Raw genomic sequence first — 57,671 nt, 5'->3', positions numbered from 1 at the left:
AAACAATTCCAGGGCCATTTTCTTGGGAATCCCGCACTGGTGAAGTCTAAGCTCAGATCCTACCGTAATAACGGTACGTCCGGAATAATCAACCCGTTTACCCAAAAGGTTCTGACGGAATCGGCCTTGTTTTCCCTTCAAGGTATCGCTCAAGGATTTGAGCGGCCGTTTATTGGTCCCGGTGACCACCCGTCCATGCCGGCCATTGTCGAACAACACATCAACAGATTCCTGGAGCATGCGTTTTTCGTTGCGGACAATAATATCAGGCGCATTCAGGTCTACCAGGCGTTTAAGCCGGTTATTCCGGTTCAACACCCTGCGATAAAGGTCATTCAAATCAGAGGTGGCAAACCGCCCCCCCTCCAATGGCACAAGGGGTCTTAAATCGGGTGGCAAAATCGGGCAGGCCGTCAGAATCATCCGGGTGGGTTCTATGCCGGAATTTAAAAAGGCGTCCACCACCTTCATCCGTTTGGACATCTTCTGCTGCTTAGCAACAGATTTTGTCAAACTGATTTCCTCTTTGAGCATATCATGGGTGGCCTGAAGATCAATCTCCCCCAGCAGCTTGAGGATGGCTTCAGCGCCTATTCCGGCCTCAAACTCCTCACCAAAGGCTTCAAGGGCCTCATAATACTGATCATCGGAAAGAAGCTGCATTTTTTTAAGACCCGTATCCTTGGGATCCAGAACCAGATAGGAATCAAAATACAACACTTTTTCAAGATTCTTCAGGGTCAAATCCAGCACATTGCCAATCTTGCTGGGCAGGCTTTTCAGGAACCAGATATGGGAGACAGGAGAGGCAAGTTCAATATGGGCCATCCGCTCTCTTCTGACCTTGGATTGAATTACTTCAACCCCGCATTTTTCACAGACAACACCCCTGTGCTTCATGCGTTTGTATTTACCACAATTACATTCGTAGTCTTTTGTAGGACCAAAAACCTTCGCACAGAACAAACCATCCCGTTCCGGTTTAAAAGTCCTGTAGTTTATTGTTTCAGGCTTTTTAATTTCCCCATGGGACCACTCTCTTATCTGGTCCGATGATGCAAGACTGATCTGTACGCCTTTATAAACCTTGGGATCTTTCGGTTTTGCGAAGAAATCATATATATTATCCAAATGTACTCTCCTTATTTGGTACCTTCTATAAGATTCATGTCCAAACCCAGACTATTGAGTTCTTTTGTCAGAACCCTGAAAGATTCAGGCATCCCAGGTTCAAGAACATTCTGGCCTTTGACTATTTTTTCGTACATACGTGTTCTTCCGGTCATATCATCTGATTTTACAGTTAGAAATTCCTGGAGTGCATGGGCGGCACCATAGGCTTCCATTGCCCAAACCTCCATCTCCCCGAGTCGCTGCCCGCCGAACTGAGCTTTACCGCCCAGGGGCTGCTGGGTAACAAGAGAATAAGGGCCAATGGAACGGGCATGAAGTTTGTCATCAACCAAATGATGAAGTTTGAGCATATACATGGTCCCCACGGTTACCGCATGGTCAAAAGGTTCCCCGGTTCTGCCGTCGTGCAATGTCACCTGGCCGGAGGTTTCAAAGCCAGCCATTTCAAGCATTTCTTTGATTTCTTCCTCTGTGGCACCGTCAAAAACTGGGGTTGCCGTATGGACTCCCCTTCGATACATCTTACCAAATTTAATCAGCTCATCATCGGACATGGCATCGATTTTATTGGCCAGAACATCCTCAATGGAATCCGCCTTCTGGGTTTTGGTCAAGGTGAAAATAGCCCTCAATTTTTCCCTTAATTGTTTGAGCTTCTCCTCTTCAATAAGCTCATTTATCTGCTGGCCCAATCCAAAGGCCGCATGGCCCAGATGAATTTCAAGGATCTGCCCAACGTTCATACGGGAAGGAACGCCCAAGGGGTTGAGCACCATATCAACCGGCCGACCATCTGCAAAATAGGGCAGATCTTCCTGGCGTAAAATTCTGGAAACAACCCCCTTATTTCCATGACGGCCTGCCATCTTATCTCCAACCGAAAGAACTCTGAGCAGGGCCACGGATATTTTGATCAACTTGAGCACACCAGGGGGAAGGTCATCCCCTTTTTCGAATCTGGATACCTGTCGATTAAATTGTTCTCTGGCTTTTTTGATCTGGTTCTGGGCATGTTCTAGAATAATCTGGACTCGTTCAGTCAGCAGGGGATCACTTACCGCCACGTTCACCAACACAGAGACAGGAACCTCTGCAAAGGAACCCGGCGCGGCAATCATGCCTGCTTTGACAATGGTTTTCCCATTTTTTTCTAAATTTGAAAGAATTTTCTGGCCGCCAAGGATATTTTCCACCTTTTCCCTGGCAACCTCAGAAATGATTTTAATCTCATCATCTCTGTCCTTTTCAATCCGTTCTATCTCTTCGTCTTCAATAAGCCGGGTTCTGTCATCCTTGGAAAGTCCCCTTCTTGAAAAGACCTTGGCATCAATAACTTTTCCTTTTACACCAGGGGGAACACAAAGGGAGGTATCTTTTACATCCCCCGCCTTTTCCCCAAAAATAGCCCGGAGCAGTTTTTCTTCGGGAGAAAGCTGGGTTTCTCCTTTAGGTGTGATCTTACCCACAAGGATATCACCAGATTGAACCTCGGCTCCCAGGCGAATAATACCACTCTCATCCAAATTTTTAAGCGCCTCTTCACCCACGTTCGGAATATCCCGGGTAATTTCTTCCTTGCCCAGTTTGGTGTCCCTTGCAAGAACTTCATATTCCTCGACATGGACAGAGGTGTATACCCCATCCTTGACAAGCCGCTCACTGACCAGGATGGAATCCTCATAGTTGTATCCGTCCCAGGGCATAAAGGCCACTGTGACATTCTTCCCGAGAGCTAGTTCTCCCATTTCAGTCGAGGGTCCGTCGGCAATGACCTGGCCCTTTTTAACGGTTTCCCCTTTTTCAACAATGGGTCTGTGGTTGAAACAGGTATTCTGGTTAGACCGGACAAATTTTGTACAATTATAAATAGAGACCGCTTTTTCAAAATGGCTGTCTTCTTTGTCATCATTTTTAACAACAATGCGTTTGGAATCCACTTCCACGACAACGCCATCAAATTCTGAAACGATTGTAACCCCGGAATCCCTTGCAACGACACTTTCCATGCCGGTTCCCACCAAAGGTGCTTCACTCTGGATCAGCGGCACTGCCTGACGCTGCATGTTGGACCCCATCAGGGCCCTGTTGGCATCATCATTTTCAAGAAAAGGAATCAAGGACGCAGAAACAGACACCAGCTGATTGGGGGATACATCCATGAATTTGACATCTTTGTTGTCAATCCACTCAAATTCACCGCCCACCCGGGCAGAAACAGTAGGATTGAGAAAATTTCCGTCAACGTCCAGAGGGGCATTGGCCTGGCCTATGGGCAATTCTTTTTCTTCAAATGCGCTTAAATGTCGAATATTTTTTGAAACATTCCCATCCTCAGCAATCCGGAAAGGAGTTTCAATGAAGCCAAAATCATTCACCCTGGCATAGGTACACAAGGAAACAATCAAACCAATATTGGGTCCTTCAGGGGTCTCAATGGGACAAATTCTTCCGTAATGGGAAGGATGAACATCCCTGACTTCAAACCCGGCTCGCTCCCGGGTAAGGCCCCCTGGTCCAAGGGCAGAAAGTCTTCGTTTATGGGTTGTCTCGGACAAAGGGTTTGTCTGATCCATAAACTGGGACAACTGGGAAGTTCCGAAAAATTCTCTGACCACGGCAGAAACCGGCTTTGGATTAATGAGGTCATGGGGCATCATGGCATCGACTTCCTGCATGCTCATTTTTTCCTTGATAGCCCTTTCCATGCGAACCAATCCAATCCGATAATGATTTTCAAGCAGCTCTCCAACAGCCCTGACCCTACGGTTACCAAGGTGATCGATATCATCCACCTGGCCCTGGGTATCTTTAAGCTCAATAAGGGTTGCGGCGGTTAAAAGAACGTCTTCTCTTCTCAAGGTCTTCACATCAATTTTTGTGTCCACCCCAAGCCTGTGGTTCATCTTAAGCCGGCCGACCTTGGAAAGGTCATAGTATGTCTGGCGAAAAAAGAGATGATCGATAAAATCCTGGGCAACTTCTATTGTGGCTGGGTTCCCGGGTCGCAGGCGCCGATAAATATCCATGAGCGCCTCTTCCTTGGATTCGGTTTTATCTGTCACCAAAGTTTTACGCATGGAGTCTGAACTTCTGGCCTCCAAAAAGAGGATGTGGAAATCATCCATTTCATACTCATCCATAATCTCGAAGGTGTCTTCGGCGATCAAATCACCGGCCTTAAAAATAATTTCATTGGTCTTGGGATCAACAAAACTACTGGCAAACCCCTTGTCAATGAGTTCTTCATTGGAAATCGGAATAAACTCAAGCCCCTCATCACTGAGCTGCTTGATGGCACGTTTTGTAAAAATCCGACCGGTCTTGATGACAATATCTCCGGTTTCCGGGGATTTAATATCAAAACTGGCCCGCTGCCGGACAAGATTATCCGGAACAAATTCTTTAAAAAAAGAGCCATTCTTCTTAATGATTCTCTCTTTTTTATAAAAGAAATCCAAGATATCATCACTGGTATACCCAAAAGATTTAAATAGAATGGAAACCGGAAATTTTCTTCTACGGTCGATGCGGATGTTGACAATATCCTTGGCATCTATTTCCAAATCAATCCAGGAGCCGCGCACAGGGATAACCCTTGCGTTATAGATAATCTTACCACTTGAATAATTTTTACCCTTGTCATGGTCGAAAAACACGCCGGATGATCGATGAAGCTGACTTACCACCGCTCTTTCCGTCCCATTAATAATAAAGGTACCCCGGGGGGTCATCAGCGGAATGGTTCCAAAATAAATTTCTTGCTCTTTGATATCTCTAATGGCCGAGACATCCGTTTCTTTATCCCGATCATAAACAACCAGCCGAACCCGGATATTAACCGGGATGTCGTAGGTCATCCCCCGACTAATACATTCTTTCATGGAATGTTTTGATTCACCAAAGGAATAAGAAACATATTCCAATGATGAGGTATCGGTAAAATCCTTAATCGGAAATACCGATTTAAATACAGAATGGAGTCCTTTTTCCTCCCTGTCTTGGGGAAGGGTGTCTCTTTGAAGGAAACTCTCAAAAGAATTGCGCTGCATTCCGATTAAATCAGGAATATCAATTATCTTTCTCTTACTGCCAAACTCTTTTCTATTACGCTTATTCGTCAAAAGACTTCCGGTCATGATATCTCCCAGTGTGAGTTTTTCCAACCGTAAAAGCGGAGACATGGCAATATTGCCCTGCCCCCGCATATAGTTAATACACGTTGTCTATCGTGTAAATCAGCTATGCAAAACTATTTTACAGAAACCTGTGCACCAGCACCCTCGAGTTGCTCTTTAACCTTTTGAGCTTCCTCTTTGGTAACACCTTCTTTAACAGCTTTGGGGGCTTCTTCAACCAATGCCTTGGCTTCTTTGAGGCCCAGCCCCGTAAGGGCTCTTACTTCTTTAATGACATTAATTTTCTTGTCACCAATGGTTTCAAGAATAACATCAAATTCAGTTTGCTCCTCAGCAACAGCAGCATCTCCAGCAGGCATCGCACCTGCAAATGCAACAGGAGCAGCAGCGCTCACGCCAAATTTTTCTTCAAGTTCTTTCACGAGCTCTGAAAGGTCAAGTACGCTCATGTTTGCTATAAATTCAATAACATCATCTTTAGTGATATCCGCCATTTTTTTTCTCCTAAATTGACACTTTCTAAAATGTAATTTTTATATTTTTAAAATATTTTAATTTAGCTATTTTGATTAAGCTGCTTCTTTTTGATCTTTAATTGCAGAAAGAACGTTAACAAAAGCCCTGGGAACGCCTGAAATAACAGTAACAAATGAGGTCGGAACTGCATTAAGTGTACAAACCAGTTTCGTGAGAAGCTCTTGTTTGGACGGCATTTTAGCCAGCTGGGCAATCTCTTCTACAGAGATAAGCTTACCTGCAAACGTACCGGCTTTAATCTCCAGCTTCTCATTGTCTTTTGCAAAATCAACAAGAATCTTTGCAGGCGCAACGGGATCATCAGCAGAAATAACGATTGCATTGGGACCTTTATAAAGGTCTTGCATGAGAGCAGAATCAGACCCTTTTGCAGCCCTTGTCAAAAGCGTGTTCTTAACAACTTCGATCTGAACGCCCGCATCTCTCAGCTTTGCGCGAAGCTCTGTCATCTTTAATACATCAAGACCTTTATAGTCAAAAAGTATTGTGATTTCAGCGCCAGCTAACTGAGCGGACAGCCGTTCAACGATTTCTTTTTTTTCAGAAATATTTAGCAATTTACATACACCTCCTTCCATTAATTAATTTTTACGAAGGTGCCAACTAAACCAAAACAAAATTTAATTTTTCTATCTCGGCAGGCCGGCAAATCCGATTATGCATCATATTGACACACCTACTGTCTAGGACAGGTAACAAAATACTCGCTCAATAATAGCCTTTAATTTAAAAAGACTGTTTTTTATCAACGATTATTCTATAACAACATTACTTTAACAACGAGGGATCTACTTTTATTCCGGGACCCATTGTTGATGAAATCGTTATCGTTTTAATATATGCGCCCTTACTGGAAGCAGGCCTCAGAGAAAGAACCTTATCGAGAAAGGCCATCACATTTTCAGTAAGTTTTTCAGCGCCAAAGGAAATCTTTCCCACGGGAGCATGAATAATACCAGCTTTTTCAACCCGGAATTCAATTTTCCCTGCTTTAAGTTCTTCAATGGCTTTTCCAAGCTCAAAGGTAACTGTTCCGGTCTTGGCATTTGGCATCAACCCTCGGGGTCCAAGGACCCGACCCAGCTTACCGACAGCGCCCATCATATCAGGCGTGGCAATGGCCTTATCAAACCCGAACCAACCATCTTTTATCTTGGCCAGAACCTCGTCGGTGGCTATGAAATCAGCGCCAGCATCAAGAGCTTCTTTTTCCTTCTCTCCCTTGGCAAACACAAGTACCTTTACGTCTTTACCAAGTCCATTGGGTAGCACGACAGTCCCACGAACCATCTGATCGGCATGCCGCGGATCAACGCCCAATCTCACGGCCACATCAACGGTTTCATCAAATTTGACATAACTTGAAGATACAGCGATTTCCAAGGCGTCCAGTGGACCGTACTGGATAGTTCTATCGACTTTTTTTTGTGCTTCTATCTGTTTTTTACTCCGCTTTGGCATTTTTCATCACTCTTTATACTTAAAGTTAAACTACTTCTATCCCCATACTTCTTGCAGTGCCGGCGATAATCTTCACAGCGGCATCTATATCTGAGGCGTTTAAATCTTCTTTTTTTAATTCTGCTATTCCAACCAGCTGATCATGGGTAACCTTTCCAACCTTGTTTCGATTGGGTTCGGCAGATCCCTTTTTCAATTTCGCTGCAGCCAGCAACAATCTTGATGCCGGAGGTGTTTTTGTTATAAAGCTGAATGATCTATCCTGATAAACGGTTATGACAACTGGAATGATAGACCCTGCGTCATTGGCTGTTTTTGCATTAAAAGCTTTGCAAAAATCCATGATATTTACTCCATGCTGACCAAGAGCTGGGCCAATGGGTGGAGATGGATTGGCTTTTCCTGCTTCAACCTGAAGCTTTATTTGTGTCATTACTTTTTTTGCCATTTTAAATACTCCTGAAACTTAACGCTTAAATAAAATAAAAATAGGGAAAACCAATCAAACCTTGGAAACCTGTATAAAATTTAACTCAACAGGGGTTGCCCTTCCAAAAATACTTACCAGCACCCTTACTTTTTCCTTGTCCGGGGATACATCTTCAACCGTACCATTAAAATTTGCAAATGGGCCATCAACCACTCTGATTTCATCACCCGGCTCAAAAAAGTATTTTGGCTGGGGTTTGTCCTTGCCCTGCTGCATTTTGTCAATAATACTCTGTGCTTCTCGTTCTGTAATGGGAGCCGGCTTGTTTTTCCCTCCCAGAAACCCGGTTACTTTCTGAGTGGAACTAACGATATGCCATGTCTCGTTATCAAGGTGCATTCGCACCAATATATACCCTGGATAAAATTTGCGGGATGACTCTCTTCTTTTCCCATCCACCAACTCAACCACATTCTCGGTTGGAATCAGAATATCCCCGAATTTCTCAGGATGCTTGGAAGCATCAATTTTTTCTTCCAAAGCTACTTTTACTTTTTGTTCATGACCAGAGTACACATGAACAACGTACCATTTTAGAGACATGCTATTTCCCTTAATCTATGTAAGGACAACCTGAACAAGCTTGGAAAGACCATAGTCGAAAAGCCCAAGGAAAGCTGCCACGACAAAAACAAAAATAATCACCACGACGGTTGTTCCCGTTGTTTGCTTGCGCGTAGGCCAAGTCACCTTTTTCAACTCAACCTTGACTTCCCTGAAAAAATCAATTGAGCGTTGGAAAAAATTAGGCTCACCCACTTTCCCCTCAACAATTAATTTCTCTTGCTTCTGCAACCCCTTAGATGCGGCTGGCTTGGACCCAGAAAGTTTGGTGCCTACATCCGTTATTTCTTCCGAATCGACGTCCTTTTTTTTCTTTTCACCAAAAGGCTTTTTTTTCTGTATCCGTGACATAAAACTCCTGGATCTGCCTTTGAAGCTGCCAATCAGCAGAATCAAAAATTTATAAAATTTGGCAGGTCAGGAGGGAGTCGAACCCACAACCGCCGGATTTGGAGTCCGGAGCTCTGCCAATTGGAGCTACTGACCTGCAAACTTAAATTATTTTATCTTAGTCTCTTTATGCACCACATGTTTATTACAAAACTTGCAGTACTTTTTAAGCTCGATTTTGTCTGGAGTTGACCGCTTGTTCTTTGTAGTTGTATAATTGCGCCTCTTGCAGTCTGTACATGCAAGAGCAATAAGTACTCTATCCACTGTTAAACCCCTTGGTATTTATTCAACAATTTAACCGATAACACCGGCACTGACCCGGCCACCTTACCTAATTGCAAAACGAACTTCTTTTTCTGTTGCAATGGGCGTTATCAGCTCAATATTGATAGTTGCATTATCGCAGGGCATGATCATTTTCATGCCCTCATCAAGCGTCACAAAGCCTGTAAAATTCAGTTAGCATATCACATTGGTTCAAAAGAAACAATTACCTTTGGAACCCCAACATACCGGGGCTAGAAAAATATGCATTCTTGTAGTGAACACGGAACCACCATCTGCACTAACAGCGAGAACAGCCCCGCTCATTTGGGCTGCACTCGTAATCATATTAAATTTTTCTTTAGCCATTTTCCAAAATTCCCTTTGTCGCTCTGTGGAGCCCATGACCAGAGTCGAACTGGTGAACCTCTTCCTTACCAAGGAAGCGCTCTACCAACTGAGCTACATGGGCGTATTCAAACAAAACATTAAGCTTAAAAGAGAACTTGGGCATGGAGCGGGAGACGAGATTCGAACTCGCGACATTCAGCTTGGAAGGCTGAAGCTCTACCAACTGAGCTACTCCCGCATAAATCATATAGTCAACAAACCAAAATCGACTATGTAGTAACGATCCACCCTACTCAAGATCTCCTACACAATACTTTTGGTGGTGGGGGGAGGATTTGAACCTCCGAAGGCTGAGCCGTCAGATTTACAGTCTGATCCCTTTGACCACTCGGGAACCCCACCAAAGCATTTCCATTTCTGGAGCCGATACCCCGAATCGAACGGAGGACATTCTCATTACAAGTGAGATGCTCTACCAACTGAGCTATATCGGCTTATCTTAAAATTTGTGACAACTTCGTCACATCAAAAAGACCGGCAGAATATATCAGAGCATTTCAAGTTTATCAACCGCAACTTAAGACCGCCTCATCCGATTCAAACCGATTAAGACCGATAGATGCCATAAAACCTTTGATTTGCCCCTATATCCTCTGTTCTTTTCAAATCATTTGCCAAACCCAATGACTTTCTCCCAAAAGGTTCGCTTAAAATTGAGTCTCAAGAACAATTTATCTAATATAAATGAAAAACCTTTCCAATTCAAGCTTTTCTTAAATTAGCCAAAAAAACCTTTCCAAAATCCATTAACCTTTCCAAAAACACCCGGGCTCTATTGACAAGGCCACTCGAATCTATTAATTAAAGCCCAATATATTGAAACAATACCTCTGATCATAGGAGAAAAATGACATTTAAAAGATTGGCTGTTTTTACATTTATCCTTTTTTTATCGACAAGTTGCCAGCAAGCCAACCTAAATTCTGCAAAGCCCCTTCAGTCTGATACCAAAATTGCAGACACTGGGTCCCTATACCAGGGGGCAGTAATTATGGAGGCCGTTGAGGAAACGGAAAATTCTGTTATTGATCCGAAAACAGATCCAACCGATAAATCTTTACCTTGTAAAGACAAAGAAGAACCCAAAGAAATAGGTCAGGACAACATTGACCAAGCCTTGGAGCTGTGTAATTATGCCCAAAAAATGTGGGAAGAAGGCAACCTTGATGAGGCACTCAACAACCTTGATTCTGCATACTCTCTGATCCTTGGAATAGACCCCAATGCCGCCCATGAGCTGAGCCAGCAAAAAGAAGATGTCCGGTATCTGATCTCTAAACGTATTCTTGAAATTTATGCCTCCCGCCAGATCGTTGTAACAGGACAACATAATGAAATCCCCATAACCATGAATGCCTATGTCAAGGCCGAGATAGAAAGATTTACCGGTCCGGAAAGAAGGTTTTTCATCCAATCCATGGAAAGGGCAGCCCGGTATAGACCCTATATTGTTGAAGAATTAAAAAAAGCCGGCCTGCCTGAAGAACTTTCCTGGCTCCCCTTGGTCGAAAGCGGTTTTAAATTGCGGGCACTCTCCTCTGCCAGAGCTCTGGGAATATGGCAATTCATCCCCTCCACCGGCCATAAATTCGGCCTTAACAGGAATCATTACATTGACGAACGCATGGATCCAGAAAAATCAACCCTTGCCGCCATTGCTTATTTAAATGAACTTCATGCTCTTTTTGGGGACTGGACAACGGCACTGGCTTCCTACAATTGTGGAGAATATAGGGTCCTTCGAACCATTCGCCGTCAAAAGATCAACTATCTGGACAATTTTTGGGATCTACACCAGAATCTTCCCCGTGAAACCTCCCGGTATGTTCCCAGATTCCTGGCAACCCTTCATATTGTAAATAATCTCGAAAAATACAATATGGAAATCAAAAATCCACAGCTCCCTCTGGAATATGAAACTTTTGCTGTAAAAAAACAAATCCGGTTAAAGGATATTGCCACGGCAATTGATATTAATCCCCAATTGCTTGCCAAGCTAAACCCGGAACTACGATATAAACTGCTCCCGCCTGAAACATATCAACTAAAAATTCCTCGGGAAAAAGCATCTATTTTTCTTGGCAAACTGGACAACATCAAAGCCACATACTCCCCTCCGCCAATGTATGTCTACCATCGGGTCAGGAAAGGGGAGACCTTGTCGGGCATTTCCAGACGCTACAAAACTTCGGTTCAGACCATTTCCCGTGCAAATAACATTTCCAGAGCCCATAGAATCTATGCCGGAAAAGTATTAAAAATCCCCAGTCGACAATATCAAAATAATCCGGTTGTTGCCAAAACAAGGAACATCAAGGGAACCAGCCAAGATAAACCAACCCGCTACAAAGTCAACCGCGGCGACAATTTATGGATCATTGCCAAACGGTTTTCCACAACCACCAAACAGATTATGGCAGTTAACAAATTGCCCAATACCAATCTGCACATAGGACAGACCTTATATATACCCTCCAATGATCTTGTATCAAAAAAAGGTTCCAGCACCTACAAGGTCCAATCAGGAGACAGCCCTTTTTTAATTGCCAAACGACATAATATGAATTTAAATCGATTTCTGGCCTTGAATCGTCTCGATAAAAGAAGTAAGATCTTTCCCGGACAAAAACTTAAAATCGAATAAAATATGCCCCCGTAGCTCAGTGGATAGAGCATTGGATTCCTAATCCATGTGCGCAAGTTCGATTCTTGCCGGGGGCACCACAAGCAAAAAAAAAACATGCCGCATAAAATAATCAAACCGGAATTACTCGCACCGGCCGGAAATTTTGAAAAACTTGAAATTGCCATCCACTACGGTGCAGATGCAATTTATCTTGCTGGAAAAGATTTCAGCCTTAGAAACTTTTCTGGAAATTTCACGGACCCGGAGTTGATGCAAGCAGTTCGCACTGCCCATGATGCCAATGTAAAAATCTACCTGGCCTGTAATATTTATTCAAGAAACCACGAACAATCACACATCAGAACATTTCTGGAAAAAATCGGGCAAATCCAGCCCGATGCCATCATTATATCAGATCCCGGAATTATCATGCTGGCCCAGGAGATCATTCCCAACATTGATATTCATTTGAGCACCCAGGCCAATACAACCAATTTTAATACCGCTCGCTTCTGGCAAAAACTCGGGGTTAAGCGAGTGAACCTGGCCAGGGAGTTATCCTTGGATGAAATTGCCGAAATAGCTCAGAATGCCCAGAATGCCCAGAATGCCCAGAATGCCCAGATAGAAACTGAGACCTTTATCCATGGCGCCATGTGTATCTCATATTCCGGCAGGTGCCTGCTCAGCAATGTGTTAAGCAATAGAGACAGCAACAGAGGTCTTTGCAGCCATCCTTGCCGATGGAAATATGCAGTGGTTGAAGAATTACGGCCCAATGAATTCCATCCATTGATGGAAGATTCCAGGGGGTCCTACATTTTTAACTCCAAAGACCTGTGCATGATTGACCATATTCCCGCTTTAATCAATGCTCAGATTTCCTCATTGAAAATAGAAGGCAGAATGAAAGGTATCAACTACCTAGCATCGGTGGTAAAAACCTATCGGAATGCCATTGACACCTATATGGCAAATCCAAAAGGCTATAAGGTCAAAGAAGAGTGGCGAAGAGAACTTTTCCAGGTGTATCACAGGGCCTATTCCACTGGATTTTATTTTGGCAATTCAGAAGAACAATCCCCCAATTATGAAAACATCCACCAGGGGAAAATCCATAGTTTTATCGGCAAAGTTCTGGCATGTATGGAGGGGAACTGTTTTCTGGTTGAAATTCGAAATAAAATCAATAAAAATGACCGGATCGAAATTCTCACCCCGAAAGAACCGGCCATGGAATCCGACATATTGAAATTATCCGATCCGAATCAGAATCCCATTGAAAATGCCCAGCCAAACACCCGGGCAATTATGGAGTTTGCACATCCTTGCCAGCCCAATGATATCATTCGGAAAATATAAATACGCCCGCCTATTCATAATTTGACTTTCTATTCGATTATCTGTAAATTAAGTAGCAATCAAAAAATTTTACGATTTCGAGAATAAACCTTTCGGGAGATGAAATATGTTCGAAGACGACGAAACCCTGCAAATGTATATTGAAGAATCATTGGATCATCTTGGCGATATCGAAAGTGATCTTTTAACCATTGAAGAAGCCGGAGCAAACATAGATCTGGACCTGGTGAACAATGTCTTCCGGGCAGCCCATTCTATCAAAGGCGGAGCGGGGTTTATGGGACTGACGACCATAAAAGACCTTTCCCATCACCTTGAAAATGTACTGGGTCTGATCCGAACCAACGAGCTCATACCCGACTCAACCAGAATCTCTGTTCTTCTAAAGGGCTTTGATAAACTTGAAACCTTGTTGAAAAACATTGAAACCAGTAATGATGTGGATGTGTCCGATCATATCGCAGCCCTGGAAAACATAACAAAGTCATCCCTGCCGGAAGCGCAGCAGGACATGGTTTCTGAAATAGTTGATATTGTCCTCGAAGACGGCAGGATTTTTCAACAGGTTTCCCTTTATGAAATTGAAAAATACAAGGCTGAAGGAAAAAATCTTTTTCTGGTTGAGTATGATCTGATCAATGATATTCAGCGCAAAGGGAAAAACCCCATTGACGTGCTGAACACTCTCCAAAAAACCGGAACCATTGTGGACTCCCGGATTGACTTTGACTCCGTGGGCACACTTGACAACACAACCGTTCCAAGCAGGATTCCGTTTCAGGTTCTTTTTGCCTCCATCATCGAGTATGATATGGCCGAGACGCTTTTTGATATCAACAAACGATATATCCATGCCATCACAGATCCAATGATTGTTTCAACCGCTGCTATTGAATCAGTCCCCCAGTCAATGACCGTAGCAGACAAAGCAGAACCGGAAGTTATCCTACCAAAGGAAACAACAAACACTCCCCAAGCGGCTCTCAGATCCCCAGCACAAAAGATAGCCGTCGCCAAGGCAGTTGCCCCGGTGATTGTCGCCAAAGAAGCAGGAAAAGCTGCTGAAGTCGCTACAAAAACCCAGACATCGTTACGGGTCAATGTGGGACTCCTTGATACCCTCATGAATCTTGCCGGAGAACTGGTTTTAAGCAGGAACCAATTGCTCCAGGGAATCAGTTCTTCCAATGTAAAAGCAACTGAAGTGTCTGGTCAGAGAATAGATATGATCACCTCTGAACTTCAGGAAGCCATCATGAAGACGAGAATGCAGCCCATCGCCAATATTCTGAACAAATTCACGCGAGTGGTAAGGGATCTTTCCCAACAGCTGGGCAAAACCATTGAACTTGAAATCGAAGGCAAGGATGTTGAACTTGACAAAACCATTCTCGAATCCATCAATGACCCCCTAACCCACTTGGTTCGAAACTCAGTTGACCATGGGATCGAAACCCCCATGGAAAGAGAACAGATGGGCAAGGAACCCACCGGTACAATTGTTTTAAAGGCCTTCCACGAGGCCGGTCAGGTGAATCTTGTCATTTCAGATGACGGGAAAGGATTATACCCGGAAAAAATTGCAGCGTCAGCTATTGACAAGGGTCTTGTAACCGAACAGCAGGTGGCTGACATGTCAGAAAAAAACAAGATGGAATTAATTTTTCTGCCAGGTTTTTCAACAGCCGAGGAAGTGACGGATGTGTCCGGCAGAGGGGTTGGCATGGATGTGGTGATTACCAATATCGAAACCCTTGGGGGTATAATAGAACTGGATTCCACCCCGGGACAGGGAACCACCATTCAAATTAAACTCCCCTTGACCCTGGCCATTATCCCAAGCCAGATCACCTCGGTGGGCAATGAACGTTATGCCCTGCCCCAGGTAAACCTGAATGAATTGCTAAGAATCCCGGCAGCCCAGGTGAAAGAAAAAATCGAAACCGTCGGTGATGCCGCAGTTGTTCGCTTAAGGGGAGAATTGCTTCCTTTATTGGATCTGTCGGAAATGTTGGGTATTAAAAAAATATATACCGACCCCAAAGGGGAAAAAGCGCATCCTGACAGGAGAGAACACACAGCAGATAGGCGTTCCAAACACCATTTAACCACAGAAGACGCCCTATCTGACGCACCAGCGCCAGCCCCCCCTGTTGAAAGAGAAAAAAAAGACAGACGTTACCATGCCGCCAGCGCCATTAACATTGCAGTTGTTTCAGCCGGTGCCTTCAAGTACGGCTTGATTGTAGATCAATTGCATGATTCTGAAGAGATTGTTGTCAAGCCTGTGGGGCGCCACCTGAAAAAATGTGCCGCCTATGCTGGCGCCACCATTATGGGGGATGGTAAGGTTGCCCTGATCCTTGACATTTCAAATCTTGCCCAGATGGCAGACCTTTCTACCGTATTTGATGCCGGACAAGTTGCCAAGGCAGCGGAAGCGGCCGCAGCCGCGGCAGCTGCAAAGGACAATGTGGCCCTGCTGACCTTTAAAAACGGTGAACGAGAACATTTTGCAGCTCCCCTTAGTCTTGTTGAGCGGATAGAAAGGATACAGACCTCTGCCATTGAACAGATTGGTAACAAAAAAGTGGTTCAATACAGAGGCGGAGCACTGCCCCTTTACGAACTATCCCAGGTGGCTGATTTCAATCCCTTGCCTGAAAAAGAACAGCAGGAAGTAATTGTCTTTAAAATAAAAAACAGAGAACTTGGTCTCATGGTAACCCCACCCATAGATGCCATGGAACTCTCCCTGGATATCGATCCAACGACCTTGAAGCAGCCAGCCATCAGCGGGTCCATGATCATCAATGAACATACCACCCTTTTGGTGGATATTTTTGAGATGGTCAAAAAATTAAACCCGGATTGGTTTGTCCAGGAAGCAAGTGCTGCCGCAGAAATGGCCCAGGACGGAGAAAAAATAATTCTTTTTGCTGAGGATTCTGCTTTTTTCAGGAATCAGGTCAAAGGATTCCTAGAAGAAGACGGATTCAAGGTCATTGAAGCGGAAGACGGGCTGATTGCCTGGGAACTTCTAAAGGAACGGGTTGATGAAATTGACCTGGTTGTTACGGATCTTGAAATGCCGAACATGGATGGCTTCGAATTCACCAAACGAATTAAAGAGAATCCCCAATACTCTCACCTGAAGGTTATTGCATTAACATCCCTGGCAAGTGAAGCACATGTTGAAAAGGGTAAAATTGTGGGGATTGATGATTATCAAATCAAGCTGGACAGGGAAAAATTGATGAAAACGGTTCGGAAACACCTGAATCTATCCTAATTGCTTTTTGTCACCCTAAGGAGAAACAAATGACAGAAATGAATACAGACAGTACTTCTAAAGATATTGAATTTGCCACCTTCTATGTTGGCGGCGCACTCTGCGGCATCGATATACTGAACATACAAGAGATAAACAAAAACTTTGAAATCACCAAGGTACCCCAGGCATCGGATTATGTGGAAGGGATTTTAAACCTGAGGGGAAGAATCGTTACCATTATTGATCTGGGAAAAAAACTAGGCCTTGAACCGGTTAACAAAGACAAGGACAACCGGAATATCATTGTAAATTCCGATGATGAGCACATAGGGCTGTTGGTGAACTCAATCAGCGACGTGGTGCTGGCACAAAAAAAAGATATTGAACCGGCACCTTCAAATATAGGCGGTGCAAAGGGAAAATTCTTCCAGGGTGTTTTAAAGACAGAAACCCAGCTAATTGGAATTTTGGACATTGATGAGGTTCTTAAAGATTGATGGAAATGTTAAAGGTTCTGGTGGTCGATGACACCATTGTTTACAGAAAAATTGTGGGAGATGTTTTAAAGGCAATTCCCGGGGTGGAAATGGTGGGAACAGCCAATAATGGAAAAATCGCCCTGTCCAAAATCAACACCTTAAAACCCGATTTAATTACCCTTGATATTGAAATGCCGGAAATGAGCGGGATTGAGGTGCTCCAGGAACTTCAGCAGCACCCCTCTCCTCCCAAGGTCATCATGCTGTCCACCCTGACCCGGGAAGGCAGTGAAATGACGATCAAGGCGTTGGAACTGGGGGCTTTTGATTTTATCCCCAAACCCGATGCCGGCACAATGGCCGACAATCTGCTCAAGGTAAAACAAACACTCGAACCCATTGTCAGCGCATTGAAACGCCAACGATCAAACCGCCTCAACCTTCGCCATAGAATTTCTTCCATAAAACGGGCTGAACCAAGACAACCGCCACTGCCTGACACCACAATTCAACGTCCACGGAAAACAAAATCCGAGATTGTCGGCATTGGCATCTCCACCGGCGGACCCAATGCCCTGACACGAATGATTCCCATGCTGCCCGGCGATTTTAAAGCCCCCATCCTCATTGTTCAGCATATGCCGCCCATGTTCACGGCCTCCCTGGCCAACAGCCTGAACAACAAGAGCCAACTCACAGTCAAGGAAGCCGAAGACGGGGATCTCATTGTTCCCGGCCGGGTTTTGATTGCACCGGGTGGACGACAAATGAAAATTGTGGCCGGCCAGGACGGTATTTCCAGGAAAATAAAGATAACGGACGATCCTCCGGAGAATAGCTGCAGACCCTCGGTGGACTACCTGTTCCGATCAATTGCCCAGCACTATGTGGGACGGGCAACAGGTGTCATTATGACCGGAATGGGATCTGATGGTTCAAAGGGACTTGCCCAGATGAAAAAGAATGGCAACTATATTATTGCCCAGGATGAAGCGAGCTGTACGGTTTTTGGCATGCCAAAAGCGCCCATTGAATCGGGTATTGTCGATGTGATCGCTCCTTTGGATAAAATAGCGAACGAAATTCTCAAAACAATTATTTCCTAACCCGTAATCTCTATTGGTATCACCCCAAATTTATGACTAAAATTAAAGTAACACCCAACGAGTTTAAAGATTTTTCTAAATATATCCTGGATATATCGGGGATTGCTCTTGATGTGGGCAAGGAATATTTGCTGGAAACCCGTTTGGGACCCATACTCACCCGCCTGGGATGTGGTTCCTATGTGGAGCTACTGAGAAAGGCCAAATCTGATTTTAAAAAAACACTGGAAAATGAAATCATAGATGCGATTTCCACCAATGAAACCTATTTTTTCAGGGACAAATCTCCGTTTCAATTATTGCAGCATAAAATCTTTCCGGATCTCATTGACAAGAGATCCTCAAAAAATACTGGCTTAAAACCGACCCTTCGGCTGTGGAGCGCTGCCAACTCAACCGGCCAGGAAATATACTCCATTGCCATGACCCTCCTTGAAATGGGGATCACGTCTAAAAATTATAATATAAAACTCTATGGGACGGATATATCCGATGCGGCCATTGCCCAGGCAAGTTATGGACTTTATAACAAATTCGAGGTGGCCAGGGGGCTTGACCCGGGCCGTCTGAGCAAATATTTCGATCCACATGAAGACCGATATAAAATCAAGGATGAACTCCGGGCCATGGTCCAGTTTAAAAAAATGAATCTCATGAAACCCTTTATGGGCATGGGAAAGTTTGATATCATTTTGTGCAGAAATGTGATGATCTATTTTACCACCCAAGATCGAAGAAAGATTTATCAAAGTATTTCTTCTGTCCTGGAACCGGATGGGTACCTTCTCATCGGTTCCACAGAATCCCTTGTAAACGACACAGACCTCTATGCATCCAATAAATATCTCAATTCGATTTTTTACCAGTTTAAACCATAACACCAGTTTAAACCATAACACCAGTTTAAACCACAACAAAGGGCTTGCCTATGAGTTCCACCGACCCTGAAAATTTTGTCGAAAATTTTATTGCCGAACTGGTTTTTTGTCTCCACCAGGAAGATATTGTTAAAGCCAAAGCACTGCTTCAGTTTGCCGCTGATTCCAGCATCAGCGCAGATGTTCAGAAAAAAGCCATGACGGAACTGGCCAAGGGATCCCAACGGGTTGTACTCCCCCTTCTTGAATACCTGACCAAAATTGATATTTCCGATCCAAAAATCCAGGAAGCCCTGTACGAGCTTATTCTTGACAAGGCATACGGAAATACAGACCTGGTCATTGCCTATATTACCAAGAACGAAAAAAAGGCCAGGCTCCTGTTTTTAAAAGCCGCAGGAGAGCTCTCGTTGATGGAGACAGCCCCCGTATTAAAACAGATTGTCTCCACGGACAAGGACCCCCAAATCCTTGGGGCTGCCATCCAGTCCCTTGGTGCCCTCAGGTTGCAATCGTCACTTGATACCTTTGGGTGCATGGCAGTTCACCCTGACCGCGAGGTCAAACGCTCAGCCATTTTTGCCATATCGGAAACCGGCAGCCAGGAGGCGGTTGATCTGATCATGGGTTTTTTAGGTGAGGATGAGCAAACCAATAAACTGGCAGTGGAAGCCCTCGCTGAAATGCAGGATCTTTATGCCCTTGAACAGCTTACCTCTCTCCTAAGTTCCCCCATCACCATTGTCCGGGATACTGCCATAGATCAATTATTGAAACTGGGCACCAAAGCCACTCCCATTCTTACCCGGGCATTTAAAAATGCCCAGGCAGATTATCTGGTTCACCTGATTACCACCCTGGGTTACATTGGGGATACCGCTGCCATTATTCCCATATTGGATATTATCAATACCCAGCCCAAGGATGCCAATATCCGCCAGGCCGCCTATGAAGCCATGGAAAGGATCCCCTCCCCTAGAACCGCCATGTGCCTGGCCCAGGGGTTACAGGATCCGGTAGAGGCGGTTCGAATGTCTGCGGCCAGAGCCATCGATAAAAACCTGTCCAAACCCTTGGTTGCAGGACTTAAAAATATCGTCCGATCCGGATCTTTGGATGCCCTAAACGCTGTTTCAGCCCTCATCGACGCCGATGCAGAAAATATATTTAATTTCCTTGTGGAAGAAGAGGATTTCCTAAGCCTCGCCCAACAGCACATCACCCAATGCGCAGATCCTATTACCCGAAAAAACTTTTTAAAAAAAATGACAAGTCTAGGACAAAAAGAGATTGTCGAAAAGATTGAGTCAAAAGCCACCCAACCCTCTTCCACAGACACAGCCAAAATAATTGTGGTAGATGATTCAAAGATGATGCTCAAACTCTACCAGAACAAACTAACTGCCCTGGGATTTACCCCCCAAATCTTTGATCTACCTGAAGACGCCATCCCCCAAATTCTTGCCACCCAGCCGGATCTGGTCATCACAGACCTGAACATGCCCAACATAAGCGGCCTGGAACTTACCCGGGAAATTAGAAAAAAGTTTACCCGCCAGCAGGTGCCGGTTCTCATGATCACAACCCAGAGCGATTTTGTAGAAGAAGAGAACGGTGACGTGCGGGTGGATGAAACCCTTTTGACAAAATCCGGTATCAATCTCATCCTTCATAAACCATTTACAGATGATGATTTCAAACAAGCGATCACCCAATTTCTGGTCTCCTAATGCCTTCTCCCATAAAACGGACCTTTCTCTTTATTTCCTTTATCGGCATTCTTACAGGACTTTTAACGGGGTCCTTCCTGGGGCTTGTATATGATCTGCCTGAAATAAACCATTTAAAGCTGTTCAAGCCTTCTTCGGTCACAACCGTCTTTTCATCGGACAATCAGATAATTACCCGGTTCTATCTTGAAAAACGGTTTCCCGTATCCATTGACAAAATTCCAAAATCCCTAATTGATGCCCTGATTACCACGGAAGACAGAAGTTTTTTTGATCACTCGGGCGTTAATCTCAAGGCAGTTTTACGGGCGATTGTGCAGGACATCAAGGTGGGCAGTTTCAAACAAGGGGCCAGCACCCTGACCCAGCAGCTGGCAAAAACATTATTTTTATCCCCGGAAAAATCAATTATCCGAAAAATCCGGGAAGCCATACTGGCGGTCCAGATCGAACGACGCTACACCAAAAATGAAATTCTTGAGCTTTATTTAAATCTTGTCTACCTGGGTAGCGGGGCCTATGGGGTTGAAGCTGCCGCTAAAACCTATTTTGACAGGTCGGTAACGGATTTAACACTTGGACAAGCAGCGCTTCTTGCCGGGCTACCAAAAGCCCCCAGTGTCTATTCTCCCCTTAACAATCCCCTTCTTGCAAAAAAAAGGCGCGCCATTATTTTAAAACAAATGCGCCTGGCCAACATCATTTCCCTTCAGGCCCAAACCCTTGCAAACCAAGAACCTGTTTCCATCAAACCCAGAACAACAACCCAATCTTCTGCCCCTTTTTTTGTGGCATTCCTGAAAAATAATTTAAAATTGCATCCAGGCCTGACCTCGGGGTTTTCAAATGGATTAAATATTTATACCACCCTGGATTTAAAATTCCAAACCATTGCCCAGACCTGTGTCAACAACCAGATAGAACGCCTTAAACGAAGAATGAAAAAAAATGGGGTAAAAAACCCTATTCCTGAAGCGGCTTTGGTTGCCATCGATATTCGAACAGGGGGTATACTCAGCATGGTGGGGGGGACCGACTTTAACAAGAACCAATTTAACAGGGCAGTTCAAGCCAGACGACAGCCCGGTTCCGCCTTTAAGCCCTTTGTCTATGCCACGGCTCTGGGGAAGGGATATTCCCAAGCCCAAACCCTTTTGGATGCCCCCCTACGCTACGCCCAGGAACAAGGCAAGACCTGGGAGGTAAAAAATTTTTCACGCAATTATAGTGGAGAGATGACACTTCGAAAAGCCCTGGCCCTGTCCAAAAATACGCCCGTGGTAAGGCTGCTTGAGCAAATCGGGCCCAAAGCGGTCATTGACTTTGCACAAAAGGCAGGGATCAGCTCCCCGTTGCACCCCTATTTATCCCTTGCATTGGGAACCGCTGAGGTTTCCCTGCTCGAGCTGACATCTGCCTATGTCCCCTTTGCCAACAAGGGTATCCAGGTGACGCCTTCTTCCATTGTCCGCATCACGGATGCGGATGGGGGTATCGTTTTTCAAAATTCAATCAACCGCCAATCCATCATGTCCCGGCAGGATGCTGCCATAATGGTGGATATGCTCAAGGCGGTTATCCTTGAAGGAACCGGAAAACGCGCAGGTCACATAAAAAAAGATATTGCCGGTAAAACAGGAACCACTGACCATTACAAAGACGCTTATTTCATCGGGATAAGCCCACAGATTGCCCTGGGGGTTTGGGTGGGAAACGATGACGCAACCACCCTGGGGCGCTATGAAACCGGTGCAAGGGCCGCTTTGCCCATCTGGAGTGCTTATATGGAAGCATTCCTTAAAGACAAACCGGTTCAATATTTTGATATACCAGATGGGACCAAAATGATATATATCCATCCTGGTACGGGTAAAATCCTCTCCCAGAGCGATTCTATGGCAGTACGCGCATTGATTAAAACAAAGGAAAAACCATGATAAGAAAAGCAATATTAAGCGACGTAAATGATATCCATGCCCTGTTACAACTATATCATAAACAAGGAAAACTGCTGGCCAGGCCCTTGAGCAAATTATATGATCATTTAAGGGATTTTTGGGTATTTGAAGATGATACAAAAAAGACCTGCCCATCAAGGTCTGGTCCGACTGCATCGGATGCGTCAGTTTTCCCAATTGTGATGAAATCGCAATGCTCAAAAAATTATAGTTAAACGCGGTATGCAAGCCGAACTGCCGCTTGGCTTAATTTTTTCGGGTTGTTTTTTCAATAGGGTATGTTATCTTGACTGCGCAAAACAGAACGGCGATAATATGGATAAAGAAAAGGTCAACGGTTGAATATAAAAACAATTTTCACACGGATTATAGCGTTTTTAACGCCTAATTTTCAAAGCGTTCTTTGGGTGATGGTGTTTCTGGCAGGAATTGCCCCGGCACTACCTGCGTCAGCCCAGGATTTCGATTTCGGTACTGCCTGGCAGCAGGCGCGCCAGAAAAGCCATGTTTTAAAAGCGGAACAGGCCAATATGGATCATGCTGCCTACCAGCAAAGCGCAGCCCGGGATCTGTATCTGCCCCAGGTAACTCTTTTAGGCGGTTATCTCCGCCTTGACGAGGATATCACCCTGGGTCCGGATGACCTATTTGACAGCATGCCGGCAGGAGACATGGCCGGGTCTGTTTTTTACAGCTTGCTGGAAAACTATGGCTTATCAAGAAGCCAGGCATCTGCCGGCCTCACCTCAACCATCAGTGACAGGAATATCAGCAGCAGTTCGGTAAACCTTCTATGGCCCCTGTATACGGGCGGCCGGATAGATGCTGCCCAGGAAATAGCCAAAGCCTCGGTTGACCAAGCGCAACAGCAGCGTGAATTAAAGGTTGATAGTCAGTTTGAGACCCTTTGCCAGCGATATTTTGGTGCCGTTCTGACCGGCCAGGTTCTTGCCGCCCGCCTTGAAGTGGAAAAAAGCCTGAAACTTCATTTTGACCATGCCTGCCTGTTGGTGGAAAACGGTCAAATTGCCGAGGTTGAAAGACTTCAGGCCGAGGCCTCCCATGACAAGGCAAGGGTGGACAGGCAAAAGGCAGCCAGTGATCTGGGCATTACCCAGGCCGCTTTGACCCGGTTTCTCCAGGAAGAAACGACGGCCCGGCCCACCACAGGACTCTTTGTTAATCGCAAGCTTCCGTTGCTTGAAATATTTACCCAAAAAACCCTTAACGGATATGCCGGACTTGCTATTTTAGATGCAAAACAAGAAATGGCCGCAGGACTGGTTAAAATAGAACAAGGCAAATATTATCCAGAGGTTGCCCTGATCGGAAATTACAACCTCTATGAAGAGGATTCCCTTGCCTCAGATCTGATGCCGGATTGGTTTGTCGGCATCTCTGTCAGTCTTCCCTTGATAGATCGTTCCAGCCGCAGCAATAAAGTCAAGGCAGCCAAAAGCCAGATTACACGAGTTGCGGCCCTGCGATCCCAGGCCCGGCAGGATCTTTCCCTTGTTGTGGAAAAGACCTATCGCCTCATTGAACAGGCCATTGCCGAGTATGATGGTCTGGCCTCGAGTCAACGACTGGCTGAAAAGACAGTTGAACTGCGGGAAAAGGCCTTTGTCCAGGGACTTTCCACCTCCCTTGATGTGGTGGATGCAAGACTCTATGTTGCCGGCGTTAAAATTCAGCGAGCCCATGCCGCCTACACCTATGTCATGGAACTTGCAAAACTATTGGCCATCAGCGGCCAAATCAACGAATTTTCGCAATATTATGAAACCTGCACAATAAAGGATTAACCCATGCGATTGATAAAAATATCAGCCCTGGTCCTGTTTGGAGCGGCGGCGGTGGGCTGGCTCGGTTACAGCTTTTGGCTGGCATACCAGCCCCTACCGATTATGATCCAGGGACAGATAGAGGCCCAGCAATACACTATTTCCTCCAAGGTACCCGGCAGAATAGATAAAATCATGGTAAAAAAAGGAGACTTGGTAAAGGCAGGACAACTCATCTTTACCCTGTATAGTCCGGAAATAGAAGCCAAACTGATCCAGGCCCGGGCCTCCCAAGATGCTGCAGATGCCCTGTCAGACCAGGCCCAGAAGGGGGCAAGATCCCAGGAAATAACCGCTGCCCGGGACAGGTGGCAGCAGGCAAAAGCCGCTGCCGATCTCCTGGAAAAGACCTTTCAGCGGATTGAAAATCTGTATCACAGCGGCGTGATGCCTGAACAAAAAAGAGATGAGGTCTATACCCAGATGCAGGCGGCCCGCTTCAGTGAAAACGGGGCATTACAGCTCTATCACATGGCACGGGAAGGGGCCAGGGAAGAGACCAAACGGGCGGCAGCAGGCAAGGCCAAAATGGCCGCAGGGGCCGTGGCCGAAATTGAGGCCTATGCGGCCGACACCCGTATTCATGCCTGGCATGGCGGTGAAGTTTCCCAGATTCTGATGCAGAGCGGTGAACTATCCCCCCAGGGCTTTCCCATCGTAAGTATTCTTGATATGAACGATTGCTGGGCTGTTTTTCATATCAGAGAGGATATGCTCAGCCAATACACCAAGGGAAGTCAAATCATGGTCCAGATTCCGGCCTTGGGAGAAAAAAAATACCCTTTCATAATTAACTATGTTGCGGTTATGGGTGATTTTGCCACCTGGCGCGCCACCAATACCCAACGAGGTTTTGACATGCGGACCTTTGAGATTGAAGCCCGCCCCCTCACCCCCATTAACGGCCTACGGGTTGGCATGGGTGTGCTGCTGGCGCAATAATGAACCAAAAATGACGGATAAAAAATGACAAAGACAAGGAGAGCGTCAGAATGGCGCCTGCTGGCCGAAGATCCCTGGCTCCTATCCTTGGTCACCTGGCTGCCGCCCCTATTGTTCGTTATGATCTATGCCATTTTTTCCCAGGGAATGGCCCGAGAGTTACCCGTTGGGGTGGTGGATTTAGATCAGAGCAAATTATCCCGCACCCTGATTCGCTGCTATGATGCCAGTCCCACCATTACAGTGGCAAGAAACTATCCTTCTGCTCTAGCAGGAGCAAAGGCCATGCGCGGAGGGGATATCTACGGTCTTGTGATCATCTCCGCCGATACACAAAAAAATGCAGCCCTTGGCATCCCGACAGCGGTTGAAGCCTTTTTCAACAGTCAGTTTCTTCTTATGGGCAAGCAGGTCAAATCTGCCATCACCCAGGCACACGCAACAGCTCTGGCCCAAATAGATACCCTGAAACACTTAAGTTCACATGCCCCTGTCATGGGTCAGGCCCTGTCAGATGCTGTTCCTGTCAATATCCAGGCAACACCTCTTTTTAACAGCAACAGTAATTATGCACAGTTTCTTGTTTCTGCCATTATCCCGGCCCTGTGGCAAATATTTATTGTGGTAACAACGGTTTTGTCAATGGCAGCGGAATTGCACCGAGACAACGGGTTGGCTGGCTGGCTCAAAGACCGTCCTGTCCGTGCGCTCCTTGAAAAACTGGCACCCTATAGCCTGCTGTTCTGGCTCCATGGAATCGTCTTTTTGCTGACAATGTTTGTTGTCCTTGGCTGGCCCATGCACGGCCATCTTGGTTTTTTGATTTTCTGCCAGCTAATTACCGTCCTTGCCTGCCAGTGCTCAGGCGCCCTCATTTTTTTTCTTTTCCGGGATGCTGCCCGTGGGCTCGGCATAGCTGCGGCCTATTGCGCACCCGGACTTGCCTTTATGGGGGTCACCTTTCCTGCAACCGACATGACATTCTTGGCAAGGGTCTGGCGCAGCATTCTACCGGTCAGTCACTATATTGATATCCAGGTCGCCCAGGTAAATTATGGCGCGACAGCAATGCTTTCCCTGCCGCAATTGGGGGACCTTGCCCTCTTTATCCTTCCCGGTCTGGCTGCCGGTATCCTGGCTGTGTGGATATCTTACCCCCCTTTTCAGGTCAAGGAAACCTTGTGAGTTTCTTTCAACTTTTCAAAAAGGAATTGGGCGGGATCTGCACCAATTCCACTCTCCTTTTGACCGTATTTGGCGGGGTGTTCTTTTATAGTTTTCTCTATCCATTGCCCTATGTTTCCCAGGTCCCCAGGGAACAGCAGGTGGTGGTAGTCAACCTTGATAACAGCCAGCTTTCCCGACATCTTGTGCGCATGGTGGATGCAACGCCCCAGGTTAAGATCCAAATGGAGGCCGCATCTCTTGCCCAGGCCAAAGAACTGATAATTGCACATAAACTGGCCGGCATCCTGGTGGTGCCGGAAAATTTTTATCGGGATCTGCTCCTGGGCTCAAGACCCACCCTGGCCTTTGCCGGAGATGCCAGTTATTTTCTGGTATTTGGTACGGTGCTCGAAGGCATGAGTATGGCAGGGATGACCCTGTCTGCCGAAATAAAAGTCACACAATTGCTGATATCAGGCCAGCCCATGGAATTGGCACAGGACCAATATAGTGCTGTAACCCTTGGCCTCCATGCCCTGTTCAACGAGACCGAAGGCTATATCAATTATGTAATTCCGGCTGTCTTTGTCCTGATCCTCCACCAGACCCTGATCATGGGAGCAGGAATTTTGGGTGCCAGTGAAAATGAACAATTTCGGGAAGGGAAAATACCCCATTGGCAGAGAGCTTCCGCCTCGGCCCTGCTGCTGGTCAGAACCATGATTTTTGTTATTATCTATACCCTGCTTTCCCTCTATTATTATGGTCCGGCCTATGTATTTTACGATATTCCCCGTCTTGCTGCCATGGGCGACCTGGCCCTGCTGAATCTTGTTTTCCTGCTGCCGGTCTGCTTTTTAGGAATTTGTCTGGGGGCTGTTCTGCCCAGGCGCGAGCTGGCCACACTGATTGTTCTGCTGACCTCCATGCCCCTGGTCTTTGCCTGTGGATTTATCTGGCCGACATCCGCCATCCCTGTTCCTATAAATACCCTGATGCAGCTAATTCCGGCTGTACCAGCCATCAAGGCCTTTATTCTTCTCAACCAGATGGGAGCCAGTTTTCACCAGATTTTTCCCCAGGTCATCCATCTGACACTTCTCACGGCACTCTATGGCACAACTGCACTTTTATTGTTAAAATGGAAAATGGCTGAAAAGATCCCAAAAACTCATACATAAATCATTTTATAGGGGATGGGGCCATACTTTATCACCGAGGGTTTGGGCAGAATATGCTCTTCTGCCACGGTGAGCCAATTGGTATCAAAATTGAGTTCCCGCATTCGGCCGCCTTCGGATGGCAATGAATGGCTGGTGTGGTCATACCGCACATTGAGGATGCAGATATAACTCTTGTCCTGTCTTGCAACAACATAATTTTTGGTAAAACTGTTTTGGGAAATTTTGGCCAGGTCGGCCAGCACCTTAACCTGGTCCATGGATAATTTAACCAGAACAGATTTTGATACCCCTTTTTCATCAATGCGCAAAAGGCTTCGAGACTCGCTGGAAGCTACATAAATGGTGGTAATGGCGTCAAACTGCCGAAAATACTGGGCAGCAACGATGGCGGCAGTTCTCCTGCCGCCGGACATCACCGGAACCCCATAATATTCAAAAAGTTTTTTTTGAAGATTTTCTGCATATTTATCCCCTTTTTCATAGAGATCCTTGGAAATATACCGCAAATATTTTGCAAGGGTTTCAGAGGCGTCGGCAATGGGCCAGTCAACCCGAACGTGGAAATGGGTCAGGGCATACTGCACCTTTGTTCTCTGATTTCTCTGGATCAGCAGGGCATAATCCACGGGTAACAGGGACCGCAGCAATGAAAAAAATTCACCGGTCTCAAAATACTTGGAATTTCGGTCAAAGTTTTCAACATTTGGAAAATATTTGTGCCCCAGCAGATTGGTTTTAGTGGTTTTATTGGCATCAAAATACCGGATATACTTTTTATGTTTCTTGTCAATAAAATCTTCAGTAAAAATAATCAGAAATGAATTTTGGGCATCAAATTCCATTGAAGGAATTCTGGCCCTGGGTTTGAGTTCCCGCAGTTCCACAAAGGGATAAGGGGTTCGCAGGCGTAAAAAATTATTATAGGACCCCACAAGGGAATATCCAATGACAAACTGATCCAGCTCATCGCGCAAAACCTGGTAATAGGACCTTCTCAATCGGGCTTCCCGACTCAGACACTCTCTTTGCATGCAGTATTTCACGACATTTTCCCTTGTGGTTAATTTTATTCCAGGGCAGCAACCCCGGGGAGTTTTTTCCCTTCCATCATATACAAGAATGCCCCGCCGCCGGTGGAAATGTAACTGACTTTATCAGCCACCCCGCATTGTTTTGCAGCAAGACCCGTATCCCCGCCACCCACAATGGAAAATGCCCTTGATCCTGCAATGGCATCGGCCACGATCTGGGTGCCCATGGCAAATTTTTCCATTTCAAACACCCCCATGGGGCCGTTCCAGACAATGGTGCCGGCATCCCCAATCACCTTTGCATAACGATCTGCGGTTTTGGGCCCTATATCCAATGCCATCCAGGTATCAGGGATCTCATCAATGGCAACAATTTTCGTGGCGGCATCTGGATCAAATGTGGCGGCCGCTACAAGGTCGCTGGGCAACAACAATTCTATGCCCCGTTGATCTGCCTTTTCAAGAATGACCCTTGCAATATCTAAAAGATCAACTTCAATAATTGACCCTCGGGTATCAACCCCTTTGGCTTTTAAAAACGTATTGGCCATGGCACCGCCGATGAGCAGCTTATCCACAAGATTAAGCATATTTTCAAGGGCTGCCAGTTTACTGGAGACCTTTGCCCCCCCGATCACGGCGACCAGCGGTTTTTTGGGATGCTCAACCGAATCGGTGTAGAATTTTACTTCCTTTTCAAGTAAAAAACCCGCACAGGCCTGGGCGACAAACTTTGTCATGCCGGTTATGGAAGCCTGATCCCGATGGGAAACAGCAAAGGCATCATTGACATAGACATCACACAGAGCGGCCAGTTTTTTTGCAAATGCGAGGTCATTTTTCTTTTCTCCTGGGTGAAATCTCAGATTCTCCAACAAGAGGATCTGGCCGTCTTCAAGCCCATTGACCTTTTGTTCCACTGCTTCTCCGATACAATCATCAACAAACAACACCTTTTGGTCCAGAATTTCGGCCAAACGTCTGGCAGCCGGCAACAGGGAAAATTTTTTATCCCGCACCCCATCAGGTCTACCCAAATGGGATGCCAAAATAATTTTGGCGTTGTGGGCCATAAGATATTCAATCAGGTCAAGGGTTGCCCTGATCCTGTTATCATCTGTGATATTCAATTTTGCATCCATTGGCAGATTATAATCCACTCGGACAAACACGCGTTTGCCCTCTACATCTAAATCTCTAACAGACTTCATTCCTGCCTCCCTGCCAAAAATTAATGGCTATTTCCCTATTTCCCTTTTGTGAAGCTGTTTCTTACGGGACCACCGCTCTAAAAAATTCATGGCACCGGCCTTGGTACTCCGTTCAATAAGTTCTTCTTCAACCTTTACCCCATCTTTGGTGGCAATGGCCTGTTTCAAGCATCTGGTCTTAACCGGACAATGAAAAAAACAATCCTCCGGGGTTTCTCGCAACCCATTTTTTCCCATGGGAAACACCTTTTCAAGGTTACCAAAACACTCGGGTAGATCGGGGTCATTCTTCATTGATTTGGTCATTGATTTTCTGTATCTCACTATTAAATTTTGATATCAGCCCTTTTTGAGCAAAGCTGAAAATCCCCTGGCTTCCGGTAATGATATGTTCGTGCACCATTATGCCCACATTATTCAAGGCAAACACAAGTTTTTTAGTGATCTGAAGATCACTGCTGGAGGGTGAAATATCCCCGGACGGATGATTATGGGCAAAGATAACGGCAGCTGCCTTATGCCCCAGGGCATGGATAATAACCTCCCTGGGGTAGACCGAACTTGATGTCAGACTGCCGGAGGCTAAAATTTCAGAGGCCAGTACCCGGTTCTTAGCATCCAAAAAAATTCCGACAAAATGTTCCTTTGCCTTGTATCCAATGATCTGATTCAGATACGCCACCAAATCTTCTGAATTTTTGACCACATCCCGAAAGATTATTCTGGAGGTACGATAACGGTCGGCCACGGCCTTAATGAGAAGGATTCCCAAGCTGTTTGCCCTGCCAACCCCTTCCACACGGCAAAGATCTTCCGCCCTTGCCTCCAGAACCCCCTGAAAATTTTTAAACTGCTTCATCAACAGCTTGGCGCTGGGTTTGCAATCTTTTCTCGGCGTATTCAAGGAGAGAAGCAATTCAATGACTTCATAGTCATGGAAACCTGCAAGGCCGCTGGCTAAAAACTTTTCCCGCAGCCTTTTTCTATGTCCTTCTCCCCTATTCTCCCTTGTCTCCCTGGTCATCATTCTCTTCTAATTCATCATTCTCTTCTAATTCATCATTCTCATTTTCATCATTTTCATCATTTTCATCATTTTCATCATTTTCATCATTTTCATCATTTTCATCATTTTCATCATTTTCATCATTTTCATCATTTTCTTCCATTTCATCGGATATCGGGTCCAGATTTTCATCCGCTTCGCCGTTTTCCTCGTCGTCTGTTTCCGGTCCGGCTTCACCTTCAGGAAGTCGTGCAATACCGATCAGGGTTTCCTTGGGCGACAGATTAATCAATTTCACGCCCTGGGTATTTCTGGAAATCACATTAATTCCTTCAATGGCGGTTCTGATCAGTTTTCCCTTGTCCGTCACCATCATGAGTTCATCATGATCACCCACCAGGGCCAAGGAGACCATTTGACCATTTCTCTTGGAAGTCTTGATGGAAAACACCCCTTTACCGCCCCGGGTCTGGGTTCTGTACTCTTCAACCGAAGAGCGTTTGCCAAATCCGTTTTCCGTAACCGTCAACAGTGTTTCCTGGTCTTCCAGCACTTCCATACCCACCACCCGGGTGCCTTCGTCAATGCGCATCCCCCGGACGCCCATGGAGCCTCTGGCCGTCGCCCTTACATCGGTTTCATTAAAACGAATCACCTTGCCACCCTCAGATCCCAGGAATATGTCAGAGTTCCCATCAGTAATCCTAGCAGCGATAAGTTCATCCCCCTCGGCCAGCTTAACGGCAATAAGACCGCCGGACCGGCGCCGGGAATAGGCCATCAAATCGGTTTTCTTAACCCGTCCTTTTTTGGTGGCCATGACCACATACTTGCCTTCCACAAATTCATCCACGGTCAGTACCGTTGCCAGCTTTTCCCCTTCATCAAAATTCAAAAGGTTTACAATGGCCTTTCCAAGGCTTGACCGGCCTGCCATGGGCAATTCATACACCTTGGACATGTAAACCTTTCCAAAGGTGGTGATAAACAAAAAGGTGGCATGGGTGGAGGCCACGAATAAATGCTCCACAAAATCATCGGTCTTGGTTCCCATGGCGGTCTTGCCCTTGCCGCCTCGATGCTGACTGGCATAAAGGCTGACAGGATTTCGTTTGATATACCCGGTGCGGCTCACGGTAACCACCATATCCTCCTGGGCAATCAGATCTTCAATACCAATGGTAGTTGTGCTTTCCACAATAACCGTGCGGCGGGCATCACCAAATTCTTCTTCCAATTCAACCAGCTCATCTTTAATCAGACCTTTGACAACGGTCTCACTTGACAGAATCTCGTTATACCAGGCAATATCCTTGAGCAGCCCATCGTATTCTGTATTGATTTTGTCCCTTTCCAACCCGGTGAGCCGCTGAAGCCTCATGTCCAAGATGGCCTGGGCCTGGATAACCGTCAGACTGAAGGTTTCGATGAGTCCGTTTCTTGCCTCTTCCGGAGATTGGGAGGCACGAATCAAGGCCACCACACGATCCAGGTTGTCCAGGGCAATTTTCAACCCTTCCAGTATATGTGCCCGCTCTTCTGCCTTGCGCAGATCAAACCGGGTTCTCCGGACAATCACATGTTTCCGGTGGGCAATAAAATGATTGAGGATTTCTTTGAGGGTCAGCAGCTCCGGCCGGTCATTGACCACTGCAAGAAAAATAATACCAAAGCTTGTCTGCATATTGGTGTGTTTGAAAAGCTGATTGATCACCACTTCCGGATATTGGTCCCGTTTCAGCCCGATGGCAATTCTCATGCCGTCCCTGTCGGATTCATCCCGGACAAAGGATGCGCCGGTAATGACCTTGTCCCGCATGAGTTCGGCTATTTTTTCCACTACCTTTGCCTTGTTGACCTGGTAGGGAAGCTCGGTCACCACAATGGTTTCCTGGCCGCTTTTCTTGTTTTCCTCAACTTCCACCTTGGCCCGGACGGTGATAATCCCCCGGCCCGTGCTATAGGCTTCGTATATCCCTTTGAGGCCATAGATATGACCAGAGGTGGGGAAATCAGGTCCAGGAATGTATTCCATCAAGTCCCGGATCCCCATATCCGGATTATCGATGAGGGCCTTGAGACCCCCAATGACTTCAGTGATATTGTGGGGGGGGATATTGGTGGTCATTCCCACGGCAATACCCGAAGATCCATTGACTAAAAGAGCGGGGAATTTGGTGGGGAGGACAACGGGCTCATCAAGGGTTTCATCGTAATTAGGTATCCAGTCAACCGTCTCTTTATCAAGGTCCGCCAACATCTGGTGGGAAAGTTTTTGCATACGAATTTCCGTATAACGCATGGCTGCCGGTGAATCCCCATCCACGGATCCAAAGTTCCCCTGGCCATCCACCAGGGGGTATCTCAAAGAAAAATCCTGGGCCATACGGACAATGGTGTCATAGATGGCTGAATCCCCATGGGGATGATATTTACCCATGACATCACCGACAATACGGGCCGATTTCTTATAGGATTTGTTCCAGTCGTTGTGTGCCTGCTGCATGGCGTACAACGACCGACGATGGACTGGCTTCAAGCCGTCCCGGACATCGGGCAGGGCCCTTCCGATAATGACACTCATGGCATACTCGAGATAGGATTGTTTCATCTCCTTCTCGATACTGGTCACGTTATTGTCTGTTTGAATCATACGATACTACTCCAAATTAAGTTTCTTTAAGTTCCTTTCCAGGTTCAACCATGGATTGAAAACTTGAAAAATAAATATCTGCAAGGGTTAAAAACAGGGTGGCAATCAAGGGTCCGTAAATAATGCCCAAAATGCCATACACCTTTAAACCGCCTATAATGGCAAAAAAAACAATGAGGGGGTGCATGGAAACCCGATCTCCCACCACCTTGGGTTTAAAAACATACTCAATGCCCCAGGAAAGAATTCCATAAAATACCAACACAAAAACACCGGCCCCCAGGCTGGATTTGAGCATCAAAAATATGGCAGTCGGAACCAAGACCACCCCAATCCCAACGATGGGAAGAAAGGCCAAAAATCCCATGATCACCCCCCATAAAAAAGGGGAACCCAAGCCCATAAATGCAAAAAGCACTCCACCGGCACATCCCTGGATCAGACCGCCAAGACCGTTCCCCACCAAGACAGCACCAGCCATCTCATTAAATTTTTTAGACAATTGCTTGTCATGTTCATCCTTTAACGGGGAAAGATCATAGAGATATTGGACAAAACGTTCCCCGTCCATGAACATGTAGAAAACCACAATGAGCATGAGACCAAAATAAACGACCAGGCCGAACAGATTGGAGGTGATGGATCTTGCCTGCTGGAACAGGAAATATCCCACCACCTTCCCCAGTTCAGAGATCGGAGCTGTGAACTCATGCCACGTATAAACTTTTTCAATCCCGGCCCGAGCCAGCAAGGCATTGATTCTGTCAAGAGCCTGGGTCCTTTCGAGCAGATCGATGAGCTGATTGGAAAAGACCGCATCCTTGGCCATGGTGTAGAGGTCCAATGCTTCCTTGGAAAGGATGCCCACAAAAAAAACCACCGGTATAAAGACCACAAAGAACATGGTGACACAGGTCAGTACAGATGCGATCCGGGGTGAAAGTTTTGTTGAAAAAAAGTTAAATACGGGCTTAAAAACACCGGTGAACACAATACCCAATAAAATTGTGGCAAAGAAAGGCGCAATCAATTTGCCCATGAGCAAAATAGCAATGCAGAACAGCGCAAGAAAAAAGAAAAACACCGCCCGCTGAAATATATTTTGCTCCAAAATACCACCCACTAAATATTTTAAAAAAAAGGCTGCAAACCAGGTAAAGCCGTAACATGCAAAAATATTTGCACAGATACGGCTTTACCCCGATAAAAGAAGCATCTGTTCCAGTTGCTTAAAATTTAGCTGCTGATAATCCCCAGAGCTGCCAGGACAAGAAGTATTTCAAAAACAATGACCTGGACAAAACTTCCAAAAAAATGGTAAACGATTCCGCCGCCGACAATGGCCGGGACAGCTGTGTAGATCAGTATACCCAACTTACGAGGAATATCCATAAAAACACCCTTTTATATCTTTCATTCTTATCGTTATTAGCCATAGTAAAATCCTTGAAGATTCTTACCATTTTAAAGCCTTCAAGTAAAGGACAAACTTAGGTTTCAGTCCTACCGTTCAATGATCATTCCCATGCCCATTCCGCCGCCGATACACATGGAAATAAGACCGGTTGAATAGCCTTTTCGTTTCATCTGGTTTATGGCAGTGACCATCTGCCTTGCACCGGTGCAGCCAATGGGGTGGCCAATGGAAACCCCAGACCCCAGTTCATTGGGTTTTTCCATCTCAAGATTCAATTCTCTCATACAGCCAATTGCCTGGGCCGCAAAGGCTTCATTTAATTCAATCAGGTCAATATCCCCAATGGCCATGCCCGTTTGCTTCAATACTTTTTTAATGGCAGGAACCGGTCCCAGGCCCATGTAGGCAGGATCCAGCCCGCCTGCGGCAAACCCTTTGATTTTGGCCAATACTTCAAGGCCAAGATCCTTGGCCTTTTCCGCTGACATCATAAGAACCGCAGCAGCAGCATCATTAATGCCTGATGCATTTCCGGCGGTCACGCTGCCGTCCTTCTTAAAAGCGGGCCGTAACTTTCCCAGTTTTTCCATGCTGGTTTCCATGGGGCGCTCATCCGTGTCCACGATGGTATCTCCCCTGCGAGAAGAAATGGTCACCGGAACAATCTCCTGGGCAAAGGTGCCGTCCTGGATCGCACCCAAGGCTCTTTGATGGCTCATCAAGGCCAATTGATCCTGCTCTTCCCGGGTGATGCCGTATTTTTCCACAATATTTTCTGCGGTCAGCCCCATGTGGTAGCCATAAAATATTTCATAGAGCCCGTCAAAGACCATGAGGTCATGGACAGCGCCCTGGCCGGTGAGTTCCATTCTATGGCCCCACCTTGCCTTTAACAATGCCATGGGAGCGTTGCTCATGCTTTCCTGACCGCCGGCAATGATGACATCGGCCTGGCCGGTCATGATGGCCTGGGCCCCCAAGGCGATGGCTTTAAGCCCGGATCCGCAAATTTTATTAATGGTACAGGCAGGGGTCTCCCGACAAATCCCTGCCCCGATCATGGCCTGGCGAGCCGTATTTTGGCCCTGACCTGCCTGAAGTACATTTCCCATAATCACTTCATCCACAAAAACAGGTTTCAGCCCCTCATCATAGTCATAGCCTTTTTTCTCTATATCAATCATACCCTGATCCTTAAGGGTATCGGGTGAAAACTCATTTTGTGCGGCATCCACAACCGGTTTAAGCCCCACCCGTTTCAGGACATCCTTCATGACAATGGTTCCCAACTCAACAACCGGCACAGCCTTTAAAGTGCCACCAAAAGATCCAACCGGGGTTCTCACGCCACTGACGATAACAGCTTCTTTCATTATAAAGCCTCCATCCCATTGATTTTTATTTGATTAATTTTTACTTTTTAACACCATTGGTTTAAAGTCCATAACAAACAGACAAACAAAAAACAAGGGATTATCCATGTGTTTACTTCTCTTTGGGGTTAAAGCCTGCCCATCATTCCCCTTCATACTGGCTGCCAACCGGGATGAATTTTACCAAAGACCAACGGCGACCATGAATTTCTGGCCGGAAAATCCTTGTATCCTGGCCGGCAAAGATCTGGAATGCGGCGGTACCTGGTTCGGGATCAATACCCAGGGCAGGTTTGCCGCCCTGACCAATTACCGGGATCCGAGGACCCTTAAAACAGGTGCACCCTCAAGGGGAGATATCATTGTAAAATTTCTTGAATCCAAGGACAGCACCCCTGATTTTCTTAACATACTAAAATCAGAATCAGATCGTTACAATGGGTTTAATCTATTGGCCGGGGATTGCCACACCCAATATTGGTTCTCAAACCAGACCCAAGCCATCACGGCAGTTCCACCGGGTATCTACGGCATCAGCAATCACCTCATGAATACCCCCTGGCCCAAGGTGAGCACCGGCAAACGATCCCTTGCCAAGGCAATTGATGCCGAAACCTTGGATGCCAAAACCCTTTTTAAACTCTTGTCAGATTCCGCTACACCAGCGGATGAACTCTTGCCCGATACCGGTGTCGGCCTTGAATGGGAACGCCTTCTTTCTCCCTTGTTTATCAAAAGTCCCACCTATGGCACCCGATCCTCCATCGCCATGGGCATCACCTCCCAGGGAAAAATACAGGTAACGGAAAGAACCTATTTTCCGGATAAAAAAGCCCCCCACCAGGATCACTATTTTTCCTTTTTTCCCGGGTGAATGTTGACAAACCCACGATCTTTAAGCAAAAATAGGGGATTAAACTCCCCTAATACTATTTAAAAGAAGATACTATTTAAGATTAAATACTATTTTAGGTTACGCCAGGATTGAAAAGGATTTTCCCGATGAAAAGAGATGTTGTTGTTGCAGGATGGGGCCAGGTCACACAGCCAAAACAATTGGAAACCCTCGCAAAGGATCCCATGGGACTGATGGTCCAGGCATCCAAAAAAGCGGCCCGAAAACTGACAGATCATAGGGCCTTGACCCGGGTGGACGGTATCATGGTGGTCAGAAGCCTGAGCGCCCATTATGAAGCACCTGCGGCGCAACTTGCCACTCTTTTAGGTGCCTCTCCAAGATTCATGCATGTCTCAAAAATTGGTGGAAACTCCCCCCAGACCCTCGTCAATAAAGCCGCAGCAATGATTGCCAGAAATGAGCTGGACTCAATCCTGGTGGTAGGGGCGGAGGCCTATGTTCAACGAGGCGAAAAGTCCGATAAAAGACCCAGGGAAGAAGAGAGCGCACTTTTACGGGGAATTCCCAAGGACTATCCCGGTGATGATATCACCGGATCAACCCGGCTTGAAAATTTATACGGGATTGAACATCCCATGCAGGGATTCCCGTTGTTTGAAACAGCGCTGTGGGCAGCCTCCGGACTGGATCTTCCCACTTATTTACAAAGGATTGGCAGCCTGTGGTCAGGTTTTTCCCAGGTGGCAGCCGCCCACCCCCATTCATGGAGCAAAAGGATCAGAACGGCCGAAGAGATTATCACTCCAGGCCCCGGGAATCGTCCCATTGCCTTTCCTTACACCAAATTTATGAATTCGTTTGTCACGGTGGACCAGGGGGCTGCTATTCTCCTGATGGCCGATGAAACCGCCAAAAAATATCAGAACACTAGCCAGCAGACCGTCTACTTTCTGGGGGGCGGATATTCAGAGGACCGACAACGATTTATGATCGAACGCTCAGATTTTACAGTAAGCCCTCCCCTGAAAGCCGTGGTGAAAAAAGCCCTTGACCGCTCGGGACTAAACCTTTCAGACATGGACTGTTTTGACCTGTATTCCTGTTTTCCCTGTGCCGTCTCCATTGCCAGAAAAATGTTGAACCTCAAAGAAGAGGACACAAGACCCCTCACCCTCACCGGGGGCCTGGGTTTTTTCGGGGGACCGGGGAACAACTACAACCTCCATGCCATTGCCACCCTTGCAGAAATGATTGCCCAGGAAAAGAAAAAAACCGGCCTTGTCACGGCATTGGGATGGTTTATGCACAAACATGCGGCGGGCATATATTCCAGCAACCCTCCCACAAAAAGCCTTGAAACCATTGATCTTGAAGATCAAAAAAATCGTTTTGCCGGCGCCCCTCCCGTGATGATTGACGACCAGGCAACGGGGAAGGGCACCATTGAAACCTATACCATTGTCCATGCCAGGGACCACTCGCCAGCCTATGCCGTCATCTACGGCAGGACAGCCAAAGGGCACCGATTTATTGCCCGGACACGGCAAGATCCCGACGTGTTCAAACAATTATCCTCCCAAAACATGGTGGGAGAATCGGTCATTCTCAGGTTTGACCCGAAGAAAAAATTAACCCTGGCCTTGTTTTAATCTCCAAAGAACAGAACCGGCATAGAATTTACCCCATTGCAAAAACCCATTGAGCACCCAGAAAAACCACCATGCTCAAGACAATGGTCAAAAGTAAATTTTTGAATACGCCGCCAATGACACAGGCGGCAACGGCGCCAATGAGATAGGGATTATTCAGATTCAGATTCAGTGCCCCCCCATTGGGCATTAACACCGATGGCACAATGATGGCGGTGAGCACAACAGGCGGAACATATCTTAACCCTTGCTCAAACAGTTTAGGGAATGTAAATCGTCCGGAAATCGGAAACAGGATATAGCGGATGCCATAGGTAACCAACGCCATCCCTGCGACCATCAAAATCTCATTCAATTGCATGCCGACACTAAACATATTCAACCTCGCTCCTGATTTTCCGGGAATAGTTTCTCACACATCACCCCCACCATCACCCCGGCAATGGCCGCCAGCATCAACCCCATCTTGTGGGGGAGTCCACAGGCCAGGATAGAAACCGTTCCGGCGGTGATCACCGAAGCCCACATGGGTTTTGAAATAAGATAGGGGATTACAATGCCAATGAATGTGGCGGGCATGGCAAAATCAAGCCCCCACCGGGTTATCTCAGGAAACGCTTTTCCCGCTGTGAGCCCGATAAAGGTGCACAGGTTCCAATTTAAGTACATGAACACCATGGATCCAAGGTTGTAGTAATGCTTGCCTTGTACACCGTCTTCTTTATTGTAGCACCTGACAGCCACGGCAAAGGTTTCATCGGTTAAGCCAAAGGCCAGTACCATCTTCCAAAGCGGGGCCAAGTTTTTATAAAAGGGAACCATCGTCGCGGAATAAAGCATATGGCGAAGATTAACCACAAAGGTTGTCAATACAATCATGGGCCAGATTGTACCCGAAGCCAATAAACTCAAACTGACGAACTGAGAGGCACCGGCAAAAACAAACAGGGACATTCCCATTGTGCCAGAAAAGGAAAGCCCGACCGTTTCAGCCAGGGTACCAAAGATGATACCAAAGGGAATGGCACCAACAACCAAAGGGAAGGTATCTTTGGCCCCTTCAAAAAAAAGAGATAGGGGTGACCGTTTCACCGAAGAGAAATCAACCATTATCATACATTCTGATGATCTCTCCGGTACCGGCACCCTCAACACTTTTTACAAATCCGTTCACCACTTTTTTCATGGGGATGGGATTGTGACCGGGAAAATAGGCTTCATAATGCACCACCGCATCTTCAACAAGCCCGGAGGAGACCACATTAATCCTAATATTGTTTTCCAATTCAAGGCAGACCGCCTTGACAAAACTGTGAATTGCGCCGCCAACCATGGCCCCACTGGTTGTCATACGGACCGGATGATCGGCCAGAATACCTGAGGAAAGGGTAAAAGAGCCACCCGGATTCATGTAATTCTTGCCTATTCTTACCAGATTAATCTGGCCCATGAGTTTGCTTTTGATGCCGATATAAAAGTCATCTTCGGTCAGAGCGTCAAAGTTTGCCCATTTGGCATCCCCGGCTGTGCAGACAACGGCGTCTACTTTCCCGATTTTTTCAAACATTGTTTTGATGGATTCACTGTCTGCCATGTCCAGACGAACATCACCCGAATTTCTTCCGGCAATAATAACCTCATGTTTTTTTAAAAAATGCCCGCTGACCTTTGACCCGATGGTTCCGTTTCCGCCGACGATTAAAATTTTCATGCTGTCTCCTCGTTAAAAATTTTCCTTGTCTGATAATTTATACACTGAAAAATAAGGCAAATCATTTTGGGGGATTGTTTTTTTTCAGGTCAATCCAGGCATCCAGCCGTTGCTTCACAATTTTTTCATATCCCCTTTGGGTGGGTGAATAAAACCGCTGACCTTCCATGGAGCTGGGCAGATAGGACTGGGGAACATATCCGTCCTTATAATCATGGGCATACTTATACCCTTTTCCATAGGACAAATCTTGCATCAAGGCGGTGGGGGCATTGCGGATATGAAGGGGCACCGGCTGATATCCAGTGGTGGCAACCACCTGTTTTACAGCCTTATGGGCCGCATACACGGCATTGCTCTTGGGAGCTGTGGCAAGGTATACGGCTGCCTGGAACAAAGAACCATCCCCCTCGGGACGCCCCAGTATTCGAAAAGACTCGCTGGCATTCAAGGCCATGGTCAAGGCACCTGGATCTGCCAGACCAATATCCTCGGTTGCAAACCGGATCATCCGCCGCAGCAGATAATAGGGGTCGTCTCCGGGAGACAGCATCCTTTCAAGCCAGTAGATAGCCGCATCGGGGTCACTGCCCCGCAGGCTTTTGATGAATGCGGAAATCAGATTGTAATGCTCTTCACCAGCCTTGTCATACAACAGGGATTTTTTTTCAATGGCCACCTCAATATCCGGGGCCAAAATAATTTTTTCCGGGCCGAAATGGAGGGCCGCAGTTTCAAGGTTGGTCAGACCGATCCTTGCATCCCCCTCGGAAACCCTGGCAATGTGGGCAATCGCCTCGGGGGAAAAATTTTCCGCTGCCCTGCCAAGTCCTTTCTTCTCGTCTGTCAGCCCCCGCTTTAGGATTTGCACGATGTGGTCATCATCAAGGCTTTTCAGAGTAAAAACCCGGCACCGGGAAACCAGGGCCGGATTTACTTCGAAGGAAGGATTTTCAGTGGTGGCCCCCACAAGTGTGATCAGGCCGTTTTCAACATGGAACAAAAAAGCATCCTGCTGGGACTTGTTGAACCGATGAATTTCATCCACAAAGAGAATGGTCCGCCGTTTGTACAGGTTCCTTTTTTCCTTGGCCCTGTCAATGATCTGGCGGATATCCTTGACCCCGGACAGAACAGCTGAAATCCGCACAAACTCGCTTTGGGTGGCCCTGGCAATGATATTGGCAAGGGTTGTCTTGCCGCAGCCCGGCGGCCCCCAGAGGATCATGGAAAAAACCCGGTCATTTTCAATGGCCTGGTGCAGCAGACTCCCAGGGGCCGTGATATGCTCCTGGCCGACCAGTTCGCTTAGGCGGTCCGGCCGCATCCTGTCCGCCAAAGGGGCGGATAGATGCAGCTGCTCCTGGGCGCTTGATTCAAACAGATCCATTGGAAGACGTTTTCTGGTCCCGTTCTCTTTTTTTCCGGCTCTGGTCTTTTCGCTGCTTGTCCAGCTTGGTGGTAATCTTTTTCTTTTTTTTCTGAATCCGTTCAAACTCCCTTGTGTTGCCTGAAAAAGCAATTTTACCTGTTTTCTCCCGGAACATCAGTTTTATGGGGGTCAGGCTCAGGGGGATCATCTGGCGCAGCTGGTTTAATAAATAACGCTTATATGAAAAATGGACCGCCTTCGGATAGTTAACAAAACAGACAAAACAGGGAGGTCTCGTGGCCACCTGGGTGGCATAAAAAAATCTAAGACGCTTGCCCTTGTGCAGGGAAGGTTCCTCTCTGTAAACCGCATCCTCAATGATCCGGTTCAACACCCCGGTATTGATTCTGTGACAATATTCCTTGTGAACCTTGGCCACTTCATCCAAAATCTTATGGCATCGCTGGCCGGTCAGGGCAGAGATGGTCATGGCAGGGGCATAGGCAAGAAATTTTGACATGCCTCGAAGCTCTTTAAGAAATTCTTTCTGGTCCTTTTCCTCTTTGTCCACAAGGTCCCATTTATTGAGAAGGAAGATAGCACCGCAGCCCCGTTTCTCTGCATATCCGGCAATGGTGATATCCTGGTCTGTGATCCCTTCCTCGCAGTCAATGAGGATAAGGGCCACATCACAGTCATCCAGGCTGTCCAGGGCCTTGATAATGGAAAACTTCTCCAGTTTTTCCCTCACCTTTCCCTTACGCCGGATGCCGGCCGTATCCTTGAGGATGAACTCCTGCCCCTTGTGGGTAACGCTCAGCTCAATGGCATCCCGTGTGGTACCGGCCTTTTCATCCACCACCACCCGTTTTTCCCCGAATAACCGATTAGCAAGGGATGATTTTCCCACATTGGGCCGGCCTGCAATGGCAATTCTAATAGGGCCGTCTTCCTTTTCTTCCGGCACCACCTCTTCTGGAAAACCCTGTACAAGGTCATCTAAAAAATCCGCCACCCCCACCCCATGCTCGGCCGAGATATAATAAAAATCATCAACCCCAAGGGAATAAAAATCACCCAGATCATCCCTTTGGTTATAATTTTCAATTTTATTGATCAGGTAAAAAACCGGCTTGTCAGCTCTTCGCAACAAATCTGCCAGATCCCGGTCATAGGGGGACAGTCCTGCCCGGCCATCCATGATAAAAATCAGGGCATCGGCCTGTTCAATGGCAACCAGGAGCTGCTCTTTAATCTGGGAGGCAAAATAATCATCATCCGAGGTTAAAAAGCCACCCGTATCAATCAAGGTAAATTCCTTGTCATCCCAGCGGGCATCGGCATAATGCCGATCCCTTGTCACCCCGGGCATATCATCCACAAGGGCCTGGCGGGTACGGGTAATTCTATTAAAAAGTGTGGACTTACCCACATTAGGGCGGCCCAAAAGGGCCACAACCGATTTCATATATTAACCTCCGAAAAATTCTAACTTAAAAATTAGGGCATCATACACCATATCGCACTTTTTATAAACAGCTATAATCACTCAAAAAAAAGGTTGGTCATGGAATCGGGAATTTGTTTTATTTTACAGAATAGTGGAATCCCATCTTTTTCAAACGGTCCACGATCAGGACCGCTCGCTTGGGGTCTTTATAATGGAAAAGGCTTTAAAAGGCGGGATAATCTCTATTACAAAACAGACATAATTAACATTGCAGACGGGTAAAGGCCTCACACATACACATTAATTTCCAGGGATCTTTTCTTTTGGCTAAGGAATAAAAATAAAATAAACTGACTATAATTACCCTTTTCCCGGTATCGCTCTATAATTCCACTGCCCCAGACAATCATCAAAAACTATTCTCATGGTTTCTTTAAAATTATCAGCATATTTTCTCCCAGTTTTATAGATTTTTTTTATAATGTGGGCTTTAACTTTTAAACCCGTTAGTGTAGTCGTATTTTCAATCAGTTCTTTTACATAATCATGACTTTTTAGGATGACACCCTTTAAAGATCTTGTAATATGGGGGAATAGCCGATGCTCTACAGGATTCCATTTTGATGTATAAGGAGGAAAATGTGCCATCCTTATTTCTATTCCGATTTCATCTACAAGCTTCTGCAAGTCTTCTTTGAAGATATAGTGGCGGCTTGAATTGCTACCACCACCATCTGCAAGTATGAGGATGGAAGTACAATTCGAATATTGAAGTTTGCCATAAACTTCCCACCAGATCCTTATCGAATCACAGGCAAACTCACTTGTATCTTTACTAACCCCAATGTTTACATGGGCTTTGTTAAATTTTAAATCATAAATGGCGTGCGGAATTACTATCCCATCAGCAAGATATGGAAAATCATGATCATAGACTTCAATTACACCCGTAGTATATACATGGCCATCCCTGTATAAATTACCTAAAAGCTCTTTTTTTTTGTGTCCATACTGACAACCGGATTGCCGTCTTTGAGATATTGCTCTTTTAACTGGTTAATTTTTACAAATTGCTCATTACGATTTTTAGAAGTCCCAATGGGCTTATTCTTAAAGGCTTTTCGTTTTGTGAACCCGTGTTTTTTTAACAGCTTTTTAACCACAGTTACGCTGATAATAATTTCCGCCTCTTTCATTTTTACTGCAATTTTTTTGTGGCTCAAATTGGTCCAACGAATTCTTTCATCCATAGGATCCCCAGCGATATGGTCGTCAATAACTTTGAGGAAGACTTCGTCTATATTTTCAATTATTTCTATAACTGGTTTTCGTCCAGCCCCCTTCTTTCGAGTTCTGTCTTTTACAACCATTTCCGGTTTTTTTATTTCAGAGATACCGCGAACTAAGGTATTTCTACTGCAACCAAAAAGTTCAACGATATACGCTTTTCCACCTCTCGGTAATTTTAACGCTTCTATTGCAGCATATGCTCGCCTGTCTTTTTCTGACAGCGTCAAATAAGTCTTTTTGATAAGTTTTTCAATTTCAGCAGGATAAGGTGACAATGGTTTTGGACCAGGTGTTCTTTTTTTTTTCATTCACGGTGCCTCTTAAATTTTTGATAAAGATTGCACCGTAACTATCTCATACTATAATGTAAAAGTCTAGATTTTTATAAGTACTTGATATTTCACGTTATTTTGATCAGGTAATTGAATTTTTATTCCTAAGTTCAGCTTCAAGACTGTTTTTTTCTTGAAGATACTTGTTTTCCAATTGCTGGGCGTCGCTGATATAGTTTTGTTCCAGAACAGATTCCTTTTTATCATAGGTCTGCTGTAATTCCTGGGATTTTTGAGAAAGGCTTACCTCATCTGTTTGAGTCTTGGAAGTGTCTTCATTTTTTGAGGCAGCCTTGCTTGTGTCCTTGGCAAAAGCAGTATCCTGGTATCCATTTGGAAAACTAATATTGGATGTTGCAGTCAACATTTTCCCCCCTCACTTACACGCTATCACAAATGTTCTTTTCGATCGATACGCTTGTATGATTAAGTCACTCTTTCCAATTCTTACAAGAATCCTGCCGAGAAACCGACCTCCACTTTAAAGAGTATACTTCCGAAATAAAACAGTGTCAATTTTTTTGTCAAGGAATGTATGCGAGAGGTTATTGACACAAAAAAAAACAAAAAGGGTTTCAGCGCTTGCTGGAACCCTATCAGTCTTAAGAGTGGCGTCCCCAAGGGGATTCGAACCCCTGTCGCCGCCGTGAAAGGGCGGTGTCCTGGACCGGGCTAGACGATGGGGACGCATCTGTTTTTTGGGACCCATCAAATGGTGGGCCGTGCTGGGCTCGAACCAGCGACTCTCTGCTTAAAAGGCAGATACTCTGCCAACTGAGTTAACGGCCCGATAGTGCAGCCCCAAAAACAGAGCGAATCTATATGTTTTATCACTCCTTGTCAACTGTTTTTTTGGATTTGCTAAATTATTTTCAATTAAGTTATGAATTTATTGTAACACCGGCACGCCCCAACATGTTACCAAGTCCCTTCTCAATTACACCCATGCAAAATTAATACATGACGTACAAATTCCAGAAGATTGCCACCGCGAAAAAGGTAACCCGGCACATTGACAGCAGCGGCTAGCTCCATATCCTTTAAAGTGTCACCAATGACAAAACTTTTTCCCATGTCAATATTCCATTCGCTCTGAGCATGCTCAATCATTCCGGGCTTAGGTTTCCGGCACAAACAATCCTTGTTCAACACTCCCTTTGCCTCTGTCGGATGATGGGGGCAAAAATAAACACCATCAATATGAGCACCACTCTCAGCCAAGCAATCACGCATCCAGTCGATCAACTGCCAAAAATCGGCCTCCCCGTAATATCCCCTCCCTATCCCAGACTGATTGGTTACAAGGATAACCAAATAGCCTTTATCATTCAAAAGCTTAACCGCCGCTCTCGCTTTGTCTACCCATTCAAATTCAGAGGATTTATGGACATAACCATGGTCAATATTAAGCACACCATCCCGGTCTATAAAAGCAGCAGGCCGTTTATTCCATTTCGGCAAGAGGGTCTGGGCTGAGTTCATTTTTATCAAGTGTATCCTCTGAAAGTTTCAAGGCACCTCCAATCCCAAGCGGTTCATTCTCGACAACATAGATCAAATCAAGTCCAAACATAGAATAATCATCTCTTATCGCATTACACACTCCATAATATTATTATAGAAAAAAGAAAATAATAAAAAATTCTGATTTCCATTCTACCGGTTAATCCATAAAAGATTCTATCATTTTTCATAATATTAAAAAAGGAACCAGAAATTATTTCCAGAATGGCAAAACAATGCCCGGCTATTTTTTTATGATATTAAATGATCAATTCCTTACATCTTGGTTGATAATACCGACAAATGGATTTATACTTTAACAAAGTGAAGTACACAATGCCATTAACTCTCTTTTGCAAACAGGTCACCATGCGTGGAAATAAAAAAGAATAATCTGGTTACCATTACAGATTTAAAACGATTGGGAAATCTTAAACTGCACGTAAAACAACAGGAGTTTATTCTTCGTATTACAATTTTCATTACGGTTACAGCCTACAGCAGCTGCAATCTTTAATTTTAAATTATGCTCAAAAGAAAATCGGACAACCCTGCTTTATGGATCGGTAATTCTTCCCTAATCCTCAAATGGCATACAAATTGCGAATTTTTCTCCCAGGAAAAATTTATACGGAATGAAATGAATCGTTTTTACAAACTCCCTGCAGGCTTAAAAGGACTCTGCATAGTTTAACATTGACTCTCTTTTTATCAACCTTTAGGATAAACAGAACTGAATATTATATTTTTTAGGATCAAATGCCTCTGGAGAGACACCCATGAATCAAGAATTCACAGATTATTATAATTCAAACATCGCACTTTTGGAGAGACATCACCCTGATGTTTTCAAACAAATGACAGAAAATCCTCCAAAAGCTATGGGAACCGTCTTTCCCGCTCCAAATGGAATGCCCAATCTCAAAATAACAGATAGCCAGGGAAATCCTATTTTCTTCCATTATGAACAAAATCCTGGAAAAGACAGCCTGGACTTTTTAGACAAAATAGAGGCAGACCATAAAGGCTTTGTGGCAATCCTTGGAATGGGACTTTGTTATTCCGCTCTAAAAATATTAAAAGAGAGGCCAAAGCTCCAGCGCCTGGCCCTATTTGAGCTGGAACCCGGGATTTTCATACAGGCCCTTAAAAATATTGATCTTTCAGCCATATTGAAGGATCCAAGGCTTATCCTGAGTATTGGATCTGAAAATGACATTTCCGATACCCTGGCCCCAGCATATCGAACCCTGAATTTTGAAGATGCAAACCTCCTGCATCATAAACCCTCATTCAATTTTAATCACAAGGGGTATACTCAGCTCAAAGATGATCTTTTTTCACACATCAACAGCGTCAATGTTGGCGGAACAACCATCAGGGCGCTGGGTAAAGATTTTCTAAATAATCGATTCAGCCATATGAGCACGATACATCATCACCAGTTATTGGAAAATTTACAAAACAAATATGATAAAATCCCAGCCATTCTGGTTGCCGGAGGCCCCTCTTTAGATAAAAACATTCATCTTCTAAAGCAAATCCAGGAAAAGGCAGTTATTATTGCGGTTGATACTGTGCTCCCGGCCCTGCTGAAAAATAACGTTCACCCTCATTTTCTAACCTGTATTGACCCCCTGGACCTTACGTTTGAAAAATTTGCCGATTTAGCCCCCCAGATTAAAGATATTGCGTTGATCACTGCATCCTGGGTAAATCCCAAAACGCCCAAAGTTTTTCCGGCTGATCAGGTATTCTGGACATTTACAGCCAAACCACTGGAGAAATGGCTCAACTCACTGGTTGGTGGAAAACTTCTGACCGGAGGTGCCACCACGGTGGCACATTTAAATCTCATTGCAGCCCATATTCTAGGATGTGATCCTATTGTCTTCATGGGTCAGGACCTTGCCTATCCGAATTCTGACAGTGCCTCCCATGCAAAAGGCACTGTTCTTCAGGGGACCGCACCAACAGAAACCATAACCGATCATGTACATGGAGAAACCGTTATCGGTATTCATGGTGAAATTCTTCGAACTGACCGTGCCTTTTTGAGCATGAAAGAATTTTTTGAATCTGCCATTGCTAAATCAGATAAGCATCATATTAATGCCACCGAAGGAGGTGCCAACATAGAAGGCACCCAAATCCTGACATTAAAAGAGGTTATTGCCGAACATTGTAAGAAAGAGATCCATACTACCAATAGTCTGAAAGAATTTTATTCAACCGCAAAACCCATATCCATAGAAAAAATAACTGCCGAGTTTGATCATATACTCCACACGACAAAACAACTGCAAAAAACGATTAAAAACGCCGATGCCATGGCAAAGAAAGTGTTTAAAGAAATCAAACGATTAAAAAACAAAAAAAAACAGATCAAAGCCTTTGATATGTTTCCCACGAAACAAAAAAAACAGATCAATCAAATAGATAACTTTCACAATGCCATAGACAAGGAAAAAACGATCTGGAAAATGTTGGAAGAAATAACCATGGAAGGGCTCAAAAACAGTGAACGTCAAAAACAGGATATTTCAATCATAGAAAATGATCCAGACAGGTATATTGACTGGTTCATAATGAATATAGACCGATTGTCGGACATCAATACCACCCGGAAAGAAACGCTTTCACTGCTTGCAGAAAACCTGGACATGATTTTATCCTTCCAAAGGGATGAAAAAAAATACCTGACCCGGATAGCAAAAGGAGAGGATCCAGAACAAAACAAACTCAAATTAACCAGACATTATGTTCTGTCAAAAAATTATCACCTGGCAAAAAACTTGCTGGAAGAGCTTGCCAAAATCATGCCAAAATCAGGAGAAGTTAATTTTTACCTTGGCTGTTATTACGCCCAATTTAATATGGATGAAACAGCAGACAACTATTTTCAAACCGCACAAAAATATGATCCGGAACTTAGCCGGGCAATTGAATTATTTTTACAGCAGCAGGCCGATAAATTTCTAAGTTCTGCCGTATATTTCAAGATGGAACCAGGCCGGGAATTAAGTGTAAAATATTTGCTAAAAAAGGGTTTAAAATATCAACCGGACAATGGTGGATTAATCAAAGAGTTGGGAATTATCCTTAAAAAGGATCTTGAAACCATCAAGTCCGATGTTGAAAAGAACACCTATGAAACAGCATCGCTTATCACCGAATGGTATGAATTTGCCATAAGCCAGAAAAAAACAGTCAAACTAATTTCACCAGAGATTGTTGGCAATATCTTTTTGTATAAAGGAAAGTTCTTTCTATCGGAAAAAGATTACACCAATGCACTTTTATCATTTCAATCTGCGATTCAATACTCACCTGACAACCATAAAATTCATTCTGGAATCATCGATACCCAGTTCACGTCAGGAGACTTTAACTCAGCAATTGAATCACTTAACAGGGCAATTGAACTGGATAAAAAATTTGCAGACTATTGGGAAACAATCGGTGACAGCCTGCATAGCGCAGGCCAGAGTGAAGATGCCATCATCGCATATGAAAACTGCTTTATACATCTTCCTGAAAACATCCATCTGCTTAAAAAAATAGGCGATTGTTATATGGCCACAGACCAATTCAAAGCGGCCAAAGCTGCCTACCAGCAATTAAAGTTGAAAATGGAAGCCATAAACGAAAAAACAGATGGTAAAAAATCATCTTAACATCACCGCAAATTATCCTTAGCCAAGGAGATCTTTGCCGAATTTACAACAGAATTATTGGAAATAACAAACCATATTTACACCAGGGACACCAGGCTGAAAAATGCAGATAAAACAACAAGTAACTTTACTTGCACAATTGATTTGTAAGCAAGAAAAAGAAAAACTTTGGGCACTGATCGCTGATAACAATTTTGAGAACGTTATTGAGCTGCTGCTTAAAAGAGGTGTTCTGGATGAAGATATGGGCGAAACATTGTATGCAATCGCCCAACAAGCGGTCAACGAGTAACGATTAGGGAATGCGCGTACAATTTTGTTGTTCCTTATTAATGTACTTGAAGACAAAAATGAACTTCCCCCGATTTTATCCTTTATTGGTGACACCTATGTACTTGATGAAAATCATGAAAAAGCAAGAGAATGCTTTGGTCAACTCCCTATAACCTTTAAAAATATTTAAAAAATATTTAAAACCTTTATGCCATCCAGAAACCTTGATGGGTTATTGACAGACAATGATGAAATCTTAAAAAAACTTCGGCTGATATCAATCACTTCCAGATCAGAATCCAGAGCCCTGTTAACAAAATGAGAACCTGGAAATGAATTACTTCCAATTACAACCATTTTTTCAACCATTTTTTTCGCCCTTTCTGTTCTCCAAAACCACTTCAAACAATTCAAAATCAATATCTGAATCAATATCCAATGACCGTTCCTGTGGGATTACATACCCAGAGGTCGAATCTGAATAGAATGATTTATGATCCAAAAACCAATGGGATTCTGCAATGTAAATGGCACCATTGGGCATGTATATTTCCGGAAGATCCTGCCTTCGTTTTTGTAAATATTCTCCGCCAAGGACCGATTCAAGTTTGTTGTGTGATCCCATTTTAAACATCCAATAAGGGCTTTTATCGGGTTCGGTCACAGATACAACTGATTTAGCGTTAGAGCGTATACACAATTTTATGCACCCGTCTATATCCTCTCCTATGGTCAAGGGAGAAGTCGGCTGTAAAAGCATGACATAATCATATCCGGGAATTTTATTAAGTGCATGGATAACAGCATCAGAAGAAGAACTCTCATCCTGAGCCAGTTCTGAAGGACGGATAAAAGGGACCTCACACCCAAAACTTTTGGCAGTTGCGATGATCTCTTGATCATCCGATGAAAGTATTATTCGGTCTATATATTCAGATTTTTTTGCTGCTTCAATCATCCAGACGATGAGGGGTTTTCCCCCAGCTAATTTTATATTTTTGCGAGGGACTCCTTTTGATCCTCCCCTGGCAGGGATAACAGCAAGTATTCTTTTTTTATTAAACATTCTTAATTAAAAATGCTTGCTTTTCAAGCCAGAGGGATTCGATGATCCCATGAAGAATCGCTTCGTGACTCAGCTCTGCAATGCCATAAAAGTCAGTCGGTACAAAAAAAGACAGATGGCTTTTTATATTCCACAGCCGGTTGTTTTCTTCAAATCCGCTGAGGGTAATGAGATTCAGCCCTTTTTTAAATACCATTTTTGCACACAAAATTATATTTTTAGAATTGCCAGAACTATAAATCGCGGTTAAAAGGTCCTTTGGCTTTGCAAGTTTTTCAAGGGGGTTCACATACACATTCTCATACCCAAAATCATTGGCCATACAGGTAATTAAAGAGGGATCTGCCAGGCAAAAGGAACGTGCATCAAGTTTGTTGAGTGTGTCCTGTGACAAAGGGGAACAGATGGCTGCACTGCCGCCATTGCCAACCCACCAAATCGATGCACCGGATTCAATTGTCTGGCGGATTATCTTTCCTGCGACAAGGCAAGCGTTTTCAAGACCGATCTGTTCTCCGTCTTTTTTGCTTTTTACCGAAAAAATAGTTTGATTTAATTTTTTCAGCCAGTTGTATGGACTATGCTCGGTTAACGTCATATCATTTCAACCCCAGAAGATCTCTCCGTATTCACCGTCAGCAGTCTCAAAATCCCTTTTATGACCGATGTCCATCCAGTATTCCCTGATTTGGAATACCACTGTTTTATGGTTTTTTTCCATCATTGTGTCAAAAAGGTGGGTCATATCAAAATATTTGTCATCGGGTATCAAATCGATCATATCCGGCTCAAACACATAAATTCCTCCGTTCACAAAAAACCTTTGAACCGGTTTTTCATCCAGTTTTACAAGTTTGTTTCCTTCCTGCCGAATGACCCCATAGGGGATCTGCATGTTGTATTCCCTGACACACATGGTTGCCATGGCGTTGCTGAGTTTATTATTATTGATATGAAATTCAAGAAGCTGATTAAAATCGACCTTGGTCAGAAGATCTCCGTTCATCACAAAAAAGGGCAGGGATGGCTTTTCCGGCAATAATTTTATACTTCCGGCTGTGCCCAACCGTTGGGTTTCTCTTAAATATTCAATACGGACACCCCATTTTGAGCCGTCACCGAAGTATTCCTCGATCATTTCCGATTTATAATTCACCGAGATATAAAAGGTGTGAAAGCCCTTGTTGATAAACCCTTCCAGGATAGTTTCAAGCAGCGGAGTTCCCCCCACCTTCAGCAACGGTTTGGGGCAATCTTCTGTTAAAGGACGAAGACGAGTACCAAGACCGCCTGCCATCAGGATAACCGGATTGTCAATTTTTTTTTCTTTGAGAATATCCCGCAAAAATACAAGTTCAACAACCCTGCCGTCATGATCTACAATGGGAAGCTGATTAATCAATTGCTCCTTCATAATCCTGTGCATGGTCTTGGGATCATCATCAATTGAGGCAGTAAGTGGAGAGACATAAAAGATCCGTTTGACAGGTTCATCCAGATCGATGCCTTTTAATATCCCCCTGCGGATATCACCATCTGTCACAGTTCCAAGAAGTTTATCATTCGGATCAACAACAAGGGCAATCTGAAGCGTACTCTTGTCAATGACAGCGATTGTCTCTTTTATACTGGTCTCAGGGCCTACTGATGTTTTTTTCCACCCATTCATTTTTTTTCCTGTAAATCTGCATTAAATTTTTAATTAATGTTTGATATCATAGAATTCCTTACGAAGGATACCTTTTAAATCGGCTGTTTCCAGTATTTCCTTAATCAATTTTGAAGTACCCGCCCTTTCAAAGGGAATATTTGTATTTTTAAAACTGGAATGGAATGTATCTTCAGAGATCTTTTTTATGGCAGAAACGATTGAAAATTTATCAGGATCACAATCAACAATTGTTTTTGTTCTAATTCTTCCCTTCTGCCGATCTCCAATATTTATCGTTGGAACTTCAAGAGCCGGAGCTTCTATGAGGCCACTGGAGCTGTTTCCAATCACCGCCTCACAAAGTTTCATGGCGGAAAGATACCTTAAATATCCAAGGGATGGCGTGACAAGGCATTTGTCCGGATACCGTTTTTTATAATCATTTTGCATTTGATTAATTACATTTCCGCCGGTATCTGCATTTGACCCGGTAAAAATAAATTTATAATCAGGATACTGGTCCAGGGCAGCCAAAAGTTGTGCAAACTGTTCTTCAAAACTGTTCTTTTCTAACGTCACCGGATGAAATGTTACAAGAAAAAACGGTTTATCCAGTTTAAACCCGATCGATTTTTCAAGATCTGTCCGTCCCATTAGCTTTAAGGTTCTGATATTTTCCACTCCCAGGGCACCGACGTTATAGACATGATCGGGTTGCTCTCCCATCTGAATGATCCTTTGCCGGTATACCTCACAACAAGGAAAGTGGAGATGTGCCATTTTAGTGATACTGTGCCGGAAAGCTTCATCAATAGCCCCTTGTGTTGTTTCCCCCCCATGGATATGAGCCACAGGAACCCGACAAATCTGGGCAGCCGCGGCACAGCAGAATGCTTCGAATCTGTCACCAAGTATAACCAGCAAATCCGGAGCATATTCAGCTAAAAACTTCCCATATTCATCAACTGCTATTCCCATGGAATGGCATATACCTTTTGAAGAATCATCAAAAAAATCGATGCCCACGCATCTATCAGGTTCAAACCCGTCTTTGCGAATCTCCTGGATTGTCATGCCTTGATCGGGAACCAGGTGGGTGCCGCTGACCAATAATTGTAACTGCAGTTTAGGGCTTTGACAGATCTGTTTGAGTAGCGCACGCAAAAGGCCATAATCCGCCCTTGTAGACGTATAAACACATATCTTACGCATCGATCAGATCATCTTTTTTATAATTTTTTACAGCAATATTGCCGATTAGATCATCCCATTTCATGGGACTCATTCCGTTTCCAGGTCTCTTCACAGTCAAATTATCTTTGGTAAATTTTTCTCCCCGGGCAATATTGCAGGCTGCCACAATGCTTTTTCGGGCAATTGCCATATTTTTTTTCTCTGATGGGCTTGGTTTTTTTATGCCATTACCAAGGGCTATTTCTATATTTCGGATCGCCCGGACCATTTGTTGCAATTCTTCAGGTGAAAGGGAGGCTTTGTGATCTGGACCCGGCAAATTTTTATCCAGGGTGAAATGCTTTTCGATCATTGTCGCTCCCATGGCAACGGCTGCAATGGGAATCTCAATGCCATTGGTGTGGTCGGAATAACCGATCTTAATACCGGGAAACGCCTCTTTTATGGTCCACATAGCTCTGAGATTAACGTCCTGCATAGGTGTCGGGTATTCAGTGTTGCAATGTAAGACAATTATCTGGTCCAAACAGATACCGGATTTTCTAAAAACAGACAACGCCGCTTCAATCTCATCAAGATCCGACATCCCGGTGGACAATATGACCTCTTGTCCAAAAGAAGCAATCTTTTTTAGATACGGCAGATTGGTAATTTCGCCAGACGGAATTTTCCACCGGGTTAATCCCAATTGCACAAGCAAATCGATATCCGTAAGATCAAAAGGTGACGATAAAAATTCAATATTGTATGTTTTGCATGCCTGGATCAAATCAAGATGAGCACTGTGAGACAATTCAAGCTTTTTCAGCATTTCAAACTGAGATTCTTTTTGACACGATGTTCTTTTTTGATAATCCGCTTTTTCAGCTTTTCGTGTAACCAGGGTGTGTGCTGAAAACGTCTGAAATTTTATGGCATCCACCCCTGTTTGGGCCGCAGTTTTTACCATTTTTATGGCCCGATCAACGCTGCCATTGTGATTGACCCCGGCTTCAGCGATGATGAAAACCTTTCCATGTTGACTTATCATTTTTTATCCCCTGTCACCCTCCCATGTTTCTCATCAGTACAAATTCTTTGGTTCAAAAAATTCTAAATCGAATCCTATACCAATTGGCCCATTGTTTTCAACCCAAACCGTCCAACAACAGGATAATGTCTAAAGTTTTCAATAGACAGGACCGATTTTTTCTTTATATTTAATGGTCTTCATGGTATCAACTTGGATAATAATACAATCAGTCCTGGTAGACATCTTAATGATATAAAAGAGCACAAAGAAATAAATGGAATTATGAAAACAATCAGAATTATTCCAAGGATGGATATCAAGGGTCCCAATTTAGTAAAAGGAATTCATCTTGAAGGGTTACGGGTTCTAGGCAAACCAGAACAATTTGCCGAATACTATTATGAAAATCAAGCCGATGAATTAATGTTTGTTGATGTTGTGGCAAGTTTGTATGAGCGAAACAGCCTCCATGAGATAATAAAAAAAACAGCCAAAAAAATCTTTATCCCGCTTACGGTTTCAGGCGGATTAAGAAACCTTGATGATATAAAAAACGTCCTGAGAGCCGGAGCAGACAAGATTTCTTTGAATACAGCAGCCATTAAAAATCCCGAATTGATAAAAAAAGCAAGCAGAGAATTTGGTTCTTCAACCATAATGGTTACCATTGAAGCGATACAACAATCTGACGACAGTTACCTTGCTTATACGGATAATGGGAGAGAACATACCGGAATTGAAGTTGTTCACTGGGCGCAAAGGGTTGAGGAACTGGGAGCCGGAGAAATCGTTATTACATCGGTTGATAATGAAGGAACAGGATGCGGGTTTGATATTAATTTAACAAAAACCATATCAAATTGTGTAACAATACCCGTTATCGCCCATGGGGGATGCGGAAAACAAGCCGATGTAAAAGAAATTATCGAAACAGGAAAAGCAGATGCTGTTTCCCTGGCTTCCATGATACATTACGATACCATCGACAAAATCTCATCAAAAAATGATTTCAAAGAAGAAGGCAATCTTGAATTTTTAAATTTTGGTAAAAGATCAAATAAGTTTTCATACACGGATCTTATCTCTCTTAAACAATATTTAAATTCTATCAAAATTCACTGTCGAAATTGATTTTTCTTGATAAAAAATATTTTATGGGTCTATTATGAAAATTGCCATTATTGATTATCAAATGGGGAACCTTTTCAGCGTTCAACACGCATGTAAGCATGTCGGGATGGACCCCTTGATCACATCAGATGAAAAAGAAATTTTGGATTCAGACGGGGTAATTTTACCCGGTGTAGGGGCATTTGCCAAGGCAATGCAGCACTTGAATGAACTGAATTTAGTCGAACCGATTAAAGCGTATATAAAATCTGGCAAATCATTTCTAGGTATTTGCCTGGGAATGCAGCTTTTACTTACCCGAAGCGATGAGTTTGAAGGGTCTGCCGGAATAGGTGTCATTGATGGTGAGGTGATAAAATTCCCATCAATTGCTGGTAAAAATACAATAAAAGTACCTCAAATTGGCTGGAATAAAATTCATAAAAACAATTCCCATTTAAATGGGTCAGCAGATGTTCTCAAAGGAATTGATGATGGAGAATATATGTACTTTGTACACTCCTTTTACTCAAAACCATCGAATGATAAAGACATCCTCACAACAACGAATTATGAAAATGTCAATTATTGCTCTGCAATTATGCGGGACAATATTATTGCCACTCAGTTTCATCCTGAAAAAAGTGCTGAAAAAGGAATTCTCTTTTATAAAAATTGGGCGAACTTAGTCAAAGAAAGGTCTTAAACTTATGAAAAATCAATTGGAAGCCAAATACGGATTACCTTCAGATGTGAAATTTTGTAACAAATGTGTCATATCCAATCAAAGGCCGGGATCAGCGGTTGAATTCGTTCATACCCTCAATACCAAAAAGCAAACCATGGCCATTGATGACGAGGGTGTTTGTGATGCCTGCAGGGTAGCAGAAC

General features: G+C 44.6%; 52 protein-coding genes, 8 tRNA genes and 1 pseudogene (2 of these 61 only partly in view). 21 read left to right on the top strand and 40 right to left on the bottom strand.

What is annotated here, in order from left to right; genetic code table 11:
- The 15 genes from rpoC to ACZ45G_RS04095 all read right to left on the bottom strand — a co-directional run.
- Nucleotides 1-1,131, bottom strand: partial view of a DNA-directed RNA polymerase subunit beta' gene (gene rpoC / locus ACZ45G_RS04165; RefSeq protein WP_464175412.1) — the beginning only. Its footprint begins 3,249 nt before the window's first position; 1,131 of the gene's 4,380 nt are visible here — the first part of the coding sequence; its start codon is at nucleotides 1,129-1,131; the stop codon falls past the left edge of the window.
- Between the two features lie 11 nt (nucleotides 1,132-1,142).
- Complete coding sequence (gene rpoB / locus ACZ45G_RS04160; RefSeq protein WP_464179863.1) at nucleotides 1,143-5,270, bottom strand: DNA-directed RNA polymerase subunit beta; 4,128 nt, start codon at nucleotides 5,268-5,270, stop codon at nucleotides 1,143-1,145.
- Between the two features lie 113 nt (nucleotides 5,271-5,383).
- Nucleotides 5,384-5,764: a 50S ribosomal protein L7/L12 gene (rplL, locus tag ACZ45G_RS04155; protein ID WP_464175410.1), complete on the bottom strand. Its 381-nt coding sequence runs from the start codon at nucleotides 5,762-5,764 to the stop codon at nucleotides 5,384-5,386.
- A 75-nt stretch (nucleotides 5,765-5,839) separates the two neighbouring features.
- Entirely contained in the window at nucleotides 5,840-6,364 is a 525-nt protein-coding gene (rplJ, locus tag ACZ45G_RS04150) for a 50S ribosomal protein L10 (protein ID WP_464175409.1), read from the bottom strand.
- Nucleotides 6,365-6,575: 211 nt separating this feature from the next.
- On the bottom strand, nucleotides 6,576-7,268 hold the full coding sequence (gene rplA / locus ACZ45G_RS04145) for a 50S ribosomal protein L1 (protein WP_464175408.1): 693 nt from the start codon (nucleotides 7,266-7,268) through the stop codon (nucleotides 6,576-6,578).
- Nucleotides 7,269-7,293: 25 nt separating this feature from the next.
- Nucleotides 7,294-7,716 (bottom strand): 50S ribosomal protein L11, encoded by a 423-nt coding sequence (gene rplK / locus ACZ45G_RS04140; RefSeq protein ID WP_464175407.1) that lies wholly within the window; start codon nucleotides 7,714-7,716, stop codon nucleotides 7,294-7,296.
- Between the two features lie 54 nt (nucleotides 7,717-7,770).
- The gene (gene nusG, locus ACZ45G_RS04135) at nucleotides 7,771-8,301 is read right to left on the bottom strand and encodes a transcription termination/antitermination protein NusG (RefSeq protein ID WP_464175406.1); all 531 of its coding nucleotides are present in this window, start codon (nucleotides 8,299-8,301) and stop codon (nucleotides 7,771-7,773) included.
- A 15-nt stretch (nucleotides 8,302-8,316) separates the two neighbouring features.
- Nucleotides 8,317-8,673, bottom strand: a complete 357-nt coding sequence (secE, locus tag ACZ45G_RS04130) for a preprotein translocase subunit SecE (protein WP_464175405.1) — start codon at nucleotides 8,671-8,673, stop codon at nucleotides 8,317-8,319.
- 59 nt (nucleotides 8,674-8,732) lie between these two features.
- Nucleotides 8,733-8,809, bottom strand: a tRNA-Trp gene (locus tag ACZ45G_RS04125).
- A gap of 11 nt (nucleotides 8,810-8,820) precedes the next feature.
- The gene (rpmG, locus tag ACZ45G_RS04120; RefSeq protein ID WP_464175403.1) at nucleotides 8,821-8,979 is read right to left on the bottom strand and encodes a 50S ribosomal protein L33; all 159 of its coding nucleotides are present in this window, start codon (nucleotides 8,977-8,979) and stop codon (nucleotides 8,821-8,823) included.
- Nucleotides 8,980-9,042: 63 nt separating this feature from the next.
- Nucleotides 9,043-9,132, bottom strand: a complete 90-nt coding sequence (locus ACZ45G_RS04115) for a hypothetical protein (RefSeq protein ID WP_464179860.1) — start codon at nucleotides 9,130-9,132, stop codon at nucleotides 9,043-9,045.
- A gap of 242 nt (nucleotides 9,133-9,374) precedes the next feature.
- Nucleotides 9,375-9,451, bottom strand: a tRNA-Thr gene (locus ACZ45G_RS04110).
- Between the two features lie 41 nt (nucleotides 9,452-9,492).
- Nucleotides 9,493-9,568: transfer RNA gene (locus ACZ45G_RS04105), tRNA-Gly, on the bottom strand.
- 79 nt (nucleotides 9,569-9,647) lie between these two features.
- Nucleotides 9,648-9,732: transfer RNA gene (locus tag ACZ45G_RS04100), tRNA-Tyr, on the bottom strand.
- A gap of 16 nt (nucleotides 9,733-9,748) precedes the next feature.
- Nucleotides 9,749-9,824 (bottom strand) — tRNA-Thr (locus ACZ45G_RS04095).
- A 413-nt stretch (nucleotides 9,825-10,237) separates the two neighbouring features.
- On the opposite strand from ACZ45G_RS04095, the gene ACZ45G_RS04090 reads away from it, so the two are divergent.
- The 14 genes from ACZ45G_RS04090 (at nucleotide 10,238) to ACZ45G_RS04025 (ending at nucleotide 27,937) form a co-directional block, all read left to right on the top strand.
- A complete protein-coding gene (locus ACZ45G_RS04090) occupies nucleotides 10,238-12,034 on the top strand; it encodes a lytic transglycosylase domain-containing protein (protein WP_464175402.1) in 1,797 nt (598 codons plus the stop codon).
- A 5-nt stretch (nucleotides 12,035-12,039) separates the two neighbouring features.
- A tRNA-Arg gene (locus ACZ45G_RS04085) sits at nucleotides 12,040-12,114 on the top strand.
- A gap of 16 nt (nucleotides 12,115-12,130) precedes the next feature.
- Nucleotides 12,131-13,378, top strand: coding sequence for a peptidase U32 family protein (locus tag ACZ45G_RS04080; RefSeq protein WP_464175401.1), 1,248 nt, complete (start codon nucleotides 12,131-12,133; stop codon nucleotides 13,376-13,378).
- Nucleotides 13,379-13,484: 106 nt separating this feature from the next.
- The gene (locus tag ACZ45G_RS04075) at nucleotides 13,485-16,670 is read left to right on the top strand and encodes a hybrid sensor histidine kinase/response regulator (protein ID WP_464175400.1); all 3,186 of its coding nucleotides are present in this window, start codon (nucleotides 13,485-13,487) and stop codon (nucleotides 16,668-16,670) included.
- Nucleotides 16,671-16,699: 29 nt separating this feature from the next.
- Nucleotides 16,700-17,149: a chemotaxis protein CheW gene (locus tag ACZ45G_RS04070; RefSeq protein ID WP_464175399.1), complete on the top strand. Its 450-nt coding sequence runs from the start codon at nucleotides 16,700-16,702 to the stop codon at nucleotides 17,147-17,149.
- Nucleotides 17,149-18,237, top strand: a complete 1,089-nt coding sequence (locus ACZ45G_RS04065; protein ID WP_464175398.1) for a protein-glutamate methylesterase/protein-glutamine glutaminase — start codon at nucleotides 17,149-17,151, stop codon at nucleotides 18,235-18,237. The genes ACZ45G_RS04070 and ACZ45G_RS04065 overlap by 1 nt, the downstream gene beginning before the upstream one ends.
- 32 nt (nucleotides 18,238-18,269) lie before the next feature.
- Entirely contained in the window at nucleotides 18,270-19,115 is an 846-nt protein-coding gene (locus ACZ45G_RS04060; RefSeq protein ID WP_464175397.1) for a CheR family methyltransferase, read from the top strand.
- Nucleotides 19,116-19,165: 50 nt separating this feature from the next.
- Nucleotides 19,166-20,845 (top strand): HEAT repeat domain-containing protein, encoded by a 1,680-nt coding sequence (locus tag ACZ45G_RS04055; protein ID WP_464175396.1) that lies wholly within the window; start codon nucleotides 19,166-19,168, stop codon nucleotides 20,843-20,845.
- Nucleotides 20,845-22,782: a penicillin-binding protein 1A gene (locus ACZ45G_RS04050; RefSeq protein WP_464175395.1), complete on the top strand. Its 1,938-nt coding sequence runs from the start codon at nucleotides 20,845-20,847 to the stop codon at nucleotides 22,780-22,782. Before ACZ45G_RS04055 ends, ACZ45G_RS04050 begins: the two co-directional genes overlap by 1 nt.
- Complete coding sequence (locus ACZ45G_RS04045) at nucleotides 22,779-23,018, top strand: hypothetical protein (protein ID WP_464175393.1); 240 nt, start codon at nucleotides 22,779-22,781, stop codon at nucleotides 23,016-23,018. The genes ACZ45G_RS04050 and ACZ45G_RS04045 overlap by 4 nt, the downstream gene beginning before the upstream one ends.
- A gap of 123 nt (nucleotides 23,019-23,141) precedes the next feature.
- Nucleotides 23,142-24,608 carry a TolC family protein gene (locus tag ACZ45G_RS04040; RefSeq protein WP_464175392.1) on the top strand — a complete coding sequence of 489 codons (1,467 nt, stop codon included), beginning with the start codon at nucleotides 23,142-23,144 and terminating at the stop codon, nucleotides 24,606-24,608.
- A 3-nt stretch (nucleotides 24,609-24,611) separates the two neighbouring features.
- Nucleotides 24,612-25,589 carry an HlyD family secretion protein gene (locus tag ACZ45G_RS04035; RefSeq protein ID WP_464175391.1) on the top strand — a complete coding sequence of 326 codons (978 nt, stop codon included), beginning with the start codon at nucleotides 24,612-24,614 and terminating at the stop codon, nucleotides 25,587-25,589.
- Nucleotides 25,590-25,613: 24 nt separating this feature from the next.
- Nucleotides 25,614-26,774 (top strand): ABC transporter permease, encoded by a 1,161-nt coding sequence (locus ACZ45G_RS04030; RefSeq protein WP_464175390.1) that lies wholly within the window; start codon nucleotides 25,614-25,616, stop codon nucleotides 26,772-26,774.
- Entirely contained in the window at nucleotides 26,771-27,937 is a 1,167-nt protein-coding gene (locus ACZ45G_RS04025; RefSeq protein ID WP_464175389.1) for an ABC transporter permease, read from the top strand. Before ACZ45G_RS04030 ends, ACZ45G_RS04025 begins: the two co-directional genes overlap by 4 nt.
- On the opposite strand, the gene ACZ45G_RS04020 is transcribed toward ACZ45G_RS04025, so the two are convergent.
- The 8 genes from ACZ45G_RS04020 to ACZ45G_RS03985 form a co-directional block, all read right to left on the bottom strand.
- Nucleotides 27,928-28,971 carry a hypothetical protein gene (locus tag ACZ45G_RS04020; RefSeq protein ID WP_464179858.1) on the bottom strand — a complete coding sequence of 348 codons (1,044 nt, stop codon included), beginning with the start codon at nucleotides 28,969-28,971 and terminating at the stop codon, nucleotides 27,928-27,930. The two genes, ACZ45G_RS04025 and ACZ45G_RS04020, sit on opposite strands and share 10 nt — an antisense overlap.
- A gap of 35 nt (nucleotides 28,972-29,006) precedes the next feature.
- Nucleotides 29,007-30,182, bottom strand: coding sequence for a phosphoglycerate kinase (locus tag ACZ45G_RS04015; RefSeq protein ID WP_464175388.1), 1,176 nt, complete (start codon nucleotides 30,180-30,182; stop codon nucleotides 29,007-29,009).
- Nucleotides 30,183-30,209: 27 nt separating this feature from the next.
- Nucleotides 30,210-30,476 (bottom strand): hypothetical protein, encoded by a 267-nt coding sequence (locus ACZ45G_RS04010; protein ID WP_464175387.1) that lies wholly within the window; start codon nucleotides 30,474-30,476, stop codon nucleotides 30,210-30,212.
- On the bottom strand, nucleotides 30,466-31,209 hold the full coding sequence (radC, locus tag ACZ45G_RS04005; protein WP_464175386.1) for a RadC family protein: 744 nt from the start codon (nucleotides 31,207-31,209) through the stop codon (nucleotides 30,466-30,468). Before radC ends, ACZ45G_RS04010 begins: the two co-directional genes overlap by 11 nt.
- The gene (gyrA, locus tag ACZ45G_RS04000; RefSeq protein WP_464175385.1) at nucleotides 31,181-33,841 is read right to left on the bottom strand and encodes a DNA gyrase subunit A; all 2,661 of its coding nucleotides are present in this window, start codon (nucleotides 33,839-33,841) and stop codon (nucleotides 31,181-31,183) included. The genes radC and gyrA overlap by 29 nt, the downstream gene beginning before the upstream one ends.
- Nucleotides 33,842-33,857: 16 nt before the next feature.
- A complete protein-coding gene (locus tag ACZ45G_RS03995; RefSeq protein ID WP_464175383.1) occupies nucleotides 33,858-34,952 on the bottom strand; it encodes an AI-2E family transporter in 1,095 nt (364 codons plus the stop codon).
- A 125-nt stretch (nucleotides 34,953-35,077) separates the two neighbouring features.
- Nucleotides 35,078-35,233, bottom strand: coding sequence for a hypothetical protein (locus ACZ45G_RS03990; RefSeq protein ID WP_464175382.1), 156 nt, complete (start codon nucleotides 35,231-35,233; stop codon nucleotides 35,078-35,080).
- Nucleotides 35,234-35,344: 111 nt separating this feature from the next.
- The gene (locus ACZ45G_RS03985) at nucleotides 35,345-36,631 is read right to left on the bottom strand and encodes a thiolase family protein (RefSeq protein WP_464175381.1); all 1,287 of its coding nucleotides are present in this window, start codon (nucleotides 36,629-36,631) and stop codon (nucleotides 35,345-35,347) included.
- Nucleotides 36,632-36,737: 106 nt separating this feature from the next.
- On the opposite strand from ACZ45G_RS03985, the gene ACZ45G_RS03980 reads away from it, so the two are divergent.
- Complete coding sequence (locus ACZ45G_RS03980) at nucleotides 36,738-37,505, top strand: NRDE family protein (RefSeq protein WP_464175380.1); 768 nt, start codon at nucleotides 36,738-36,740, stop codon at nucleotides 37,503-37,505.
- Between the two features lie 128 nt (nucleotides 37,506-37,633).
- Nucleotides 37,634-39,139, top strand: a complete 1,506-nt coding sequence (locus tag ACZ45G_RS03975) for a hypothetical protein (RefSeq protein WP_464175379.1) — start codon at nucleotides 37,634-37,636, stop codon at nucleotides 39,137-39,139.
- 28 nt (nucleotides 39,140-39,167) lie between these two features.
- Here the strand turns inward: ACZ45G_RS03975 and ACZ45G_RS03970 are convergent, their stop codons facing one another.
- The 11 genes and pseudogenes from ACZ45G_RS03970 to ACZ45G_RS03920 form a co-directional block, all read right to left on the bottom strand.
- Nucleotides 39,168-39,515 (bottom strand): AzlD domain-containing protein, encoded by a 348-nt coding sequence (locus ACZ45G_RS03970; RefSeq protein WP_464179856.1) that lies wholly within the window; start codon nucleotides 39,513-39,515, stop codon nucleotides 39,168-39,170.
- A gap of 2 nt (nucleotides 39,516-39,517) precedes the next feature.
- A complete protein-coding gene (locus ACZ45G_RS03965; RefSeq protein WP_464175378.1) occupies nucleotides 39,518-40,255 on the bottom strand; it encodes an AzlC family ABC transporter permease in 738 nt (245 codons plus the stop codon).
- The gene (locus ACZ45G_RS03960) at nucleotides 40,242-40,850 is read right to left on the bottom strand and encodes a short chain dehydrogenase (protein ID WP_464175377.1); all 609 of its coding nucleotides are present in this window, start codon (nucleotides 40,848-40,850) and stop codon (nucleotides 40,242-40,244) included. The genes ACZ45G_RS03965 and ACZ45G_RS03960 overlap by 14 nt, the downstream gene beginning before the upstream one ends.
- Nucleotides 40,851-40,911: 61 nt before the next feature.
- Entirely contained in the window at nucleotides 40,912-42,240 is a 1,329-nt protein-coding gene (locus ACZ45G_RS03955; RefSeq protein WP_464175376.1) for a replication-associated recombination protein A, read from the bottom strand.
- Nucleotides 42,227-43,690, bottom strand: coding sequence for a ribosome biogenesis GTPase Der (gene der / locus ACZ45G_RS03950; protein WP_464175375.1), 1,464 nt, complete (start codon nucleotides 43,688-43,690; stop codon nucleotides 42,227-42,229). Before der ends, ACZ45G_RS03955 begins: the two co-directional genes overlap by 14 nt.
- Before the next feature lie 342 nt (nucleotides 43,691-44,032).
- Nucleotides 44,033-44,922, bottom strand: a pseudogene (locus ACZ45G_RS03945) (ISAzo13 family transposase).
- A 454-nt stretch (nucleotides 44,923-45,376) separates the two neighbouring features.
- Nucleotides 45,377-45,661, bottom strand: a complete 285-nt coding sequence (locus ACZ45G_RS03940) for a hypothetical protein (RefSeq protein WP_464175374.1) — start codon at nucleotides 45,659-45,661, stop codon at nucleotides 45,377-45,379.
- 242 nt (nucleotides 45,662-45,903) lie between these two features.
- Nucleotides 45,904-45,981: transfer RNA gene (locus ACZ45G_RS03935), tRNA-Glu, on the bottom strand.
- A 26-nt stretch (nucleotides 45,982-46,007) separates the two neighbouring features.
- Nucleotides 46,008-46,083: transfer RNA gene (locus ACZ45G_RS03930), tRNA-Lys, on the bottom strand.
- A 144-nt stretch (nucleotides 46,084-46,227) separates the two neighbouring features.
- Nucleotides 46,228-46,776 carry a D-glycero-beta-D-manno-heptose 1,7-bisphosphate 7-phosphatase gene (gene gmhB / locus ACZ45G_RS03925; protein WP_464175373.1) on the bottom strand — a complete coding sequence of 183 codons (549 nt, stop codon included), beginning with the start codon at nucleotides 46,774-46,776 and terminating at the stop codon, nucleotides 46,228-46,230.
- The gene (locus ACZ45G_RS03920) at nucleotides 46,739-46,867 is read right to left on the bottom strand and encodes a hypothetical protein (RefSeq protein WP_464180067.1); all 129 of its coding nucleotides are present in this window, start codon (nucleotides 46,865-46,867) and stop codon (nucleotides 46,739-46,741) included. Before ACZ45G_RS03920 ends, gmhB begins: the two co-directional genes overlap by 38 nt.
- A 709-nt stretch (nucleotides 46,868-47,576) precedes the next feature.
- On the opposite strand from ACZ45G_RS03920, the gene ACZ45G_RS03915 reads away from it, so the two are divergent.
- Nucleotides 47,577-50,474 carry a motility associated factor glycosyltransferase family protein gene (locus tag ACZ45G_RS03915; RefSeq protein WP_464175372.1) on the top strand — a complete coding sequence of 966 codons (2,898 nt, stop codon included), beginning with the start codon at nucleotides 47,577-47,579 and terminating at the stop codon, nucleotides 50,472-50,474.
- A gap of 103 nt (nucleotides 50,475-50,577) precedes the next feature.
- Nucleotides 50,578-50,766 (top strand): hypothetical protein, encoded by a 189-nt coding sequence (locus tag ACZ45G_RS03910; RefSeq protein WP_464175371.1) that lies wholly within the window; start codon nucleotides 50,578-50,580, stop codon nucleotides 50,764-50,766.
- A gap of 167 nt (nucleotides 50,767-50,933) precedes the next feature.
- Here ACZ45G_RS03910 and ACZ45G_RS03905 read toward each other — a convergent pair whose 3' ends face one another.
- From ACZ45G_RS03905 to neuB, 6 genes are read right to left on the bottom strand one after another with little or no spacing between them, the layout of a single operon-like run.
- Complete coding sequence (locus ACZ45G_RS03905) at nucleotides 50,934-51,116, bottom strand: hypothetical protein (RefSeq protein WP_464175370.1); 183 nt, start codon at nucleotides 51,114-51,116, stop codon at nucleotides 50,934-50,936.
- Nucleotides 51,109-51,813: an acylneuraminate cytidylyltransferase family protein gene (locus ACZ45G_RS03900; protein ID WP_464175369.1), complete on the bottom strand. Its 705-nt coding sequence runs from the start codon at nucleotides 51,811-51,813 to the stop codon at nucleotides 51,109-51,111. Before ACZ45G_RS03900 ends, ACZ45G_RS03905 begins: the two co-directional genes overlap by 8 nt.
- A complete protein-coding gene (locus ACZ45G_RS03895) occupies nucleotides 51,806-52,411 on the bottom strand; it encodes an SIS domain-containing protein (protein ID WP_464175368.1) in 606 nt (201 codons plus the stop codon). The genes ACZ45G_RS03900 and ACZ45G_RS03895 overlap by 8 nt, the downstream gene beginning before the upstream one ends.
- A gap of 6 nt (nucleotides 52,412-52,417) precedes the next feature.
- Nucleotides 52,418-53,482: a nucleotidyltransferase family protein gene (locus ACZ45G_RS03890; protein ID WP_464175367.1), complete on the bottom strand. Its 1,065-nt coding sequence runs from the start codon at nucleotides 53,480-53,482 to the stop codon at nucleotides 52,418-52,420.
- 33 nt (nucleotides 53,483-53,515) lie between these two features.
- Nucleotides 53,516-54,676: a UDP-N-acetylglucosamine 2-epimerase gene (gene neuC / locus ACZ45G_RS03885; protein ID WP_464175366.1), complete on the bottom strand. Its 1,161-nt coding sequence runs from the start codon at nucleotides 54,674-54,676 to the stop codon at nucleotides 53,516-53,518.
- A complete protein-coding gene (gene neuB / locus ACZ45G_RS03880) occupies nucleotides 54,669-55,688 on the bottom strand; it encodes an N-acetylneuraminate synthase (protein ID WP_464175365.1) in 1,020 nt (339 codons plus the stop codon). The genes neuC and neuB overlap by 8 nt, the downstream gene beginning before the upstream one ends.
- A gap of 264 nt (nucleotides 55,689-55,952) precedes the next feature.
- On the opposite strand from neuB, the gene hisF reads away from it, so the two are divergent.
- The 3 genes in view from hisF to ACZ45G_RS03865 are tightly spaced (at most 34 nt apart) and all read left to right on the top strand, a layout consistent with a single transcriptional unit that may run on beyond the window.
- Complete coding sequence (hisF, locus tag ACZ45G_RS03875; protein ID WP_464175364.1) at nucleotides 55,953-56,801, top strand: imidazole glycerol phosphate synthase subunit HisF; 849 nt, start codon at nucleotides 55,953-55,955, stop codon at nucleotides 56,799-56,801.
- A gap of 34 nt (nucleotides 56,802-56,835) precedes the next feature.
- Nucleotides 56,836-57,486, top strand: coding sequence for an imidazole glycerol phosphate synthase subunit HisH (gene hisH / locus ACZ45G_RS03870; protein WP_464175363.1), 651 nt, complete (start codon nucleotides 56,836-56,838; stop codon nucleotides 57,484-57,486).
- 4 nt (nucleotides 57,487-57,490) lie between these two features.
- Nucleotides 57,491-57,671, top strand: partial view of an N-acetyl sugar amidotransferase gene (locus tag ACZ45G_RS03865; protein ID WP_464175362.1) — the start only. The gene runs 1,052 nt beyond the window's last position; the window shows 181 of its 1,233 coding nt (coding positions 1-181); the start codon lies at nucleotides 57,491-57,493; the stop codon falls past the right edge of the window.

The sequence above is a fragment of the Desulfoconvexum algidum genome, assembly GCF_055382125.1.
The sequence above is the reverse complement of the archived record's forward strand: the minus strand, read 5'-3'. Positions and strand labels throughout refer to the sequence as shown.

What these genes read in the sequence shown, in the direction of transcription:
- ACZ45G_RS03975 (WP_464175379.1), top strand. Translation starts at nt 37,634, where the DNA reads ATGAAAAGAGATGTTGTTGTTGCAGGATGGGGCCAGGTCACACAGCCA.
- ACZ45G_RS03915 (WP_464175372.1), top strand. Translation starts at nt 47,577, where the DNA reads ATGAATCAAGAATTCACAGATTATTATAATTCAAACATCGCACTTTTG.
- rplK (WP_464175407.1), bottom strand. Translation starts at nt 7,716, where the DNA reads ATGGCAAAAAAAGTAATGACACAAATAAAGCTTCAGGTTGAAGCAGGA.
- ACZ45G_RS04060 (WP_464175397.1), top strand. Translation starts at nt 18,270, where the DNA reads ATGACTAAAATTAAAGTAACACCCAACGAGTTTAAAGATTTTTCTAAA.
- ACZ45G_RS04050 (WP_464175395.1), top strand. Translation starts at nt 20,845, where the DNA reads ATGCCTTCTCCCATAAAACGGACCTTTCTCTTTATTTCCTTTATCGGC.
- rplA (WP_464175408.1), bottom strand. Translation starts at nt 7,268, where the DNA reads ATGCCAAAGCGGAGTAAAAAACAGATAGAAGCACAAAAAAAAGTCGAT.
- ACZ45G_RS03985 (WP_464175381.1), bottom strand. Translation starts at nt 36,631, where the DNA reads ATGAAAGAAGCTGTTATCGTCAGTGGCGTGAGAACCCCGGTTGGATCT.
- ACZ45G_RS03960 (WP_464175377.1), bottom strand. Translation starts at nt 40,850, where the DNA reads ATGAAAATTTTAATCGTCGGCGGAAACGGAACCATCGGGTCAAAGGTC.
- neuC (WP_464175366.1), bottom strand. Translation starts at nt 54,676, where the DNA reads ATGCGTAAGATATGTGTTTATACGTCTACAAGGGCGGATTATGGCCTT.
- ACZ45G_RS03970 (WP_464179856.1), bottom strand. Translation starts at nt 39,515, where the DNA reads ATGTTTAGTGTCGGCATGCAATTGAATGAGATTTTGATGGTCGCAGGG.
- ACZ45G_RS04010 (WP_464175387.1), bottom strand. Translation starts at nt 30,476, where the DNA reads ATGAAGAATGACCCCGATCTACCCGAGTGTTTTGGTAACCTTGAAAAG.
- ACZ45G_RS03965 (WP_464175378.1), bottom strand. Translation starts at nt 40,255, where the DNA reads ATGATAATGGTTGATTTCTCTTCGGTGAAACGGTCACCCCTATCTCTT.
- ACZ45G_RS04065 (WP_464175398.1), top strand. Translation starts at nt 17,149, where the DNA reads ATGGAAATGTTAAAGGTTCTGGTGGTCGATGACACCATTGTTTACAGA.
- rplL (WP_464175410.1), bottom strand. Translation starts at nt 5,764, where the DNA reads ATGGCGGATATCACTAAAGATGATGTTATTGAATTTATAGCAAACATG.
- radC (WP_464175386.1), bottom strand. Translation starts at nt 31,209, where the DNA reads ATGATGACCAGGGAGACAAGGGAGAATAGGGGAGAAGGACATAGAAAA.
- ACZ45G_RS03905 (WP_464175370.1), bottom strand. Translation starts at nt 51,116, where the DNA reads ATGGTTGAAAAAATGGTTGTAATTGGAAGTAATTCATTTCCAGGTTCT.
- ACZ45G_RS03890 (WP_464175367.1), bottom strand. Translation starts at nt 53,482, where the DNA reads ATGAATGGGTGGAAAAAAACATCAGTAGGCCCTGAGACCAGTATAAAA.
- ACZ45G_RS04015 (WP_464175388.1), bottom strand. Translation starts at nt 30,182, where the DNA reads ATGAAGTCTGTTAGAGATTTAGATGTAGAGGGCAAACGCGTGTTTGTC.
- der (WP_464175375.1), bottom strand. Translation starts at nt 43,690, where the DNA reads ATGAAATCGGTTGTGGCCCTTTTGGGCCGCCCTAATGTGGGTAAGTCC.
- ACZ45G_RS04070 (WP_464175399.1), top strand. Translation starts at nt 16,700, where the DNA reads ATGACAGAAATGAATACAGACAGTACTTCTAAAGATATTGAATTTGCC.
- rpoB (WP_464179863.1), bottom strand. Translation starts at nt 5,270, where the DNA reads ATGACCGGAAGTCTTTTGACGAATAAGCGTAATAGAAAAGAGTTTGGC.
- ACZ45G_RS04075 (WP_464175400.1), top strand. Translation starts at nt 13,485, where the DNA reads ATGTTCGAAGACGACGAAACCCTGCAAATGTATATTGAAGAATCATTG.
- hisF (WP_464175364.1), top strand. Translation starts at nt 55,953, where the DNA reads ATGAAAACAATCAGAATTATTCCAAGGATGGATATCAAGGGTCCCAAT.
- ACZ45G_RS03980 (WP_464175380.1), top strand. Translation starts at nt 36,738, where the DNA reads ATGTGTTTACTTCTCTTTGGGGTTAAAGCCTGCCCATCATTCCCCTTC.
- gmhB (WP_464175373.1), bottom strand. Translation starts at nt 46,776, where the DNA reads ATGAACTCAGCCCAGACCCTCTTGCCGAAATGGAATAAACGGCCTGCT.
- gyrA (WP_464175385.1), bottom strand. Translation starts at nt 33,841, where the DNA reads ATGATTCAAACAGACAATAACGTGACCAGTATCGAGAAGGAGATGAAA.
- ACZ45G_RS04020 (WP_464179858.1), bottom strand. Translation starts at nt 28,971, where the DNA reads ATGCAAAGAGAGTGTCTGAGTCGGGAAGCCCGATTGAGAAGGTCCTAT.
- ACZ45G_RS03895 (WP_464175368.1), bottom strand. Translation starts at nt 52,411, where the DNA reads ATGACGTTAACCGAGCATAGTCCATACAACTGGCTGAAAAAATTAAAT.
- ACZ45G_RS03990 (WP_464175382.1), bottom strand. Translation starts at nt 35,233, where the DNA reads ATGGATATTCCTCGTAAGTTGGGTATACTGATCTACACAGCTGTCCCG.
- hisH (WP_464175363.1), top strand. Translation starts at nt 56,836, where the DNA reads ATGAAAATTGCCATTATTGATTATCAAATGGGGAACCTTTTCAGCGTT.
- ACZ45G_RS04045 (WP_464175393.1), top strand. Translation starts at nt 22,779, where the DNA reads ATGATAAGAAAAGCAATATTAAGCGACGTAAATGATATCCATGCCCTG.
- ACZ45G_RS04080 (WP_464175401.1), top strand. Translation starts at nt 12,131, where the DNA reads ATGCCGCATAAAATAATCAAACCGGAATTACTCGCACCGGCCGGAAAT.
- ACZ45G_RS04090 (WP_464175402.1), top strand. Translation starts at nt 10,238, where the DNA reads ATGACATTTAAAAGATTGGCTGTTTTTACATTTATCCTTTTTTTATCG.
- nusG (WP_464175406.1), bottom strand. Translation starts at nt 8,301, where the DNA reads ATGTCTCTAAAATGGTACGTTGTTCATGTGTACTCTGGTCATGAACAA.
- ACZ45G_RS03940 (WP_464175374.1), bottom strand. Translation starts at nt 45,661, where the DNA reads ATGTTGACTGCAACATCCAATATTAGTTTTCCAAATGGATACCAGGAT.
- ACZ45G_RS03920 (WP_464180067.1), bottom strand. Translation starts at nt 46,867, where the DNA reads ATGTTTGGACTTGATTTGATCTATGTTGTCGAGAATGAACCGCTTGGG.
- ACZ45G_RS03955 (WP_464175376.1), bottom strand. Translation starts at nt 42,240, where the DNA reads ATGGATCTGTTTGAATCAAGCGCCCAGGAGCAGCTGCATCTATCCGCC.
- ACZ45G_RS04055 (WP_464175396.1), top strand. Translation starts at nt 19,166, where the DNA reads ATGAGTTCCACCGACCCTGAAAATTTTGTCGAAAATTTTATTGCCGAA.
- ACZ45G_RS04030 (WP_464175390.1), top strand. Translation starts at nt 25,614, where the DNA reads ATGACAAAGACAAGGAGAGCGTCAGAATGGCGCCTGCTGGCCGAAGAT.
- ACZ45G_RS03900 (WP_464175369.1), bottom strand. Translation starts at nt 51,813, where the DNA reads ATGTTTAATAAAAAAAGAATACTTGCTGTTATCCCTGCCAGGGGAGGA.
- ACZ45G_RS04035 (WP_464175391.1), top strand. Translation starts at nt 24,612, where the DNA reads ATGCGATTGATAAAAATATCAGCCCTGGTCCTGTTTGGAGCGGCGGCG.
- neuB (WP_464175365.1), bottom strand. Translation starts at nt 55,688, where the DNA reads ATGATAAGTCAACATGGAAAGGTTTTCATCATCGCTGAAGCCGGGGTC.
- ACZ45G_RS04115 (WP_464179860.1), bottom strand. Translation starts at nt 9,132, where the DNA reads ATGATCATGCCCTGCGATAATGCAACTATCAATATTGAGCTGATAACG.
- secE (WP_464175405.1), bottom strand. Translation starts at nt 8,673, where the DNA reads ATGTCACGGATACAGAAAAAAAAGCCTTTTGGTGAAAAGAAAAAAAAG.
- ACZ45G_RS03910 (WP_464175371.1), top strand. Translation starts at nt 50,578, where the DNA reads ATGCAGATAAAACAACAAGTAACTTTACTTGCACAATTGATTTGTAAG.